This window comes from Crocinitomicaceae bacterium, assembly GCA_016708105.1.
Taxonomy (GTDB): Bacteria; Bacteroidota; Bacteroidia; order Flavobacteriales_D; family Crocinitomicaceae; genus JADJGJ01.
Genome location: JADJGJ010000004.1, coordinates 1 through 57671 on the forward strand (window position 1 = coordinate 1; position 57671 = coordinate 57671).

At 38.0% G+C, this 57671-nt stretch carries 37 protein-coding genes (1 of these 37 running past the window's edge); 20 read left to right on the plus strand and 17 right to left on the minus strand.

Translation table 11 applies throughout. The annotated features are described in order from the left end of the window. Window positions 1–1153 (minus strand): hypothetical protein (locus IPH66_15990; protein ID MBK7130843.1); only part of this gene is annotated, 1153 nt, incomplete at its 3' end. A gap of 91 nt (window positions 1154–1244) precedes the next feature. Next, window positions 1245–1940, minus strand: coding sequence for a class I SAM-dependent methyltransferase (locus IPH66_15995; GenBank protein MBK7130844.1), 696 nt, complete (start codon window positions 1938–1940; stop codon window positions 1245–1247). 167 nt (window positions 1941–2107) lie between these two features. Between IPH66_15995 and IPH66_16000 the strand changes: the two genes are divergently transcribed. The 5 genes from IPH66_16000 (at window position 2108) to IPH66_16020 (ending at window position 13202) form a co-directional block, all read left to right on the plus strand. Further along, the gene (locus tag IPH66_16000) at window positions 2108–7714 is read left to right on the plus strand and encodes a gliding motility-associated C-terminal domain-containing protein (GenBank protein MBK7130845.1); all 5607 of its coding nucleotides are present in this window, start codon (window positions 2108–2110) and stop codon (window positions 7712–7714) included. A 74-nt stretch (window positions 7715–7788) separates the two neighbouring features. Then, window positions 7789–10161 carry a DUF2339 domain-containing protein gene (locus tag IPH66_16005; protein ID MBK7130846.1) on the plus strand — a complete coding sequence of 791 codons (2373 nt, stop codon included), beginning with the start codon at window positions 7789–7791 and terminating at the stop codon, window positions 10159–10161. A 25-nt stretch (window positions 10162–10186) separates the two neighbouring features. Then, window positions 10187–11428, plus strand: a complete 1242-nt coding sequence (locus tag IPH66_16010; protein MBK7130847.1) for a hypothetical protein — start codon at window positions 10187–10189, stop codon at window positions 11426–11428. Window positions 11429–11518: 90 nt separating this feature from the next. Continuing rightward, the gene (locus tag IPH66_16015) at window positions 11519–12274 is read left to right on the plus strand and encodes a DUF882 domain-containing protein (GenBank protein MBK7130848.1); all 756 of its coding nucleotides are present in this window, start codon (window positions 11519–11521) and stop codon (window positions 12272–12274) included. A gap of 61 nt (window positions 12275–12335) precedes the next feature. Beyond that, window positions 12336–13202, plus strand: coding sequence for a hypothetical protein (locus IPH66_16020; protein ID MBK7130849.1), 867 nt, complete (start codon window positions 12336–12338; stop codon window positions 13200–13202). 553 nt (window positions 13203–13755) lie between these two features. Here IPH66_16020 and IPH66_16025 read toward each other — a convergent pair. The 3 genes from IPH66_16025 to kdsB form a co-directional block, all read right to left on the minus strand. Beyond that, complete coding sequence (locus IPH66_16025; protein MBK7130850.1) at window positions 13756–15201, minus strand: rRNA pseudouridine synthase; 1446 nt, start codon at window positions 15199–15201, stop codon at window positions 13756–13758. A 307-nt stretch (window positions 15202–15508) separates the two neighbouring features. After that, on the minus strand, window positions 15509–15793 hold the full coding sequence (locus IPH66_16030) for a hypothetical protein (GenBank protein ID MBK7130851.1): 285 nt from the start codon (window positions 15791–15793) through the stop codon (window positions 15509–15511). 92 nt (window positions 15794–15885) lie between these two features. Beyond that, entirely contained in the window at window positions 15886–16629 is a 744-nt protein-coding gene (gene kdsB / locus IPH66_16035; protein MBK7130852.1) for a 3-deoxy-manno-octulosonate cytidylyltransferase, read from the minus strand. Between the two features lie 1319 nt (window positions 16630–17948). On the opposite strand from kdsB, the gene IPH66_16040 reads away from it, so the two are divergent. The 7 genes from IPH66_16040 to IPH66_16070 all read left to right on the plus strand — a co-directional run bounded on the left by IPH66_16040 (window position 17949) and on the right by IPH66_16070 (window position 24993). Further along, window positions 17949–18878 carry a sugar kinase gene (locus IPH66_16040; GenBank protein ID MBK7130853.1) on the plus strand — a complete coding sequence of 310 codons (930 nt, stop codon included), beginning with the start codon at window positions 17949–17951 and terminating at the stop codon, window positions 18876–18878. A 186-nt stretch (window positions 18879–19064) separates the two neighbouring features. Beyond that, window positions 19065–20774, plus strand: a complete 1710-nt coding sequence (locus tag IPH66_16045) for a DUF349 domain-containing protein (protein ID MBK7130854.1) — start codon at window positions 19065–19067, stop codon at window positions 20772–20774. Next, a complete protein-coding gene (locus IPH66_16050; GenBank protein ID MBK7130855.1) occupies window positions 20771–21112 on the plus strand; it encodes a hypothetical protein in 342 nt (113 codons plus the stop codon). The genes IPH66_16045 and IPH66_16050 overlap by 4 nt, the downstream gene beginning before the upstream one ends. Next, entirely contained in the window at window positions 21069–21461 is a 393-nt protein-coding gene (locus tag IPH66_16055) for a hypothetical protein (protein ID MBK7130856.1), read from the plus strand. Before IPH66_16050 ends, IPH66_16055 begins: the two co-directional genes overlap by 44 nt. Further along, entirely contained in the window at window positions 21458–23215 is a 1758-nt protein-coding gene (locus tag IPH66_16060) for a hypothetical protein (protein MBK7130857.1), read from the plus strand. The genes IPH66_16055 and IPH66_16060 overlap by 4 nt, the downstream gene beginning before the upstream one ends. A 36-nt stretch (window positions 23216–23251) precedes the next feature. After that, window positions 23252–24004, plus strand: coding sequence for a glycosyltransferase family 2 protein (locus tag IPH66_16065; protein ID MBK7130858.1), 753 nt, complete (start codon window positions 23252–23254; stop codon window positions 24002–24004). Continuing rightward, window positions 24001–24993 (plus strand): glycosyltransferase family 9 protein, encoded by a 993-nt coding sequence (locus IPH66_16070; GenBank protein ID MBK7130859.1) that lies wholly within the window; start codon window positions 24001–24003, stop codon window positions 24991–24993. The genes IPH66_16065 and IPH66_16070 overlap by 4 nt, the downstream gene beginning before the upstream one ends. A gap of 768 nt (window positions 24994–25761) precedes the next feature. Here the strand turns inward: IPH66_16070 and IPH66_16075 are convergent. From IPH66_16075 to IPH66_16090, 4 genes are all read right to left on the minus strand, one after another. Continuing rightward, window positions 25762–29430 carry a T9SS type A sorting domain-containing protein gene (locus tag IPH66_16075; GenBank protein ID MBK7130860.1) on the minus strand — a complete coding sequence of 1223 codons (3669 nt, stop codon included), beginning with the start codon at window positions 29428–29430 and terminating at the stop codon, window positions 25762–25764. Window positions 29431–29998: 568 nt separating this feature from the next. Beyond that, a complete protein-coding gene (locus IPH66_16080; protein ID MBK7130861.1) occupies window positions 29999–31405 on the minus strand; it encodes a TolC family protein in 1407 nt (468 codons plus the stop codon). Between the two features lie 31 nt (window positions 31406–31436). Next, window positions 31437–32786 carry an HlyD family efflux transporter periplasmic adaptor subunit gene (locus IPH66_16085; GenBank protein ID MBK7130862.1) on the minus strand — a complete coding sequence of 450 codons (1350 nt, stop codon included), beginning with the start codon at window positions 32784–32786 and terminating at the stop codon, window positions 31437–31439. Between the two features lie 11 nt (window positions 32787–32797). After that, window positions 32798–34477 carry an ATP-binding cassette domain-containing protein gene (locus tag IPH66_16090; GenBank protein ID MBK7130863.1) on the minus strand — a complete coding sequence of 560 codons (1680 nt, stop codon included), beginning with the start codon at window positions 34475–34477 and terminating at the stop codon, window positions 32798–32800. 111 nt (window positions 34478–34588) lie between these two features. On the opposite strand from IPH66_16090, the gene IPH66_16095 reads away from it, so the two are divergent. Then, a complete protein-coding gene (locus IPH66_16095; protein ID MBK7130864.1) occupies window positions 34589–35266 on the plus strand; it encodes a TetR/AcrR family transcriptional regulator in 678 nt (225 codons plus the stop codon). A 326-nt stretch (window positions 35267–35592) separates the two neighbouring features. Here the strand turns inward: IPH66_16095 and IPH66_16100 are convergent, their stop codons facing one another. Next, window positions 35593–37863: a hypothetical protein gene (locus IPH66_16100; GenBank protein ID MBK7130865.1), complete on the minus strand. Its 2271-nt coding sequence runs from the start codon at window positions 37861–37863 to the stop codon at window positions 35593–35595. 234 nt (window positions 37864–38097) lie between these two features. On the opposite strand from IPH66_16100, the gene asnS reads away from it, so the two are divergent. Further along, entirely contained in the window at window positions 38098–39537 is a 1440-nt protein-coding gene (gene asnS, locus IPH66_16105; GenBank protein MBK7130866.1) for an asparagine--tRNA ligase, read from the plus strand. Between the two features lie 51 nt (window positions 39538–39588). Here the strand turns inward: asnS and hemH are convergent, their stop codons facing one another. From hemH to metG, 3 genes are all read right to left on the minus strand, one after another. Further along, entirely contained in the window at window positions 39589–40608 is a 1020-nt protein-coding gene (hemH, locus tag IPH66_16110) for a ferrochelatase (protein ID MBK7130867.1), read from the minus strand. Window positions 40609–40692: 84 nt separating this feature from the next. After that, window positions 40693–42630, minus strand: a complete 1938-nt coding sequence (gene ispG / locus IPH66_16115; GenBank protein MBK7130868.1) for a (E)-4-hydroxy-3-methylbut-2-enyl-diphosphate synthase — start codon at window positions 42628–42630, stop codon at window positions 40693–40695. A gap of 104 nt (window positions 42631–42734) precedes the next feature. Further along, window positions 42735–44795 carry a methionine--tRNA ligase gene (metG, locus tag IPH66_16120; protein ID MBK7130869.1) on the minus strand — a complete coding sequence of 687 codons (2061 nt, stop codon included), beginning with the start codon at window positions 44793–44795 and terminating at the stop codon, window positions 42735–42737. A gap of 113 nt (window positions 44796–44908) precedes the next feature. Between metG and IPH66_16125 the strand changes: the two genes are divergently transcribed. Continuing rightward, complete coding sequence (locus tag IPH66_16125; protein ID MBK7130870.1) at window positions 44909–45580, plus strand: hypothetical protein; 672 nt, start codon at window positions 44909–44911, stop codon at window positions 45578–45580. A gap of 38 nt (window positions 45581–45618) precedes the next feature. On the opposite strand, the gene IPH66_16130 is transcribed toward IPH66_16125, so the two are convergent. Beyond that, a complete protein-coding gene (locus IPH66_16130; protein ID MBK7130871.1) occupies window positions 45619–46758 on the minus strand; it encodes a hypothetical protein in 1140 nt (379 codons plus the stop codon). Between the two features lie 236 nt (window positions 46759–46994). Here IPH66_16130 and tpx point away from each other — a divergent pair, with 236 nt between their 5' ends. From tpx to IPH66_16155, 5 genes are all read left to right on the plus strand, one after another. Further along, complete coding sequence (gene tpx / locus IPH66_16135) at window positions 46995–47501, plus strand: thiol peroxidase (GenBank protein ID MBK7130872.1); 507 nt, start codon at window positions 46995–46997, stop codon at window positions 47499–47501. Continuing rightward, window positions 47495–48031, plus strand: a complete 537-nt coding sequence (locus tag IPH66_16140; GenBank protein ID MBK7130873.1) for a hypothetical protein — start codon at window positions 47495–47497, stop codon at window positions 48029–48031. Before tpx ends, IPH66_16140 begins: the two co-directional genes overlap by 7 nt. Then, window positions 48006–48965 carry a hypothetical protein gene (locus tag IPH66_16145; GenBank protein ID MBK7130874.1) on the plus strand — a complete coding sequence of 320 codons (960 nt, stop codon included), beginning with the start codon at window positions 48006–48008 and terminating at the stop codon, window positions 48963–48965. The genes IPH66_16140 and IPH66_16145 overlap by 26 nt, the downstream gene beginning before the upstream one ends. Before the next feature lie 124 nt (window positions 48966–49089). Beyond that, complete coding sequence (locus IPH66_16150) at window positions 49090–50823, plus strand: gliding motility-associated C-terminal domain-containing protein (GenBank protein ID MBK7130875.1); 1734 nt, start codon at window positions 49090–49092, stop codon at window positions 50821–50823. Between the two features lie 42 nt (window positions 50824–50865). Continuing rightward, on the plus strand, window positions 50866–51630 hold the full coding sequence (locus tag IPH66_16155) for an outer membrane beta-barrel protein (protein MBK7130876.1): 765 nt from the start codon (window positions 50866–50868) through the stop codon (window positions 51628–51630). Window positions 51631–51664: 34 nt separating this feature from the next. Here IPH66_16155 and IPH66_16160 read toward each other — a convergent pair whose 3' ends face one another. The 3 genes from IPH66_16160 to IPH66_16170 all read right to left on the minus strand — a co-directional run. Then, entirely contained in the window at window positions 51665–52162 is a 498-nt protein-coding gene (locus tag IPH66_16160; protein ID MBK7130877.1) for a hypothetical protein, read from the minus strand. Window positions 52163–52263: 101 nt separating this feature from the next. Next, entirely contained in the window at window positions 52264–54096 is a 1833-nt protein-coding gene (locus IPH66_16165) for a hypothetical protein (GenBank protein ID MBK7130878.1), read from the minus strand. After that, window positions 54096–57671, minus strand: the 3' portion of a protein-coding gene (locus IPH66_16170) for a T9SS type A sorting domain-containing protein (GenBank protein ID MBK7130879.1). Its footprint extends 36 nt past the window's final position; 3576 of the gene's 3612 nt are visible here — the last part of the coding sequence; the start codon falls outside the window, past its right edge; the stop codon is at window positions 54096–54098. Before IPH66_16170 ends, IPH66_16165 begins: the two co-directional genes overlap by 1 nt.

The window sequence follows — 57671 nt, forward strand, 5'->3', positions numbered from 1 at the left end:
TTGTAATATCAGCAACAAAATCTGTAACAGGTGGCACAGGGTTTACAGGATCACAAGCGTTGGATGAGTTCAACGAGTTGCGTGAACCTGTCAATACTAATTCCATCAGATTAGATTGCATTGCCGTAAACATTACCTGACAGTTAGAATAATCCATGTAGTTTTCATACTGTGTATTGGTGCCCGGACAAGTTTGCTGTAAACCTGAACATGAAAGAGAATAGTTGAATGATGGTCCTGCAGTATTTGGTGTATCTGTTAAACCATCATTACCACTGGTGCAACCGGTTCCATCCGTATCACCCCAAGTATGTGATAAACCAAAATAGTGACCCAGTTCATGCGTTAAAACTCTGTTTGCAGGGTCCATTCCCAAATTGTAGTCAATCACAATTCCGTCAATAGATGATGGAGGTAATGAAGACACCGTTGGTTTATATGCGTAACCTGCTGTACCGCTTGATGCGCCATTGGTGATATCGCAAATCCAAACATTGATGTAGTTGTTTCTGTTCCAAACCGGAGTACCTGTTCCACCACCACCGGCATCATATTTCATCTCGTTAGTTTCTGTGTCGGGATTATAATAATCTTCTGTTGTTGACACACGGTGAATTCCAATTTCAGTCAATTGATTTCCGGATGGATCACGTTGAGCAAGACAAAATTCAATATCTGCGTTTGCAGGCACAAAACCAAGCGCAGTTCTTGCACTGGCAGCATCTGCATTCAACAAATTGAAATCTTCATTTACTGCATCTAACAATTGATAAATATCTGCTTGAGAAACATTTTCAGCGGGATTTGAAGGATTATAAACCACGTGAAAAATAATGGGTACGGTATACGTTGAACGCTCTCCCGATCCTTCAAAATTTTGAGCAAGAATAGCTTGTTGTTGCTCTTCTTCATGATATCGTTGTGCAATGCCTTCTGTTTCTAACCAATGGTTGGTGATAGCATCAGTAACGCAATGTTCTCCATCATGCTGATGGTGAAAATCAGGTGATACATGCCAATTCCAGGATGCCGCAAAGCCGATACCCTGAGGTTGTGCACTCACACCTCGCTGCTCTTGCAATTGACCAAACGAAGGTAGAGTAATACCCGCGCTGAGCAAGCACGCAGCTAGAAATTTGTAGCTGTTTTTCATGTTCATGAGATTTTTTGATTCGGTGAAATGTATGAAAATTTCACGAACCGACAATACAAGCGCCTATCCCTGAACAAGATTAAGCCTGAACTCAAAGAATTTTAACAGCAGTTTGGTAGAAATTATTTACACTGCCCACCACTTCATATTTTATGTAGAATGAATTGGCCCATTCAGTAAAGGCTTTGTACTCATGCATGGGTACATTAAATTCATCAAAGAAAATGATATCGCCTTTTTTCAAATAAGGTGTGATTAGCGTGAGCACATAAAGCGTAGCTGAATATAGATCAGCGTCCATGTGAATCACTTTTCTGTTTTCATTTTTGTATGTTGCAAGAAAAGGCAACAGGGTTTGTTGAAATAATCCTTGATAAAATTGACAACGACCATCATCCATTTTTGGTGGTTCATTTCCGTTTGACATATCACCGGCTTTGAAGGGTCCCCAGTTTTCAGGTAATCCGGTGAAGGTATCAAAACCATAAAATCGTGCATCGGTTGATTTGATTTCATTTGCCCACCAGCGAAATGAATGTCCTTTTGAAACACCAAATTCAAGATAATCTACTGACTCAATTTTTTCAGTTTGGATAACATGTCTAAACAAATCTTCTCGTTTGGCATACACAAATTTTGCGCTATAAAAATCTGAATGTCCTTTTTTCTTATTCTGATGAACAAACCGCGATAGTTGCGCCAGATGTCCCAAAAAAATAAAAATTTTTGATGGCACCAGAACATGCAATCTCAACAGAAAAAACCAGCCTTTTAATTTACCTCTCATACGATGAATTAATGGCGGCAAAGATAAGAATAGCGTTGACTAGTATATCAAAACCTACATTTTAATTGGTGAGAAAACCAATCACAACTTACAGAATACCACTCAGTCAACAATACGGTACATACCAACCTGCTTCAGTTTCTTTACGTTTACCAAATATCCAAACCATGAAAAAATTAATCCTCATTAGCGTTTTGTGCACTGTTTACGCAGCTGCAGATGCTCAGTTAAACTGGACAAAAACTTATGGTAATCTGGTGCATGAAGAAATACTATCATCACACACTGATGCAGCAGGCAATATAATTTCTGCCGGATATTTCAGCAGCATTACCAGCATTGGATCAATCAATTTAACTAGTGCGGGCAACTCAGATATACTTGTCATTAAAACAAATTCAGATGGTGATGTTCTTTGGGCAATCAAAGCAGGTGGAATTGGACCAGATCGGGCGTATTCTGTCACAACCGATGCAAACGGAAACAGTTATATTACCGGATACATATACAATACAGCAAGCTTTGGTTCAATATCTCTCACAGCAAATGACCGCGACATTTTTGCGGCCAAAATTGACCCGAATGGAAATTTTTTATGGGCAGTAAATTTTGGAGGTCAATACGGAGATACCGGATACGGCATTGAAGTTGATAACAATGGAAACGTAATAGTAACCGGCCAATACAAAGGGGATGGAATTTTTGGACCTGACAATTTCACCAGTACAACTGACCCCAATACCGGACAACCTGCTTATGATTTTTTTCTCTCGAAGTTAGACGGCTCTGGTAATTTTTTGTGGACACGTGAAGCGAATGCAAAATATGATGATCGCGGAATGGCAGTATGTGTTGATGAACAAAATAATATTTATGTTGCCGGACAATTTTCTGATACGATCACCTTTCAATCTACGCACAATAATCAATCAATGAATGCAGGTTTTGTGATCAGCTATGACAACATGGGAAATGAAATTTGGTTTGATAAATATCGCGCGGGACAAGTATTGTTGTATGACATAGATTGGCACGCTGATGAATTAATTCTCACCGGAGATTTCAAAGGCAATATGCAAGTAAGTCATCAAGCCGGTAATACCAATTTTGCACCCGGTGGTGAGTTTAATATACTTGTTTCAAAAATTCAGGAAAACGGAAATCTCTCATGGTTCTCAAGTAATTTTTCAGAGAATGAAATCACGTCAAAACAATTAGCCATTGACTCCAACGGTGATATCTACCTGGCCGGATTATTCAAGTGTGATTTTACACAGATGAATCAGATCTACGGCAACTCTACTTTTTATTCATTGGGCTATCGTGATGTGCATTATATTAAATACTCAGCAGCAGGAAATTTTCAGTGGGCAAGGCAGTTCGGCAGTAATGAAGATGATTACTGTTCAGCCATTGTCATGAAAGGTGTAGATCATCCGGTGCTGGCAGGAAGTTTTGAAAACTGGTTGGTTATTCCTGCCGGCGACAATTATAATTTTTCTAACTGTACCGGCACTACCAATTACGCATCTGCAAATTGCACTGATTATGATTATGGAAATTTCTGCAAGAGAAAATCTTTTGGAAATAAAGACATCTTCATTACGGATCCATTTGATATAAGCCGCCTGCCACTTGATTATTATGCCCATCAAACGGCTTGTGATTTTGACACGATTGCACCTTGCATTTTAAATTGTCAAGATTCTATTGACCAATGTGGAAGCACAACGATCAGCGTTAATTTACATCACATTGTTGGTGCCATTGATACCATTATGCACCCACGTTATGATTACTTATGGAGCACAGGAAGTACCATCATTAGTACCTATATTTCAACTACAGGTCAATATACGTTGCACACAGAACGGCAAGACGGTTGCGCAGCATACGATGATACCATTTTTGTGACCTGCCATCCATTACCGGCAACGCCATTGATCAGTGATAACTGGAATTATTATTACCAATCACCCACACCCGGTTATATTGATACTTGTTATTCTGATTCACTCATTATCTGGGCAAGTCCTGCTGATACGCTCACTCAAACATTGAGCTGGAATGCGGGTGTATATTTGGATGATACGACAAGATACATTAATGCCTCAGGAATTTACAAAGTGACCGCTTCTACAGAATTTGGTTGCACAAGCATCAACAATTACACTATTGTACTGGATGATTTCGCACATCATGATACTTTGGATCCGCATATTCATTTTACCAACGCACATCAAGAGGCAACAGATACATTGTACATTTGCAGTGATGGCACCTGGGGTCATTATTTGCTTGATCATAATTACACACATCCAAGCGGAGGATTTCCATATAAACAAAGTTACTGGACTTTAGACGGCACACCGTTTGGGTACATGTATTACTGGCCTGAAATTAATCAAACAGATTATAACAGCCCACCATCTCCGGGATGGCATACGCTCTCTGCTCATTTAGTGAATGATTGTGCTGATAGCGTTGATTATTTTATTTCTCGTGATTTTTTTGTTGTCGTTGTGCCTGATCCATACATCAATATCATTGGTCCTTCAGTAATTTATGGCAATTATTGTCCGGGTGATACGCTGGTGATTTCTGTTCAAACCACAGACACAACCGTAGTGTGGAGCAGCCCGTGGATTACTGCAAACTGGGGTGACTCTATTGCAACTGTTTTAGGCTTGAGCAGTATTAATTTTACAGTTTATGCTGATACGATTACTCCCTACGTTACTTGTACCGGTTCAGATTCATATTCTCTATCGGGCTACCCGGTTCCTGAAATAATCATTCCAGATATTTCACTGAACGGCGGAATTGTCTGTCCTTTTGATTCACTTGAAATTCTTGCACTCAGTGGTCAGGCGTGGATTTGGATTGGCCCGCAAGGTGATACACTTGGAACAAATCAGAATGTATGGGTTGATTTACCCGGATTATATCATTGCATTATTACCGATGATTTTGGTTGTGTTCTGACTTCAAATTTTGTTGAAGCAAAAGAATATTCATCACCATTTTTGCAAGCCGAACCGCAATTAATTTGTGAAGGACAATTAGCTGAAATTACCGTGATCGGAAATCCGTTAACCGCTATCAATTGGTTGCCTCCGTTGAGTGGATCATCTTTCACCATCACGGTTGATACTGCAGGCATCTATTATTGCGAAACCAGTTTTTGCAATATCACGCAAATTGATAGTGTGATCATCATGATTTCTGTTCCGCTTGCGCAAATTACAGCCTTACCGGCAACACCTGTTTGTCCGGGTGATACGGTGACATTATTTGCCAATGGTGGCATGATGAATTATTGGTGGAATGGAGCAGACGAAGGAATGTCTATTATAGAAACAACCCAAACCGGCAGCTACATTCTGCAAACAGAAAACGAACTTGGCTGCACAACAACTGATACTATTGTCATTTCATATTTATCTAACCCATTACCGCCGGTTAGTTCACCGCTGCAAGTGTGCTATGGCAACGAGGCAACTTTGTATGCATCAGCTAGTGATAGCATTTTTTGGTATGATGCAAGTGGTAATCTCATTGGTAATTCAGACTCAGTTTATTTTTCGACAGTATTAACTAATCAAGTTTTTACGCTTTATAATATTGATTCACTTTGTTCAAGTTTACCAACAACTGTATCTCTTTCTCTCTTTGCCAGTTCCATTGCTCCTGATATTCTTTCTGATTCTATTTACTGTGAAAATGATTGGATTGAACTTGCTACAAATTCAGCATCGCCCTCATTTGATATCATTTGGATTTTGCCAGATAATTCTGATACAACAACCAACCTTTTAACCTTGGGTGAAGCACAAAATATGTTGATTGGAAATTATTCTGTCTTTTATGCTGACAGCAATTGCGTGAGTGATACTACCACCATTTCTGTTTGGGTTAATCCAAATCCAACTGCATTTATTTCTTCTGGTTCTGATACGTTAATTTGCCCAGGTGATACAGTAAATTTTAATGCTACTACAAACGGCACAGATATCATTTGGATGAATGGTGTAACGTCATTTTCTCAGATGACCGACACAGCAGGAATATTTTATTTCACTGCTTATCTCAATGGCTGTTCATCTGTTTCTGACAGCATCACGGTGAACATGAATGGCAATTCATTTTCTAACGGTTCAATTGATACCACCATTTGTGAAGGCAATGCCGTATTACTTGAAACAAATCTTAGCTCAACCGTGATCTGGATGAATATAACTGGTGACACTATTCAAACCGGAACAGATTATCTCACCGATATTTTATTTGCCGACACCACATTTATTTTTGAAATTTCTGATTCTGGATTATGTCCGGTAACTGAAGTAAGCACAGTTCATGTAATCCATAATAATTACATTCCTTCTGTTTTATCAGGAGGCACTTATTGCAGTGGTGATACCATTATTTTGTCATCAGGAGATGATGATGTTGTAGCATTCAGTTGGTTTAATAATGGGGTTGAAATTTCTGATTCATCTTACCTAATTATTCCTGCTGATACGGCAGGTAATTATTCTGTTGGATTGGTTTTAGATTTTGGATCATGCACTTCTGATTCTGCTTTCATTTCTATTCCGGTTAACCCTATTCCACAAGTGATTATTTCATCAAGTGATACTGTTTGGATTTGTCCGTCTGATACATTAGAAGTATCTGCATCAACGGATGCTCAAACCATTTGGTGGATGCCGGATTATAGCACAGACAGTAGTATTCTCATTTCACAGCCCGGACAATATTTCTGCATTGTTGAGTTGAACGGATGTTATAATTCATCTGATACACTCACCGTACTCTATCAAGATTATTCCTTGATTAATGAACTGCCTGATACATTCATTTGTGAAGGGAACAACGCAATGTTTGAACTGAATACTACAAGCAGTGTTGTCTGGTATAGTTCTTCTTTTGATTCACTATCATCAGGCAGCACTTTTAGTACCGGTGCGTTATACACTGACACCATGTTCTATTATCAGGCGTTTGATGGTGCATTGTGCCCATCACCTCTATCCGATGTTTTTATTCTTGTTATCGCTGATGATTTTATTCCGGAGTATGAAATCATTTCAGATTTTTGTATGGGTGATTCTGTCATAATAGTTTCATCTGAACTCAACGCTGAAAATCACTTGTGGCTATCAGGTTCTGATACACTTTCACAAAACACGTATTTGAATTATCAGGCTGATTCATCTGGTATGGTTGCCGTAGAATTAATTGTTTCCACCGCAGGCTGTGCTTCAGATACAGCATTTATAGAATTCAACATTTCTGACGCACCTCAATTTGATTTACCTGAAGATACTACGTTGTGTTTTGGAGAATCATTTTTTGTGAATACCTACTATGATTATTTTACTGATTGGATTAGCTTGCCGGACTCAAGCGGAAGTGGAATTGATACGTTTGTTGTAGTTACCATCACCAATAATGCCGGATGCTTTCAAACAGATACTGTTCAAATAAACTGGATGGATTGTAGTTTGTTTATGCCAAATGTGTTTACACCGGATAATGACGGAATCAACGATGTGCTATATTTTGATGCAACGCATGGTGAAGTGCTGAGTTTAGTAATTCAAAACCGGTGGGGTATGCTCATGCATCGCGGCACTGAAGGCAGTTGGGATGGAACAGATCTTTCAGGTTCACCTGCCGTTGCCGGCACTTATTTTTACGTGATTGAATACCGCAATGCTGATCAAACTATAGTCCTTGAACAGGGTTGGTTTTTTCTTCAGAGATAAATTCTGTCATGATATGCGTTATTCACTCAAATTTATGCATAGCTTTGATTTGATAGATTTATTAACCCATGCCTATGTCTTCAGAACCAAATCTGGAATCTCTCAATGAAAAGCTGCGAGAACTGATTGCTAAACACAATGCAGTAAGCGCTGATTTGAGAAAATTGAATGAAGAATTTCATGCGTATAAAGTAGGTGGGCAATCTAAAAAATCATCTGCAACTCCGGTTGAAAAACCAGTTGAAGCGCCACTGAAAAAACAAATTGAAATTTCTGAAAAGCAAAAAGCATTGCTGGAAAAATCAATGGAAGAAATAACCGGTTCATCAAAACCAACCGAACAAAAAATATTCTCCAAATCCAATTTACAGAAATCCAATTTTGAAAAATTCGTTGGTGAAAATCTATTGAGTAAAATTGGTATTGTTGTGTTGGTAATTGGTGTAGGTATTGGTGCGAAATATTCTATAGATCATCAATTAATTAGTCCGTTAACCCGTATAATACTCGGATATTTAGTAGGCGCAACGCTGCTGCTTTTAGGCATGAAACTAAAAAGCAAGTATCTAAATTTTAGTGCAGTGCTGGTGAGTGGTTCCATGGCATCTATGTATTTTGTGACTTATGCCGGATACGTATTTTACAATTTATACCCGCAATTGGTTGCATTTATTTTGATGGTGATTTTTACCACATTTACTGTAGTTGCAGCAATTCACTATAACCGTTCCGTAATTGCGCATATTGGATTAGTTGGTGCTTACGCGGTGCCATTTATGCTAAGTGACGGATCAGGAAAGGTACTTGTTTTCTTATCTTATATTGTACTGATCAACGCAGGTATTCTTGTTATTGCTTTTAAAAAATATTGGAAATCGCTTTACTATTCTGCCTTTGGTTTTACGTGGGTTATATTCATGTTCTGGTTGGTTTCTTCTTACCAATTTGACCTCCATTTTACCATTGCACTGAGTTATCTTTTTGTTTTCTTCTTTTTGTTTTATACGGTTTTTCTTGCTTATAAATTCATGAGAAAAGAAGCGTTTGCTGTTACCGATATTGTGATGCTATTTTTGAATTCAGCATTTTTCTATGGTATTGGCTGCGGCATTATCTCTTCACACCAATACGGCAATGAATTTTTGGGATTATTCACCTTGTTGAATGCTGTTTTACATTTTCTGGTGGCCATTCCGGTTTATCGCTCAAAAATTACTGATCGCAAATTATTTCACTTAATTATTGGTTTGGTGATGACCTTTATCACCATTGCTGTACCGGTGCAATTAGACGGCAACCAGGTAACCATGATATGGGCGTGTGAAGCGGCGGTGATGTTATGGTTGGCAAAAAAATTCAACGTTACTTATTATCAGATACTGTCCTATATTCAGCTTGGATTAGCGATAATTAGCCTGATTAACGACTGGTCATTATGGGATCAGCTCAATCAGCAATCAGCATTCTCTACTGATGCTGTAGCGCGAGGACAAAGAACCTTTGTTACATCGTTGATTTTTGTACTTATCACGGGTGTGATCACCTATCTGCACTTGAAATATAAACGAGTTGAAACTAGTTTCAAATTTCCTCACCTGCAGCAAACCATGCATTTTATAATTCCTGCCATTTTATTTGGTTCTCTCTATTTTACTTTTCTTTATGAAATCACCATTTATTGGGATATTAAATATTATCAGCGCGCAGTAGAACTTTTTCATGCCGATGAAGATTATACAGAAATGATTTACAACCGTGATTACAGAATGTTTAAAACGGTTTCCTATTTCATTTATACCACCGGTTTTCTAACAATACTCTCATTGGTTCACATACGTTTCATTAAAAATTATATTTCCGGTTCACTGTTTTTAGGATTAATTTCATTGCTGCTGTTGCTCTTGCATGTAAGTGGTTTAATTGAAACATGGGATTTGCTAGAGTCATTTAAATACCCAAAATATCCACAGTATTTTATCACTTCAAATTGGAATATTGGCAGTCATTATTTTATCGTGGCTTGTATTGTGTTGTCTATTTTCATGATTAAATTATATATCAGACAAAATTGGATGAATGAAATTCAAACCAATTTGCAACGCTTCACTGACTATATTCTTTTAATCACTGCTTGCATTATTTTGAGTTATGAATTAATGTTGTGGACATACTTGTACGACAATCCACAGGGATCAAAATTAGGCCTCACTATTTTATGGAGTGCGTTTGCTCTATTCACTATTGTAATTGGAATATGGAAAAAGCGCGCTGATTTCAGAATTGGCGCTATAGTGTTTTTCGGTATCGTTCTGGTGAAACTTTTCTTCTATGATCTGGCACATTTAACTACCATTTTTAAAACCATTGTTTTCCTTTCTGTGGGTGCACTGCTGTTGATTGTTTCGTTTCTTTATAACAAGTATAAGCACCTAATGGCTAATGAGTAGAGATAACCAATGAATAACATTTTGCATGATGAAAAACTTCACTAACATGGTTGTCTTGATCTGTTGCATTTTCAGTGCTATCACGGTCAATGCACAAATTGGAAATTATACATACAAACGAAAAATTGAAAATCAGCAGGCTGAATGGCATAAAATAAGATTGCCTGAAGATATCTATCAAAAGACACAACACAATTTGGCTGATCTCAGAATTTATGGAATTAATGAAACCGGTGACACCATTGAAGCAGGCTACATTATTGAAAACACAAATGATGAGATCATTCAAGTTGAAAGATCATTTTCTATGCTCAATGAAGTCAAAAAAGATCAGGTGTATTATTACACTTTCAAACCTGATCAGAAAGAGCCGGTCAACGAAATTTTTATGAATTTTTCAACGCCTAATTATGATTGGAAGATAAATTTATTAGGCAGCAATGACAATGAGAATTGGTTTACCATTTTAGAGAATTATCGCATGGTGTCACTACAAAATGAAACACAACATTATACTTTTAGCACGCTGTTTTTCAATACAACAGATTACGCATATTATCAAGTTCAGATTCCGGCAAAAGAAAACCCTAATCTGCAATCAGCTAAAATTACGCATACCGAAATAAAATCAGGTGTTTTCAAAACTTATCCGAATCAAATTTCTATTCATGAAAACAAAGAAAATAATCAGACTGAAGTCACTATCCAACTTCATGAATTAGTGCCGGTGAACAGGATATCAATTTTCTCCTCCTCTTCGTTTGATTTTTATCGTGATTTGGATATTGAAATTCTACGTGACAGCACAAAAACTGAAAAAGGATACATTAAAAATTATGAGCGTATTCATCAAAGTATCTACACGTCAATTCATCAACCGGCTTATGTTTTTGATAATCGCTTTGCTCAAGAATTGCGAATCATCATACACAATGGAAACAACCCTGAAATAAACATTGATTCTGTTGTAGTTTCAGGTTTTACACATGAACTCCTAATTCGTTTCACTGAACCTGCTGACTATTTTTTTTATTACGGCAATCAGCAAGCATCATTACCTGATTACGATTTGCAACATTTTGTTGAAAGTATTCCATCTGAATTGACTTATTTAACCTTAGGACCTGAAGAAATTACATCACAAGGAACAGCCAATCCCTCAGAACCTTTTTTCAAAAACAAGGCCTGGCTTTGGGTTTTAATGGGACTGGTAATTCTAATTCTTGGATGGTTCTCGGTGAAAATGCTTTCAAAGACAAATAGCTGAAACCCATTTTTAAAAAACGTTAAATTCATAGTCATTTTTTGAATTTAATTTCAGGAGACAAGATTTAAATCAGATCTTGACAAAATAATTATGCATTCACTCAAGCCATTTTCAGATAAGAACTTGTTTTTGTTTGTCCTCATTTCATTCAGCATGTTGACTACATGTACGCGTGAAAAACACGCAGAAATATTTGATAAAAAAACAAAACAAGAACCTGTGTATACCATTGAAAAGATGGATAGCATTCTCTCATTATTTGAATCTGTTTCTTTTTCAGAATTGCCAGATGAATACTTAACTTATACAGATCCCCAAGGCATATTCAACAAGAAATTAAAGGATAAAAAATATCGGATAGTACAGGGAGACGAATGTTATTTATACATTGTTGGAAAAAACAGAATTCAAAATTTTCTTTGCACAGATAAATATTTCATTGAAAACGAAAAAAATATTGAGGCAAATAAAAAACAATACTGGTTGATTGATCGTCAACTTTTGGTTTGGATTCTGGAATTTATAGATGAATTAAAATCACAAGGCTATAACCGAGATGGATTTGAAGTGCGAGAAAGCCACCGGCATGCATATTATAACCAAGAGCGTGGTGGAGCAACACAAAGCCAGCATATTTTTGGAACTGCTGCAGATCTCACCATCAAAGACATTAACAACGATGGTAAAGAAAATGAAACTGATAAAGAAATAGCCCTTGAAATCTTGGAAACTCTGGTGGGTGATAAAGGAGGTATGGGCTTGTATCCCGGCACCATGACCATACACATTGACACACGCGGTTTCAGGGCAAGATGGAACAATTACAAACGACCAAATAAGCCATGAAAAAATCGCAGAAATGCTGTTTGGTAATTTGGGTTAATTTTGTGTCATAATACAATTCAAGATGATTAAATACAATCCCAAAACATGGTTCAGTATTATTTTTCATTTTCATAAAAGTGATACATTTTATATTTTGTGGAAAGAGCTCATTGTAGTTGCACTGCTAACGTCAGCATTTGTTTACCTTGAAATACATTATTGGAATTTGGGTGAGAAACTATCAAGCCTCATGCAAATTTTCACGCTGATAGGTTTTGTATTGTCTCTATTGCTGGTGTTTCGAACCAATACAGCATACGACCGCTGGTGGGAAGGAAGAAGATTATGGGGACTTTTAGTGAACAACACGCGCAATTTGGCAATCAAAATAAAGTCTATGCAATTAGATCATGAGACAGAAAATTATTTTGCACGCATGATTTCAAATTATGCTTTTGCCATGAAAGAGCAGTTGCGAGAAGGCGTAAAACTAGAAGAACTTGATTTGACAGAAAATGAATTAGACGAAATTCAAAAAGTGAATCATAAAACTAGTTTAATTGCTCGCTGGCTTTATCAAAAATTACATGATTTAAAAGCAACCGGGCGTATCACACAAGAAGAATTTCTAGCATGCGATACCAATTTAGGCACCTTCTCAGATATCACCGGAGCATGCGAACGTATTAAAGGAACACCCATTCCCTATTCATACAGCATGTTTTTGAAAAAATTTATTTTCATTTACGTCGCCACTGTTCCGTTTGCATTCATTCATGTGATGGGATATTATTCTATTGGCGTTGCCGTTTTTATTTTTTACATCCTGGTGAGTTTAGAAGTACTTGCAGAAGAAATTGAAGATCCGTTTGGACGCGATGACAATGATTTACCCACAGACGAGATCAGCATAAAAATCAGAGCAAATGTGAAGGAGATTCTTCGATGAGGGGTTAGGGATTAGGGATTAGGGATTAGGGGTTAGGGATTAGGGGTTAGGGATTAGGGGTTAGGGATTAGGGATGATGACTTCAGATACGTCTCCTCACTTGAGGGAGCATTAAGGAGGGTGACCGCAGAACTTAAAGTTTAAAAGGAGTTAGGGATTAGGGATGATGACTTCAGATACGTCTCCTCACTTGAGGGAGCATTAAGGAGGGTGACCGCAGAACTTAAAGTTTAAAAGGGGTTAGGGATTAGTGATGATGACTTCAGATACGTCTCCTCCCTTGAGGGAGGATTAAGGAGGGTGACCGCAGAACTTAGAATTTAAAAACAATACCCCAACACATCATTTCTCCTCACTTGAGGGAGGATTAAGGAGGGTGACCACAGAACTTAAAGTTTAAAAGGGGTTAGGGATTAGCTGATAGGGTGTTCTGATGAATTAAAGATGTCCCGTTAAAAATTTCCTCCTGCATGGGAGGAAATTTTTTAACAAATTCAATTTTATGCAACTGGCCGTCCTTCCCCTTGGGATGGATTGAAGATGGGACCCCCCATTACAACATCCGCAAATAATTCACCTCAACATCTGTCAAATGACGATAATTACCACGAGGTAAATCCTTTTTAGTAAGACCGGCGAACATGACACGATCAAGGCGTTTTACAACATGACCTAATGATTCAAACATGCGTCTTACAACACGATATTTTCCTGAGTGAATTTCAACTCCCAGTTCATGTCCTTTGCTCTCTTTCAGGATTTCTACTTTATCTGCTTTTACAAATCCCCCATCTTCCAATTCAACACCACTCAGTAATTTTTCAACCTGCTCAAAAGACACCGGTTCATCTGTTTCCACGTGATACAATTTTTTTACTTCATACCGTGGATGGGTCAGTTTTTTCGCGAGGTCGCCATCATTGGTAAACAACAATAATCCTGTGGTATTTCTGTCTAATCTGCCCACCGGATATATACGTTCTTTACATGCTTTTGCAACAAGTACCATCACCGTTTTTCTATCCATTGGATCATCCATTGTGGTGATAAAATCTTTTGGTTTATTAAGTAAGACGTACCGCTTTTTTTCTGCGCGTACGGTTGCTCCGTCATATTTCACTTCATCGCCCGGCTTCACTTTATAACCTAGTTCAGTTACAATGACACCATTCACCTTTACAATGCCGGTAGCAATGAGTACATCTGCTTCACGACGTGAACAAATTCCTGCATTCGCCAAAAATTTATTCAATCTGATGTCTTCAGAAAAACTTGGTAATGGATCTCCCTTTGGTTTTTTTTCACGATCAAAGGGCGCATATTTTTTACCTGATCCCTTTACAAATTTCTTAGCATTGTATTCTCTTTTCTTTTCTCCGTCAGTATCAGAATAAGATTTCTTGGAGTCAGATGATCGTTTGTGTTCCCTGTTTGTATCAGACTTTTTTTCGCTGTCAAAGGATGAATATTTTTTACTCGCATCAGGCTCACCTTTCTTAAATGACGAATTGCGTTTTTTATCCGTGTCTTTATCAGAATAAGATTTCTTGGAGTCAGATGATCGCTTGTAATCTCTGTTTGTATCAGACTTTTTTTCGCTGTCAAAGGATGAATATTTTTTACTCGCATCAGGCTCACCTTTCTTAAATGACGAAGCGCGTTTTTTATCCGTGTCTTTATCAGAATAAGATTTCTTGGAGTCAGATGATCGCTTGTAATCTCGGTCATAACCTGATTTCTTTTCTCCATCTTTGGATGCGTATTTTTTACCGGTATCCTTATCACTTTTTTTGAATGACGACGATCGTTTTTTATCAGGGTCAGTATCAGAAAAAGATTTTTTCTTACCGGGTGCTCCTTTGAATTCTCTATCCATTCCGGGCTTTTTTCCGGATGATTTTTCTTCTGAATTTCTTGATTTGTTTCTTCCGGCCGAAAACCCATCTCGGGTTCCACCAAATTTTTTAGCCGATTGGCCAGATTTTTTTTGATTACTCATAATAGTTTGGAATCATCACGATTCGTATGTATGGCGCAAAGGTAAGCATTTGGAAGGAATCTCCGTTGTTGAAATTGATTGAGACAAATCAAAACGTAAATCCGGATGGTCTATTATAAATGCCAATCTCGTAACCAGAGGTTTTAATTAGCATCTTGATTTATCCGAAATTGAGGAATTGAATAAATAAACCGCACGGGTTGCAATTGATGATCGTTCTGTAGGCGCAGGTCGCGACCTGCGCCTACGCAATGAATTTGATTTGCAACCCTTCAATTGACGTGGAGATTCAATTGCTTAATTTGGTTTATCTGCGCAAATACCGAATGCCCTTAACCACACCAAAGATCAGCAACATGTTGAGGAAAATTCCAACAAAAAACAAAACTATACCATCACCATAGGGCTGCATCAGATCAGCAACTAAATTGCCAAAAAAAAATAATATTCCAAGTGCCTGGTATGACCATTCGCAAACTATGCTTACGCAAGTTCCCTCTTCATAACCATAAGCCGGTATGATAAAAATCAAATACAACAACGCATGGATTGCAAATGAAATGGTAAACCAGACAATGAGTTCTTTTAACATGCGTTTGGGTGGGTTATTATTTCTTGGAAAGACTTAATGGACAATTACGACATTGTATGAATTAACAGCTTAACAAATTCATCGCAGAAATATCACCCCCCATTCAACGCCCTAATCACTTTAGCCACATCATCAGGCGTATCAATATTTGGCGTTTCAATATGAGTTTCTACGGTGGCAATTTTGTATCCATTGAAAAGCCAACGGAGTTGTTCTAAGGATTCAGCTTTTTCAATTTCGGCCGGTTCCAATTGCAACAGTTTTTTTAGCGTATCAGTGCGCCAAGCGTAAATGCCAATGTGTTTATAATATGGTAAGGCTTCATGCCAATGCGCCTCGTTTTTGCCTTGCACAAAAGGAATCGGACTACGACTGAAATACATGGCAAATCCCGCGCAATCTAAGACCACTTTAATACGATTTTCATTTTCAATATCCGCCGAATTGTGCAGACGTTTTACTACAGTTCCAATTTCTACATCAGGTCGCTTAAACAAACCAAGCACTTCATCAATTTGTCCAGGTCTCACCAGCGGCTCATCTCCTTGTATGTTGATTACTACATCATAATCAGGAAATTTTTCAATGACTTCACCGCACCGCGATGTTCCATTTGCATGATCAATAGATGTCATTACAGCGTGTCCTCCAAAATCTTGCACGTGATTCCAAATGCGTTCATCATCTGTTGCTACAACCACCTCACTCAATAATGCCGATTGTTTTGCCTGCTCATACACCCGCTGAATCATGGTTTTGCCTAATAAATCAACCAGGGGTTTGCCGGGAAACCGCGATGATTGATACCGTGCAGGAATAATTCCAATGGCTTTCACAAAAAAAAATTTAATGGGTAAATGTAAAAATATCTGTTGTATTATCATCCATCGGGACGTGATGAATCATTATGATACAACGACCATCGTTATACGGGACGTGATGAATCATCATGATACAACGACCATCGTTATGCGGGACGTGATGAATCATCATGATACAACGACCATCGTTATACGGGACGTGATGAATCATCATGATGCAACGGCCATCGTTATACGGGACGTGATGAATCACGTCCCTACGATTGTAAAAATGTCGTCCCGACGCCATTGATTGCATTTCTTCGTATCCCACGCGATTTATCGCGCATCGAAAATTCACCCCATTTATTACATCGCGGTTATTTAATCCATTGGAATATTTTACATTTCGTTTTATTTCATCAATTCTGAATTGACTTCACACGGGACGTATCATCGTTATACGGGACGAATCATTGTCAAACCCAACGTATCATCGTTATACGGGACGTGATGAATCAAGTCCCTACGATTGTAAAAATGTCGTCCCGACGCCATTCATTGCATTCCTTCGTATCCCACGCGATTTATCGCGCATCGAAAATTCACCCCATTTATTACATCGCGGTTATTTAATCCATTGGAATATTTTACATTTCGTTTTATTTCATCAATTCTGAATTGACTTCACACGGGACGTATCATCGTTATACGGGACGAATCATTGTCAAACCCAACGTATCATCGTTATACGGGACGTGATGAATCACGTCCCTACGATTGTAAAAATGTCGTCCCGACGCCATTCATTGCATTCCTTCGTATCCCACGCGATTTATCGCGCATCGAAAATTCACCCCATTTATTACATCGCGGTTATTTAATCCATTGGAATGTTTCACATTTCGTTTTATTTCATCAATTGTGAATTGTCTTCACACGGGACGAATCGTTGACGTATCATCGTTATACGGGACGAATCATTGTCAAACCCAACGTATCATCGTTATACGGGACGTGATGAATCACGTCCCTACGATTGTAAAAATGTCGTCCCGACGCCATTGATTGCATTTCTTCGTATCCCACGCGATTTATCGCGCATCGAAAATTCACCCCATTTATTACATCGCGGTTATTTAATCCATTGGAATGTTTCACATTTCGTTTTATTTCATCAATTGTGAATTGTCTTCACACGGGACGTATCATCGTTATACGGGACGAATCATTGTCAAACCCAACGTATCATCGTTATACGGGACGTGATGAATCACGTCCCTACGATGTTTACGTTGTTGGTTCATCTGATTTCTGTTGCCTTTTTCCTATCTTTGCGGTCAAATTTAAAAAACATGGCATTATTAACTGTGGGCAGCGTGGCGTTTGATGCAATCGAAACTCCATTTGGTAAAACAGATAAAATTATTGGCGGCGCCGGAACGTATATCGCTCTGTCGGCATCTTATTTCACGGCTGATCAAAAAATTGTTTCGGTTGTGGGTGAAGATTTTCCTCAAGAAACTTTAAATGATTTGAAATCACGCGGAATTTCCATTGAAGGTATCCAAATTAAAAAAGGAGAAAAAACTTTTTTCTGGTCTGGTAAATATCATAATGACATGAACTCACGTGATACCTTAGTTACAGAATTGAACGTGCTTGAAAAATTTGATCCTATCATACCTGATTCATATCAAGGAGTTGATTTTCTGATGTTGGGTAATCTTGCTCCTGCGGTTCAGCGTTTGGTTATTGAACGACTTAAAACCCGTCCCAGATTAATCGCCATGGACACCATGAATTTTTGGATGGATATCGCATGGGATGATTTGATGCAAACCATTAAACTGGTTGATGTACTTATCATTAATGACGAAGAAGCCCGTCAGATGTCAAAGGAATATGCCCTGGTGAAAGCTGCTAAAAAAATCATGTCTTTTGGCCCAAAATATTTGATCATTAAAAAAGGAGAACACGGTGCTTTATTGTTTGGTCCTGATAAAGTATTTTTTGCTCCTGCCTTACCGCTTGAAGAAGTGTTTGATCCAACCGGTGCCGGTGATACCTTTGCCGGCGGCTTTATTGGTTATCTTTCTCGCACCGGAGATACGTCATTTGAAAATATGAAACGTGCCGTGATTGCCGGTTCAGCTATGGCGTCTTATTGCGTTGAAAAATTTGGTACTGAGCGCTTAACCAATCTTTCTGAAGATGAAATTACAGCACGCATACAAGAATTCCGCAGCTTGGTAGATTATCAGGCTGAAAAAGTTATTTCATAAGTACTTTTATTTGTAGAATCTTTATTGTAATTTCGGCTCAGATCAGTCACCAGACTGACAAACCATAAACTAATAATCTACTATGTCATCGCACTTCATTGCGTTTTCTATGACAATAATCCAATAAATATTTACCTTAAATCTTACTGTGTTGTTCAACTCACAACACTTTAATCTGCAGGCTTTATGAAACAAGAAATCATCCAGAAATTAATTGCGCTGAATAACCAGCCATCTGTACTTGAATCACAGAATGAATTCAATGATTTGGTCAATGAATTTTATGCAATCCAGAATGAAGAAGAAAGACAGTTTGAAATTGAAAAACTGGACCGTCTGGCTGCCGGTGAAAAACCTGAAAACATTGAACGTCCTGTCTATCCTTTGCTTGATGAATTCAAAGCGGTGACCAATGTTTTTAAAGAAAGAAAAAAGGTAGAACTTACACAAATCAAAGATCAAGAAAACGCGAATTACAAACAGAAAAAAGTATACATCGCGGCGCTTACTGATTTGATTCAAAATGAAGAAAATATTGGTAAAGCCATTTCACGCTTCAAAGAAATTCAGGATGCCTGGAAAGAAGTAGGCGCTGTGCCGCGTGAAAAAAGACAAGAAGTTCAAAAAGAATTTTCACAACTCATTGATACGTTTAGATACAATATTGGTATTTATAAAGAAATTAAAGATCATGATTTACACCGCAATCTGGCTTTGAAAAAAGAACTGATTGAAAAACTGAAAGCGCTAACCAATCTTGATAAAATAAAAGATATAGAAAATCAATTGCACGCATTGCAAGACGAATGGAATTCTTTGGGTGGCACACATCAGGATGAGTGGGAAAAAATTAAAGAAGAATACTGGAACACTGTCAATGCAGTTTATGATAAAATTCACAAATTCTATGATGATCGCAAAGCAGAACAAGCAAAAAATCTTGATCTGAAAAAAGAATTTGTCACTAAGGCAAAAGCAATCAATGAGCGTGAATTAACAGATCATAAACACTGGCAAAAAGCGAGTGATCAACTGCTTGAATTGCAAGAAGAGTGGAAAAAAATAGGTTACGGACCACGTGATGAAAACGAAAATATTTATCATGAGTTCAGAGCTATTTGCAATGACTTTTTTGCACGTAAAAAATCATTTTATGGTGAGCGCAACGATCAGTTCAGTACTATTAAAAATCAAAAAGAAGAGTTGATTAAACAGGCTGAAGAATTGAAAAATTCAACTGAATGGAAAGAGAAAACCAATAAGATTCTTAACCTACAGAAAAAATGGAAAGAATTGGGATCAGCCGGACCAAAATTTGAAAATTCTCTTTGGAAAAAATTCCGTGAACCCATTGACTTTTTCTTTTCATCAAAAGACAATCATTTCAAGGCACAAGATGATGCCAACAAAGAAAATTTAGATAAAAAGAAAGCGGTCATTGAAAAAATTAAAGCCTACGAACCCGCCGGCGAAGCGCAAAAAATGATTGCTGATTTGAAAGCTCTTTCTGAAGAATTTGCTAAAATCGGCAACGTGCCTTTTGAAGATAAAGACGCCATTTATAAAGATTACAAAACGGCGCTGGACGACAAATACGCGAGCTTAAATATTGATCGTGAAGAAAAAGAAAAAGTCATGTTTCAGGCAAAGATTGATTCTATCCTAACCAGCAATAATAAGGAGAGATTGCTTGACCAAGAGACATCTCAAATCAGACAAAAAATTGATCACCTCAACAAAGAAATACTCAAGTATGAAACCAATCTTGCATTTTTCTCTAATGCAGATGAAAAAAATCCAATGTTTAAAAGCGTGAACGATAATATCAGAAGGAATAAAGAAGAAATTGAATCACTAAAAACAAGATTGAAACTTTTACGTCAGGCAGCTAAATGAACAAGGCAATCAATATCCTCCTCTTCTCTACCCTGGCAGTTTTCTGCCTGATGGTGTTGATTTCAGTATTTGATTTGTCTATTTCAAATTTGCATTTGCGCGGCATGCCATATCAACAGCAAATATTTGCAGGCTTTTCCTTGCTTGTTTTTTTGATTGGATTATTGCGCGTCAAACGCCGCTGGCAAGGCATACGTGATATGAAAAAATTCACGCAATTCACTCATAGCTGGACTGTGTCAAAATCACATCTGAAACATGGAATTACAATCACCGCCATTGAAGTTTTTTTTTATGATGGCAGCTTTTATTTTTTGCCTGGTGGTTATTCCGGTTGAACCTATGTATGTTATTCCTATGCTGGTGGTACTTGGCTTACTCTCTCTGGAGTCACTTTATTTTATTTTTATTCTTTCCAAGGGTGGAACTGCATTCCGCATTGGCATTAACAGTCAGGTGGTGGCGGTGTATGACAGAGAAATGCATTTATATTATTATACCGGACTAGAAAAAGTTGAATTGCATCAATCCGACATGATCAATTTCGGGTATCGTGAAGATCTCAATTTACCTTTTGAAACTTCTGTTTTGGATTCAAAAGATAAGGAAGCATTCCGCCAGGCATTGATTGATAAACTCACCGAGAATAAGGTGTATGTTGACAGTACCTTGAGAAACTGGAAATGATAAAAAAAACGGCAGAATATAGAACCCCTTTGATTCTGCTTCTCTTGCTGATTCTGGTTCAGAGTTTTCGTACTGACCTCAACAACCCGTATAAAAAGCCAATTGCCGGTGATGCTCAAGGTTACTACGCGTATCTGCCTGCGCTATTTATCTATCACGATCCGCATTATGGTTTTGTAGAAAAAATCAATGAAACGTATTATGTTCCGGCCAACTCCAAATCATTTGTAAATGAGGTAGACGGACAAAAGGTAAACAAAACTTTTCCGGGGGTTGCCGTATTATACTTTCCATTCTTCGCAGCGGCTCACGGAATTTCATACATCGCAGGATTGCCCGTTGATGGATATGCCTACACGTATCAATTATTTTTTCTCATCGGATTTTGGGTATACATGCTTGCCGGAATGATTTATTTCAAAAAATCTCTTCAACTCTGCAGTGTTAAACCCTTGCTGGCAGATCTCTCATTGCTTGTCATGGTAATGGGGACAAATATTTTTTTCTACTCAGTATTTGATCAGTCGGTAACGCACATTCACAATTTTTTTCTGATTTGTTTTGCTGTATATCACGCCCTACAATTGAAAAATAATTTTTCGCGAAAATCTATTATATTTCTTGTGGCAGCCCTTTGCTTGCTAGTCATAATCAGACCAACTAATGTGCTGGCGGTTGGACTTGTTATCTTCTTTATTCCTGATTTTAACTATTACAAAAGTTTGCTGAAAAAATTATTTTCAGTGAACGTAATTTTTTACGCTCTGCCGATCATGTTTGTCATACTAGCCGTTCCACCTATCATTTGGAAAATGCAAACAGGTAATTGGATTGTCTATTCTTACGGCAAAGAAGGGTTTAATTTTTTATCACCTGAAATTTTCAATTTTCTTTTCTCATACACCAAAGGATGGTTTCTGTATACGCCTTTAATGTTACTAATTCTTGTTTGCGGATTTCTATTATTATGGAGAAAAAACCGCGCGCAATTTCTCATTGGAATTACCCTTTTTGCTTTACTCATTTACCTCTTCAGCAGTTGGTGGTGCTGGTATTATGGAGCCGGCATGAGCCAGCGTGTGATGATTGATTTTTACCTGATTCCGGGATATTTGTTTACCCTGATAATACAATGGCTAGCAACTAAATCAAATTTTTTGAAATTCAGTTTTACTACACTATTTATTCTGGGAATTATATTCAATCAAGTGCAGGCATTTCAAATAGCCAACGGAATTTTACCATTTGGTTCGCCAACGCAAGCACAATATTGGGATCAATTTCTGTCTTTGAAAAAAAAGGCATTGATTTATCCGCCTGCGCATTGGCAAAATATTTCTTCAGGGCAAGTTGATCTTAATCCAATATCTGGTCATGTGATTAAGGGTAATTCAGTTTTGATTGAGCAGGACTGGGCCCTACAGTCTGATGAAAAAAATCAATACTCCGCAGTTGCGACAACTGATAGCATTTCATTTAAAAAAGGAGATAAATTAATTTTTAGTTTTGATGCGCGCGCTGAAACTGAAATCACTGAATCACGCATTGTGTTTGTATTAGACTCAACCCACTCACACGTGTTTTTTGTGAAAGAATTCATTCAAACATCGTGGGAAAAAATGCAGTTTAAAATTGAGCCGGATTATCAAAGCACAAGCCCAATTGAAGTTTTCATTTGGAATGCCGGTACCTCAGAAAGCATGTCTTTAAAAAACCTGCGCTGGGAATTGTATTATTCAGCTGAGTATTTTTGAGTGCTTACCTTTCATCATTTTCACTAATTTTACCCCATGCAAAAGCTTGCGGTTGTCATCATCACAAAAAATGAAGAGCGGAATATCGGCAGGGCTATCATATCTGTAAAATCAATTGCTGATGAAATTATTGTGGTAGATAGTTATTCAACTGACAAAACAAAAGACATTTGCGCAGAGCATGCCGTTCAATTTGTGCAGACAGAATGGAAAGGATATGCTGACACAAAAAATTTTGCCAATCAACTAGTTCATTCAAATTATATTTTTTCACTTGATGCAGATGAGGCGCCTGATGAAAAATTGATTGAAGCTATTCTTGCTGAAAAAAAAATTGGGTTTTCAGGCATTTATATAGTGAACCGCTTGACTAATTATTGCGGAAAATGGATTTATCATTCAGGTTGGTATCCTGATAAAAAGGTGCGTATTTTTCCAAAAGACAAAACCAAATGGACCGGCGCATACGTACATGAAGAATTAGAATTTTCAAGTCCTTTAACACAAAAAGAATTAGCAGGTCATTTAAATCATTTCTCTTATTATTCATTCAAAGAACATCGTGAGCGGGCAGATAAATACTCATTACTCACCGCGAAAAAACTTGCTGAAAAAGGAAAAACTGCGAGCGCACTAAAGCCCATGCTTAGCGCCATAGGCAGATTTATTTCTATGTATTTTTTAAAAGCCGGATTTCTTGACGGACGCATGGGATTTAAAATTGCTTTGATTTCAGCACAATCAAACGTGATAAAATATAAAGAACTGAGACGCCTCACCAAAAAATGATCAGCAATCCCAAACATATTGTCATCAGCAGAACAGACAGCATTGGAGATGTTTGTCTAACCTTGCCCTTAGCCGGAATATTGAAAAATAAATTCCCTGAGTGCAAAATATCTTTTTTGGGAAATACCTACACAAAACCTGTCATAGAAACTTGCACTTTTGTTGATGAAATTTGGGAATGGGCCACTCTTCAGCAAATGAGCATACAAGAGCAAATAGCTTTTTTATCATCCAAAAATATTGACACCCTCATTCATGTTTTTCCAAGAAAAGAAATTGCACAACTGGCTAAAAAAGCAGGCATAAAAAATCGCATTGGAACATCACACCGTTTTTTTCATTTGTTTACTTGTAATCACCGGCCATCATTTACGCGTAAAAATTCTGATCTGCACGAATCACAACTCAATGTAAAACTCTTGTCGCCATTTGGTATTGATGAAATTCCAACATTAACATCATTACAAATTTCAGCAGGATTCTCCCGCATAAAATCATCAGCTAATTCATTTATTCAACAACTGAAACCGGGAAAGTGTAATATAATTCTGCACCCCAAATCACAAGGCAGCGCGCGTGAATGGGCAATTGAAAATTTCATAGAATTAGCTCAAACACTGGATGGCGCCAAATATGAAGTGTTTTTTACCGGCACTGAAAAAGAAGGTCAATTATTCCGCAATAAAATTCCGGTGCATGATAACGTGCATGATTTAACCGGTAAAATGAATTTGGATGAACTGATTGGATTTATTTCAAAATCAGATGCCCTAATTGCCGCAAGTACCGGGCCACTCCATTTGGCCGGACTTGCCAATATTAAAACCATTGGTTTGTTTTCTACCCAACGTCCAACGCATGCTGTACGCTGGCAACCCCTTGGAAATAAAGTAGTCATACTGGAAGAAAAAATATTTTCAGATTCTAACCAACCCTTGAACATTCCTTTGCGTGATGTAGCGAAAGCCCTTGAAAACGGGACTGCATAAAAGAAGATAAGCCTGACACGTTTGCCAGGCTCATCAACTTTTGAAATGAAAAAAACTACTTACTCTGTTATAAATGTACAAAGATTTCTTTGTATAACAATGCATTATATCCAATAAGTTTTCTATCTGCCGGTTTTATTGATTGAACGGTATCCCAGAGCTTATCAACGATTACGAGTGATTAGCTCAACTCATTTTTTTCGACCAATTAACTCATTTTAACGATAATAAAATTCAAGTTGAAACCCTCTAATTCAGTTTTTGAAACGTTCTGCCAATACTTGCTTAAAGGATTTAAGGCTAACATTTGATGTGCTTTTGACTTGGTTGATGTGGATTGGTTATTTTTATGGAGCTGTTGGGGGAGGAATTAAAATCTTCCCATTTTCGTAATTGATCAACAAAAAATTTAAACTATTTCAAACTCTGATTCTGATACTTTCTATTGTAAGTGACAATCAAAAAAAAGTTAAATTGCTTCATTCCCCATTCGGATGTTCAATTTATCAGATCGATTTAATAATAAAAAAAAAGGTAAATAGTTGTATTCTCCGAAACAGTGATCATAGGTCTTTGCGATTAAATCTGCACATCACTAGGCTATATACAACCTTAATCCCAGCGCCAACCTAAACTCCAACCCGTCAATTTTTTTTCTTTCTATTTCTTGAACATTACCTTTTATGAGGAGTGTTCATCTACTTTCCCCCAAAAAAAATCCCGGCTTCAAAATATGAAACCGGGATTTGATCATGAATGATCAATTCGTTATTTGGTAATAACAACTTTCTCTACTGTTACTCCTTTGTCGGTGTGAATATTGACAAAGTAAATTCCGGTTGAGAATTCATCTAAACCAATTTGAACTTGAGCATCACCGGTGCTGTCAGAGTAAACCACTTTGCCTTGTAAATCAATCAAGGTGATTTTTTCAACTGATGCATCAGTAACCTGAATATTCAAATAAGCACTAGCAGGGTTTGGATAAATTGATATGCTATATCCATCTTGCCCTTCTCCAACTTCTAGTTCAAATGTTACAGTGAATGTATTAGACACAGAGCATCCTGCAGCATCAGTAATTTCCACTGTGTAAACACCTGGAGCAAGTCCGGTAAGATCACCTGAGGTAGATCCGTTAGACCAGCTGTAAGTATAAGGTGCAGTACCACCGGTTACCGTTACGTCAATTTCACCGTCAGTTGCAGTAGATCCTGTTGCATTAGTAACAGCACCATTAACCACAAGTGGATTTGAAGGTGCATCAACAGAATAAGATCCATTTTCAACGCATCCGTTAGCATCAGTTACTGTTACATTGTATGTGCCTTCAGTTAAATTAAAGATGTCTTCAGTTGTGATGATAGCATCATCCAATACCCAAGTAAACATGTATGGGGCAACACCACCTGTAACTGAAAGATCAACAACTCCATTATCACCCCCTGCACAACTAACGTCAGAAACCGAAGCGTTCAGAACTATTGCACTTGGCTCATGAATTTGTACCACACCTGTTGTTGTACAGTTATGATCGTCTTGAGCGTAGACAGTGTATGTTCCACCAGACAATCCTGAGAACACTCCGCTATTTGAATAAGGCCCCGCATTCAAGCTATACTCGTAAGCAGGTGTTCCACCATCAGCAATAGCATAAATAACCCCGTTTGAAGCACCATTACAAGTTACATCCAAATGTGCAGTGAATAATTCAAGTTCGGTTGGTTCGCCAATCACAAATGATGAGTATCCTAAACAACCAAGTGCGTCTTGAATTACAAGTTCATATTCACCTGCACCCAATCCATCAATTGTTGAACTTGATTGAAAAGTTGTACCATCAAGACTATATGAAATTGTTCCGGCACCACCACTTGCAAGAATGTCAACTTCACCATCGTTAGAACCATTACACAACGCATCAACAGGTGTAGTGATAATCACAAAGTCAGCAGGTTCAATAATTGTAATTGTGCCAGCCTGAAGTTCACATCCGGCACTGCTTTGTACAACTACTGTATAAGTACCCGCAGTCAAACCTGTGAAAGTACCTGACGATTGGAATCCAAATCCAATGCTATATTCATCAGTAGCAACACCGGTACCAACTGTAATTGAACCATCATTACCACCGTGGCAATTTACATCAGTGTGGTTGTTCACTGTTAATACAGGAGGCGCACCAATATTTGTAACATTAATCATATACCCAAGCACACAATTTGCATCGTCTTGTACAAGAATATCATAAAGACCTGCGCTCAAACCAGGAATGTTGTTTGGCACACCAATCCAAGTTGAACCACCATCAAAACTGAATTCATACCCTGAACCTGTTCCGCCGGTAGCACTAACAACGCCAATGCTTCCATCAGATCCAAGACAAGTTGAAGAGCCCGGTACGATATTCGCAGCGATAGGATCAGGCTGCGTTACAGTCAGTGATGTATTTGCAAGACATCCATGAGCATCTGTCACAACAATATTGTATGACCCTGCTTGGATTCCGTTAAATGTATTGAATGACTGTGCAGGGTTACCATCACCAATCAAGTCATACGTATAATCAGGTGAACCACCTGTCGCAGTTACAGTGATATCTCCATCTGCATATCCATTACAAACCGGATTGTTGTGTGAGTTACTAACTAAAAGCGCAGTAGGTTGTTCAACAACAATATTCCCTGATTCCATACATCCGTTTACATCTTTTACAGTAACAACGTAAGTACCTGCAGCTAATCCGCTGAAGCTAGAACCTGATTGATATGTTGTAGCATCTAAGCTATACACGAAGGTACCAACACCACCAATTTGATTTGAAACTTCAATTGAACCATTTGCACCACCAAAACACAACACATCTTCTGCACTTAGATCAAAATCAATTGCATCAGGCTGTGTAACTTCAATTTCTGAAATACCATTTACACAAGAGATATCATCTTGAACAAGCACCGTATAAGTACCTGCAGAAAGACCGGTGAAAGTACCCGATGATTGATAGGTAGTACCTCCATCAATACTGAACTCAAGAGCTCCGGTACCGCCGGTTCCAACTACAACAATTTCACCACTTGCATCACCATTACACAATTCGTTGGTTACAGAATAAAGAGTGATATGTGGAGCTGCTGCTTCAGGAATTACAAAACTCATTTCTGCAGTACAATTCGCAGAACTTGCATCCATAACAGTAACCGTGTGAACACCACCTGTTAGTCCGTTAAAATATCCGGTTGATTGGTAAGCACCACCATCCAGACTGTATTCAAGCGCACCTGTTCCACCAGCCGCAGAAACTAAAAGAGCACCATCAGCATTTCCGCATGTTGCAGAAGTTACTTGTGGTGTACCAAAAACAATTTCAGGATTTTCAGTAACTGTAAAATTTACAGAAGCTGTACAACCTAAATCATCTTCTGCATAAAGTGTATAAGTTCCGGCAGCGTAACCAGTCAGATTATCTCCTTCAGAAGTCCAGAAAATGTAAGGTGAGTTTCCGTTAGAAACTGTTCCACTTACTTCACCATCTTCATATCCAAAGCATGTTGCATTGGTAACGTTAGCAGCTACTGTCATACCAACACTGATATCTTGTGAATATGAATCAGTACAAGTTGTACCGTCATAATTTTCATACGTAGTAGTAAGCGTAACAGTATATGCTCCCGGCGCATAAGTATGTGTAGGATTTTCAAGATTTGATGAACTTGCATCACCAAAATTCCAAGTATAAACAGCCGATGCCTGGTTAAACATTACATCTTCTGAAATAGTTGAATTATTATTGAAAGTAACATTGCCTGCGGCTTGACAGTTGCCACCGTCCACTTCAAATTCGGCATCGTTTGTATGCGTCATCAATGGCTCAATATAATAATCAACATCACCATGAGGACCCGACAAGGTACTCAACCATGATCCGGTGCTATAGCCATTTCTGTATGAAGACAGATCTTCACCTGAACCATCTCCTGTTTCATTTGTAAGACAGGCAAATGTGCGCAGTGGATTATACCCAACAACCTGAATTGAAATAGCAAAATTTCCACTCACGCTTGTTTGCGGAATGTAAACGGTTTGCATATTTGACGGATTGTCATAATAATTGAAATAATAATAAGACGATATTGCCGATGTTGGTCTGTTATTAGCGTCAACATTGTATATTCTCATACGCATCTCTGCATAGGAGAACATACCCGGAACATATCCTCGTACTGTGATGGCATTTATCACCCCTTCTCCGGAATAGAGGTAGGTTTGCGCAACCTGATCACCTTGGCCCAGAAAATCAAAATCATTCTGAGAACCGGGGTTACTGTCCTTATTCAGGACATACTCATTCTCCCAGTCAGTGCACTGTGAAAATGAGTTGACGGATGACAAGCACATCATAAGCGCCGCACCCGTTAAATAGTTCATTTTTTTCATAAGATTAATTTACATTACTTGTCGTCAATCACCATGATTGGACATGACAAAATTAGCTTGCGAAATATCCCAAATTGATGACAACTGATTGCTTTACAAGTGATTAATTAAGATAAATTACCCTCTTAACTCACTGTGCAAATAGTGTGAATTGATGATCTGAGTCATACGTATATCTTCCATTTTTTTATCACAATGTTGGGTTCAGTACCTTAGAAGAAACTGACATTTGTTAGCTGTTAATGACCCATGTCATTTATAGCAATTATTGAGATAGAGAAAGGAGCATTAAAAAAAATAGAAGTGTTTATATACTAAGAGAAAAAAAAAGGAGTTCATCCTTCACCCGAAAAACAAGAGTGCACTTTTTAAACTATAACAAAGTCTGATAGTGTTTAAAATCCTGTGATTAATTCATGATTTGAAAAAGGTAATTTGATTCATCATGGCAACACGCTGATCAACTCGCTATAAAACACACACCCGGTTAACCAGTAGAAAATGGATTATCCAATTTCAGTAGATTTCATGAGACTCACACATCCAAGCTATCGTGATTTACCAACACTTACTTTGACCCCATCAAGCCAAGCGAATAATCATATTGCTGCGCGGCTAATTGATTTTGCACAATCAGATCAATCCATTTTAAAAGAGCATTTATTCTGTCCATTTCACGTGAGTTGATCATAAAAATAGAACTTTCACCAGCATTGAAAAGAGCCATTTCAGCTTCAAAAAGTTCAAGATAATTTTTAGCTACGCCTTGCCAAACGATTAACTGGTCAGCGCTATTTTTCCAATTGTTTGCTGCCATGAAATTTTTATACGTTAAATCAGCCAGCAATAGAGATCCGGCCAGCATATTATCTTCCATTTGCAGCTTGGTAACTTTTAATGCATTGCGCTCATCCATTAAAAAAATGGGCGTAGAAAATTCAAATCCCCACGTGTAATTATTGAATGATGCAGAAGATGTGCCGGCGCTAAAGGGCTCTGTAATAAAATTGTATTTAAGATCAATTTGTGGCTTGAGTTGCTCTTGTCTGTATCGTTTTTCTAAAGCAAGATAATCCAGTTTGTTATCATTCATTTTAATTTTTGGATGATTCAAAATCAAACTATCTCCGGCAGACATTGCATCAGGTTCAAACAGGCACACCTTGATGTTTTCATAGAATGGAGGAGAAAGTTTTTCAGTAATTTCAAGTGGCACTATTCCTTCAGCCCAGAGGTAGGTAGCCGCTTGTTTGGTTTTATTCTCATAATCATTGCGCGCTGTGAGCATACCCATGTAGCGATTTTGCAAATTGATGTGTGCCTCAACGGTATCAATGAATGGACGATCACCCCCCAATGCAGATTTTTTTATTGCATCAAAACGGATGCTTGCAGTAGCGTATATTTCTTCATACACCTTTAACGCATTGTACGCCTTGAACCAATTCCAATATACTACCGATGCATCCATCAACAATTCATTCATTAAAACTTGTTTTTCATATAAACTAGCCTGCAAATAAATATCTGCTTTCTTCAATTCAAACATGCGATAATCAATGAATAAATCTTGACCTAAGGGCAACGAAATACCGGCATAATACAATCCATTTTCCGGTAAATTTCGTTCAGGATTCAGATAGGTTCCTGCACTCATATCAATACCGGTATACACTTCAATTCCAAACCAGGCAGGCACTTTCAGTGAAGTACCAAATAGCTTATAATACTCTGTTCCCTCATAAATTTTTTGTGACATGCTTGAGTTGATTTCAGGATCAAAACTCCCTTTTGCTGAAGCATATTGCCGCTCAGCAATTTCAACTTTCAACTCAGCCCGACGTGCCATTGGATGATGATTTTTTATTATCCCAATGTAATCTTCAAAATGCATAACCATATTGCTGTCAATATTCGCAAATGAAGCGTGTTGCATGTAGATTAAGAGCATCAATAAACCATATATTCGTATCATTTTCATAGTAGATTTTTCAAGCCGGTGAGCCTTATTTTTTTTCTTGTTTTATGTTCTCAGAACTTTTATAATAATCCGGTGGAAATCCATTAATTTTTCTCCATATCTCATACCATACAGGCACATCTTTGAGGAGCATCATACTCACTGCACCTGATCCGGGGCGTAAGGCAGGAGGCCATGCTATATCATCGGGGTCAGGCACAACTAGTACCCTATAATTTCCGTTCTCACTTACAAAATTATCAACCGCGTAAATCACCCCTCCAAAAGTTCCGTAGCTAGAATTTGGCCAGCCTGAAAATACAATGGATGGCCACCCGTCAAATTGTATTCGTACTTTTTGTCCCTTCTCAACCAAAGGCAAATCCATTGGACGCACATACGTTTCAACAGCAAGATCATACGATGCCGGCATGATGCTAGCCAAGGGCGTTCCTTCCTTAACAATTTCACCAATACCTGATTGAATTGCGCGTGTTATATATCCATCTTGCGGCGCTGTGATATAATAGTATTGCTGTCTCACCTGATAATTTTGAAACTCATTTTCTGATTTCACAACTTGCGCTGAAGCATCTAACTTATTGTATAATGCAGAATTTATTTCAGACTCTGTTTTATAAATTTCATACTCATAGTTGGCACGTACGGTAAACAATTCCACCTCAGCATTGATGAGTTCATTTTGACTTGTGAGCAATTGGTTTTCTGCCGAAATAACTTCTGCCATGGCATTCTGCATCACCAAATTTCTGTTCTCAACATCTGTTAATGATTTTATTCCATCTTCATAGAGTTTCACAAATCGCTTGTATTGTTCTTCTGCAGTCATATACTTCACTTCTGCCGCCTGATATTTAATACTGTCACTACTCACCTTAAGCTTGGCTTGTTTGTACTTGTTTTTTGCTTGCTCTTGTTTTAATTGACTGGTGCGCTGCAAGGCATCTAATTGTTGTTTTAGTGCCTCAATTTTATTGTCGTAACTTATTACGCCTTGCTCTTTATAGTCAATCTGATCTTGCGTACGCTCCAATAATAAAGTATCAAAATATTCTGACTTTACTTCTGAAATATACATGATGGTATCCCCTTTGTTTACAAATTGGCCTTCTTGCACATACCACTTCTCAATTCGTCCACCAATAACCGAGTGAATAGTTTGCGGTCTCTGCTCAGGTTTCAAGGCAATAACATTTCCGTTTGAACGAATATTTTGTGTCCATGGAAGAAATATCACAATGAGCAATACAGCAGAAATTATATATAACATTCTCAACAAGGCGCGCTCTTTTTTTCTGAGCAAAACATTTGTCAATGCAGTGTAATTTCCAACTTTTATTTTAGTCTCAATTTTATTTGAAGATATATTCAGCATAGTTCATTCAATTAAATTTTTTCTTCCGTCTTTCCGTTTTGTGTATCCACCATCACTTTTTTTCCGGTGATGAGATTTGCATCAGACGCAATGGCAATGAGCGTGCAATCTTTCAGGTGATTAAGCATGTCAGCCAATTTTTTCCTCAATTCCGGATCTTCCGGTAATCTATTAAAATCAACTGCAAGCAGATTTGGGCGATGAACAATAGCCCGAGCGAGGAGAATTTTTTTGCGTGTAGACAATGAAAACTCATTGCAATTAGCGGTAATTTTTGTGTTGTAACCATCATTTCGTGATTGAATGATACCATCTAACCGCACAGCGCGCGCGGCGTTAATCACCTCTTTTAATCCAATATTTTCTCTGCCCAATGCAATGTTTTCAAGCACAGTTCCGTCAAACAAGGTCTCATGTTCATCATAAACCCCTACATGCATTTTTAACTTTTCAAAAGAAATGGTTTTCAATGCCAAGCCACAATAAGTCAGCAATCCTTGATAATGATCAGAATTGCCGGCCAGAATTTTGAATAATAATTCTCTATTATCTTCATCTTCACCGCCAATGAGAAGCTTTTGTCCGGGCCTAATATGCAACGCTGAAATATGTAACGGATTAGCCGTACTATCCAGCTTCAATAATTCAAAATTTTCAAAATGAATTTCAATCCCACTGTCGGTGCACAAATTCATGTCTAATGAACCTCGTTCACCTTCCAACTCAAGGTCAGTAACATGACCAATTTTTTCAAGCGCCGTAAGCACATCATAGATTGAACTCATGTTTAGAATTAATTTTTCTACTGATGACATCATGAGTAAAATGATAATTTCAGCGGCCACAAACTGTCCAATATTCATTTGCTGTTGAATTACTAAAAATCCACCTACAGCCAATAAACCCGCTGCAATAAGCACTTTGAAAAGAATGAGCTGTCTGTATTGCCTAACAAGAATTTGATAATGTCTTTCACGAGCATCAAGATAATCAGCCACATGTTTATTTGTTTTTGTCATGGGGAGATCAGAGAATCCGGCAGACTTAAATGAATTGGCAGATCGGGCAATTTCTTGCAGCCAAAAGATTAGTTTGTATTTATGAGATGATTCTTCAAGACTGGTTTTCAGTCCGGGTTTGACCGTAAATCTGAATAAAATATAAACCACAAAAAAACTGAATACAATAAACAAAATAAAAAACGGATGGTAAAATGCGAGTACAGCTAAACCAAACACAATTTGTACAATAGAAGAGGTGAAACTGATTAAGAGTTTGGGTAATCCCTTTTGAATAGCAATAGTTTCAAAAAAACGATTAGACAATTCAGGCAGATACAATTTGCTTTTAATAGCTTCAGAAATACGGGGAAGCCTGAAGGCAAATTCAAACGCTGAACGTGAAAATACTTTCTGCTGAAGATTTTCAGTGATGCGCATCTGAAATATCGTAATGATGCCTGAGATAATAATAGCCACCAAAACAATAGTAACCATAAGTACCCACGCGCTGCTGATTTGTCCACCTTGAATAAAATTGATGATTGACTGAATACCTAAAGGCAAAGCCAAATAGATCAGACCATTGAAGATGGCATAGATGTACAGATTAGTAATCTCTCCTTTATCAGGCTTGAGTAATAGCCAGAATCTTTGTGCGGCTGAAGGTTTAATCTCTTTATCTGCATTCATACAATTTATCGGTTGCCATTTTATACAAAGATAGAAATGATAGTTTTACTATCTTTATTGATTGTGTTAATATTTATTTATATATTTGTGCTTTCATTATCACTTTTATTTATGCGCATTCATTTTGAGCTCAACTCAGACCTTTACATCAAGAACCCCGAAGATTCAGATCTTGGTAGAAAAATCATATCCCACAGTATAGAAATGATTCACCAACAAGGATTTGAAGCGTTCACCTTTAAAAAACTGGCCAACCAAATCAGCACAACAGAAGCCGGCATTTACCGATATTTTGAAAACAAGCACCGGCTCTTGCTCTATTTAATTTCTTGGTACTGGAATTGGTTGTATATTCAAATACGCTTTAGCACTAACAACCTCAGCGACCCCTTTGTTCGGCTCAAAAAGGTGATTGATTTACTTTCAACAGAAGTGCAAGACGACAAAACAACAACGCACGTCAACGAAAGCACTTTGCACCAAGTTGTAATCGCAGAGGGCAGCAAGGCCTACCTCACGCACCACGTTGATGAAGACAACGAACTTCAGTTTTTTAAACCTTATAAAGATGTTGTGGCACAATTAGCTGAAATGATTCAAGCCTGTAATAAAAAATACAACTATCCCCGATCACTGGCAACCACCATCATTGAAATGGCACATTACCAACGGTTTTTTTCAGAACATTTGCCTTCACTCACTGACACCAAAAAAGTAAAAAAGGATAAAATGGTACAGTCCTTTTTATACGACCTTGTAACTGCTGCCCTAAAACCCGGAAAAAAATAGTCTGTAGTTTATAATCAACATTTAACATTGTAAGCCGAACAGCAATAAAGAAATACTAACCCCGAAGGGGTGAAATGATACTAACCCCGAAGGGGTGAAATGATACTAACCCCAAAGGGGTGAAATGATACTAACCCCGAAGGGGTGAAATGATACTAACCCCAAAGGGGTGACATAAATCCACACATACAATAAACGAAAATGTAAACCGGAAGCTCCTACCGACGTTAACATCTTGCACGCCCTTCCAACTCCGCAAACGCGAGTCGCTTGGAAAAAACACAGGCCTGCCTGTGCGAGCGTCTCGCTCGTGCCTAAAAAGCCCGCTATTTAGGAGGCTGAGAAAACATATCCCTCCGAACCCAATAATTATTCATTACAATGTAATCAACCCCGTCTAATGTGGTATATCTAAACAAATCAGCTTGAGCGGATTTATAGATCAGCAACTCATCAAGGTAAAAGGGTTCTCCATTACCATTTCCGGTTATAAGCAAATTTAATTTTTCAATATCCGGTGATACGTAAAAATCCATGGAAACGAAACACCAATTATTTACAATAAAAGTTGATTGTGAAACCTCAAAGGTATCAAACCAGAGCCCTTTACGATCTCCTATTGAATCTTGCTCAGCAACGGCAAGTACATCAGGTCGGTCAACTCCCAGATAATACCAAAAACTCACGGTATACATTCCACTGTCCAAATTAGCTACCGGCAATTCATACACTACATCATAACCGCCTTTTGTTTTGTGCATGGCACCGCCGCCTGCAAAATTTTCTCCTTGTTCTGCATCAAACGACTCGTAGGTGAACCACACGGCATTTGTGTCTGCTCTCCAATTCATTCCAACATCAACATTTGCCAGCTGATCAGCTTCTGTCAATTCATCAAAATAATACCGTGTATTCCATGCCTCGTTGTTATATTCAAAAACTTTAAAATGTCCATTCTCAAATATTTTTTTTGATGAATGAACTAATCGTCTCTCATCGTATTTAATACCGTCTTGATTTTTCACTATGGCTATTTTGACATCTTCTGGTAAATCATAACACAACTCTTTTCCAATAAATTCAGGCGAGAAAAAATTATTGAATTTTATTGCTTCTGTCATTGACATGCGCGAGGTAACCGCATTCATGAGGGGCAAGCCGGTATGATAACTCAGTAAAAAGGCATCATAATTTCCTTGTTCTGTTCCCAGCAACATGATATTTTCACTGGACATGTGTTGAAAAGGTAAGAACAAAATCGCATCAAATTTTTCTTGCTTAACAAACCCAATTAAGTCATTCATTTCATCTGTCAGTTCATTTTGATGAAACACATTTTTAGATTGACTCACCACGTTTGACAACATTGTATGCACGGGATAAAATTCAAAAATGCCAAACAACATTCCTCCATAAAAAACTATTGGATACACGATTTTTTTCTTTTCACGCCGATAAATTTGATGCATACTCACCACCAAAAACACTGTAAATACATAATAAAATACCCAGGCAAACCTACCCAGCACCCTGAATTGTTTCAAGGGACCAAACAGGTCAACCACGTCTCTCAAAAAAGAATATTTCAACGGAAAACAAAATGCGAAAAGTAAAATCAGCCAAGCTGCAATCATAAATACCGCAATCTCTTTACGAATCAAATTTTTCAAATCAAACTCTTTTCTTTTACGCAATACATAGATGAGAATAATCCATCCAAAAATCACAGAAAAAAATCCAACATAATTCCATGATTCCCAATTTCCGATATTCACCTTTAAATCTCTTGCAAGAAATGCCAATGGACCATCATGCGGAACAAAAACAGATTTCCAACTGGCGTAATAATTAAAAAATCCGGCAGGTTCACCCAAGCGGTTTTCATGTGTATCAGTGATGGCAACCAACACTTGAAAAATTAGTAAAGGCAGAATAACCTGAACCAACACATGCAAACAATTTTTCTTCCAGCTTTTTTTGTTTAACACGGTAGCGGTCAGCCAATAAAATATGCTTAAAAAAGCCAATATCATTCCCAGATAAGGATGTGTAAAGAAGAACACCATCAGGTAAAGAGCAATACCAAATGACCATAAAAAGCTTTGTTTTTTTATAGCCTGAATCAGCAACCACCACATGCCAGGAATAGCAAAAACGTATGCCAGAGACAAATGCCCGGTCATACGATAAACCTGTGGAGACAAAAATGTAATAATGATTGAAGCCGCAATTGCCCACATAGTTTCAACCCCGTAATGTCTAAAAATTCTCAATAAAAAAAATGTACACAAAGGGAATGATAAAAGCATGGCAAGATTCAAAATTCCAATACCATAATCAGAAAAACCCGTGATATGAATCAACCATGACAAAAGCGGATGCCCGTCTGTATAAACCATGTGCTCATAATAGGGATAGTTCATGCCGCCAAATTGCCAGAATGATTCATCATAACGCGCATGAAATAGGTATGCGTAATAATTTTTTATACCGTCACCATTAGGTGCAAAAACATAATCGTTAGGATGAAACAAAACCTCATGATAAAAAAAGGCAAGAACACAGAACGATATTCCCGCCGCTAAAAGCGCGAACATGATTTGCTGCCGTGAGGTCTTATGGTTTGTGGACACGCTCAAAAATACGAATACTTCCTAAAACAACACGCAAGCTTACTGAGCAGTCATAGATTACACGAAAAAAATTGTACTTTTGCGCGCGTAAATAAGGTTTTGAATAAATCCCTGCAATTTACAATGCCATGCTGATGTTCATGATTTAGCAAATTGATCAACACAGGTATCCAAAATAAAAATTAAAGATTTAAAAAGATGAAACGTACTGAAATAGTTTCAGCATTGAAGACTGAGCCACAAGGTCAAGATATTCTGGTAAAAGGATGGGTAAAGGCATTCCGCAGTAATCGCTTCATTCAACTGAGTGACGGCTCAACTATACATACCATTCAGGCAGTGGTTGATTTTGAAAAATTTGATGAGGCACTGTTAAAGCGCATAACGACAGGCGCTGCGCTGAGTATCAATGGTAAATTAATTGCCTCACAAGGTGCCGGTCAAAAAGTTGAAATTGCAGTTGAACAAATTGAAATCCTTGGTGATGCTGATCCTGAAGAGATAAGTAAAACCGTGATGCAACCAAAAAAACACAGCCTTGAGTTTTTGCGTGAACAAGCTCACTTGCGATTTAGAACAAATTTATTTGGAGCTGTTTTCAGAGTTAGACATTCGGTAGCGTTTGCTATTCACAAATATTTTAATGATCGTGGTTACTATTATATTCATACCCCAATCATCACCGGTTCTGATGCTGAGGGAGCAGGTGAAATGTTCCGGGTTTCTATTCTTGATCCCAAAAATCCGCCGCTGACAGAAGAGGGTAAAGTGAATTATGAAGAAGATTTTTTTGGTAAAGAAACCAATCTCACCGTCTCAGGGCAATTAGAAGCTGAACTTGCCGCCCTTGCGCTGAGTAAAGTGTACACGTTTGGTCCAACGTTTCGCGCTGAAAATTCTAATACCGCCAGACACCTTGCTGAATTTTGGATGATTGAACCTGAAGTGGCGTTTAATGATATTCATGACAACATGGATTTGGCTGAAGATTTTCTCAGGTACATCTGCCGTTATGTGATGGAAAATAATGCCGATGATCTCAAATTTCTTCATGATCGTGAAGCGCAGGAAGAACAGACAAAACCTCAAGCTGAACGCAATGAGCTTGGTTTATTGGATAGGCTTCAGTTTGTCATCAACAATGATTTTCAACGGTTGACTTATACTGAGGCAATTGATGTGCTGAAAAATTCTACACCGTATAAAAAGAAAAAATTCAAATATCCCGTTGAGTGGGGAACAGATTTACAATCAGAACATGAACGGTATCTGGTTGAAAAGGAATTTAAAAAACCAGTGATTATCACCGGATATCCTGCATCGTTCAAGGCATTTTATATGCGGCAAAATGAAGATGGAAAAACCGTAGCTGCCATGGATATTCTTTTCCCCGGCATTGGCGAAATTATTGGTGGATCACAAAGAGAAGAACGGTATGATGTACTTCTTGAAAAATGCAAAGCATTCAATATTCCTGAACATGAAATTTGGTGGTATTTGGAAACCAGAAAATTTGGAACCGTGCCGCATGCAGGTTTTGGTTTAGGTTTTGAACGCATGGTGATGTTTGTAACAGGTATGACAAATATCCGTGATGTGATTCCATTTCCTCGAACTCCAAAGAAAGCAGAATTTTAATCCTCCTCTGCGTTACGTTCTGGATAAGTTGAAACTTTAGTTGAATTTCATTTACACTTTCATTGCCAACTCACACACGGTATCAACCCATAAAGGTGAATCGTTGAGACTTTCTACTAATTGCACTTTTTCTCCGCCATTTTCTGTAAACAAGTGCTGATATTCTACTCCTATTTCAATAGATGTTTCAAGACAATCAGCTATAAATGCGGGCGAAAATACGAGCAATTTTTTTGCTCCTGATTTTGCCAGTTTTTCCACTTCTTGATCAGCATATGGTTTTAACCACGGTGTTTTACCCAGCCGAGATTGAAACACTATGGTAAAATGATCTTTCGCTATGTTCAATTTATCAGCAATCAAACGAGAGGTTTCATAACACTCGTTGCGGTAACACAAAGGCTGTTCATCATTAAACGCTTTATCGCAATTGCATTGTGCACAAGTTAATCCCGGATGACTTTTTTCTATATGCCTTTCAGGCAATCCATGATAACTGAAAAGCACATGATCGTAATCTTTTACGTTATACTGTTTCGCTCTATCAACAAAAGCATTGATGTAAGAAGGATGATTAAAATACTCTGCAATAATTTTTATCTCTGGTACCACCCACCAAGATGAAATAATGTTCACCGCCTTTTCAATCGCTGATCCACTGGTTGAGCTGGCGTTATGTGGAAAGAGCGGGAAAATTACAATACGATCATATTGCTCCTTTTGTATGCGTTCCAACACAGAATCTAATGATGGATTTTGATAACGCATGGCAAATTCTACCGTAACATTTTGCGCAGCTAATTTTTGCTGTACCAGCTCACGCAATTTTTCACCATAGGTTAACAAGGGAGATTTTCCTCCCCACATGTTCCATAATTGCTGATACACTTTTGCAGATTTTGGCGCACGAAAAGGAGCAATGATTCCGTTCACTAAAATATAACGACCCACCGGATTAATATCAATCACTCTTGGATCATTTAAAAACTCTCGCAAATACTTTCTTACATCTGAAGTTTTTGGGCTATCCGGTGTTCCAAGATTAATAAGAAGTACGCAAGTTTTTTTCATCAGTAAGAAAAATCAATGATTACAAAAATAGTTTTTTAATGCAGATGTGTGTGATGAAATGCTAATACAAAAAGAATGTATTACTTAAACGGTCGGTTCAACCCAGTCACCATATTCTTTGATCAGGTTGATGAGCTCAGTGACGGCGTCGTCTTCATTGATGCTTTTTTTGATTACTGTTTTTTGTTTGTAGAGGTTAATTTTTCCCTTACCCACACCAACGTAACCATAATCAGCATCTGCCATCTCTCCGGGTCCGTTTACAATACAACCCATGACACCAATTTTCAAGCCTTTCAAATGACTTGTTTTAGATCTGATCTTAGCGGTTGTCTCTTGCAAATCAAATAAGGTACGCCCGCATGAAGGACATGAAATATATTCAGTTTTTGAAATACGCGTGCGGGTTGCTTGTAAAATTCCAAAAGCCGTGGATGTTGTTAACTGTGGCGTTGAACATCTTTCCGTTTCAATGAATACCCCATCGCCCATTCCGTCTAACAATAAACCACCCATATCAGTAGCTGAAAAAAGTTGGAATCGCTGATCGTCCAACCCAATATACGCTCTGTTCATCACAACAGGAAAAGTAACTTGCTGGTGCATCATCTCAACAAAAAATCTCCGCATTTCAGGCATCCAATGTTTGTTTGATGAATACAGCAAGAGCACAATTTTTTCAGACTCAGGTAATGATTTTAATTTTTTTACCGCACCCAAATCAGCCGCACTCACGCGCACAAAATTCAGCTGATCAGATTTGAGATCCGATAAAAAATAATCAACCCAATTGAACACCGGATACACTTGATTCCGCGGTTCCCAAACTGATGCATTACACAATACTCCCAGCGTGCCCGGCAATTCAAATTCAGGAATCATGCTGCCGGTATAAATGTAGTCCACCGCCTGATCTTTGATTGTCCATTTATCATCCACTTGATTGTAGATATACCCAAAAGGAAATAATTGAGCAGGTCGTAACTCAGTCTGATGTGCCAGTGAGGCTATTACAATGGGCACATGTTTGCCTCCAATATTGATTTGTGGATTTGTTTTTCTTCGTTCGTATTCAAAAGGGTTATAAGGCAAATCAAAATTGATTTCTGCAATTTCATCATGGTCATCTCGTTTTGCGTACCTATCTGCCAAAGCACGCGCTACCGGAATTTCAAACTCAGGTTCTTCAGTCAGCGACACGCGAATGGTGTCACCAATTCCGTCTTCAAGTAAAGTTCCAATACCTACCGCTGATTTTATTCTACCATCTTCTCCCTCACCTGCTTCAGTAACGCCTAAATGTAATGGATAAACCCGTCCACGATCAAGCATACGAGCAACTAATAAACGATACGCTTGCACCATAACTTGCGGGTTACTTGATTTCATGGAAATAACCAAGTTGTAAAATGCATTATCTTCACAAATCTGTACAAACTCAAGCGCAGATTCTACCATACCCAGCGGCGAATCACCATAGCGACTCATGATGCGATCAGAAAGTGAACCATGATTTGTACCAATGCGCATGGCTCTGTTTTTTTCTTTACACAACAAAACGAGTGGAGTAAATTTCTCTCTGATTTTTTTTAATTCTTCAGCATAAGATTCATCTGTGTATTCAATGTTTTCAAATTTCTTTTTGTCAACATAATTCCCCGGGTTCACACGAATTTTTTCAACGTGCAAGGCAGCTTCTTCTGCCGCATTGGGCGTGAAGTGAATATCTGCAACCAAAGGAGTATCATATCCTTTTGAATTTAATTCAGCCCGAATATTTTTCAGATTTTCCGCCTCATTCATGGATGGCGCCGTGAAACGCACCAATTCACAACCTGCTTCAATCATGCGTATGGCTTGCGCAACACTTGCCGTGGTGTTCATGGTGTCTGTAGTTGCCATAGATTGCACGCGAATAGGATTTTCTCCTCCTATACCCAATACACCAACATGAGCCGTTGCAGTTTTTATTCGGTTGTATGCCGTTAAGCTGATGCAGTAATTTTTATTTTCTGATGACATGGTATTTTTTTTGTTTTCGCTTTCTTTCCTCCCCCTTAATCCCCCTCCAAAGGGGGAAACATTGACACCCCTCCAAAGGGAGGGGGAACGAGAGGGAGGATATTTTATCTCACCTCACACCCCGCATCAAATCCATCTTCCGGAGATAAGAAACTTAATTTTCCTTCTTTATTTTCTGCCATTAAAATCATGCCCTGTGATTCAACTCCGCGAATTTTACGCGGCGCAAGATTCAATAACAGACTTACTCGTTTTCCAATAACATCTTCAGGGGCATAATGTTCAGCAATGCCTGAAACAACTGTGCGCTGATCAAGTCCAGTATCAACGGTGAGTTTTAAAAGTTTATCTGCTTTTGGTACTCGCTCTGCTGCAATTATCTTACCCACACGAATATCCATTTTCATAAAATCATCAAATGAGATATCCGTTTTCTGTTGAGCAAAATCTGATTTGGTATTATTTTCTTTTGACGCATTCAACTTAGCCACCTGTGCCTCAACAAAAACATCTTCTACTTTTTCTACTAAAATTTCCGGCAGATTCAATACATGCCCATTCGCCAATAGTTCAGCGCTTCCTGCAACTGACCAATCTAGTTCGCCAATATTCAGAAAGTGTGCTATGCGTTCAGATTTTTTTGGTAAGAACGGAGCAAAAGCCAAGGTTAAATTTGCCGTAATTTGAAGTGCAATATTCAGAATAGTTTTTACACGTGATAAATCTGTTTTTGCTAATTTCCACGGTTCCGTATCAGCCAGATATTTATTACCCAATCGTGCTAGATTCATTGCTTCAGCCTGCGCATCACGCAAACGATAACGCGTAATCAAATCATTTAACTTATCCGGAAAAGCAGATAAGTCTTTTATTACTTCTTTATCTATATCATGCAACTCTCCGCGCTCAGGAACTACACCCTGAAAATATTTATTGGTGAGCACCAAAGCACGATTCACAAAGTTTCCAAGTATGTCTGCTAATTCATTATTTACTCTGGCCTGATATTCTTTCCAAGTAAACTCGCTGTCTTTACTTTCTGGAGCTATGCATGTGAGTGTATATTTCAGCTCATCAGTTTTGTCAGGATTTTCAGCAAGAAATTCATGCAGCCACACTGCCCAGTTTCTTGATGTTGAAAATTTATCTCCTTCTAAATTCAGAAATTCGTAAGCCGGTACGTTGTCAGGCAAAATAAAATCACCGTGCTCTTTTAAAAGAATTGGAAAAATGATAGCGTGAAAAACAATATTGTCTTTGCCAATAAAATGAATGAGCTTGGTATTGCCTGTCCAATAATCTTCCCATTTTTTATTTTGCTCTTTTGCCCATTCTTTTGTGGCTGAAATGTAACCAATAGGTGCGTCTAACCATACGTATAGCACTTTGCCTTCAGCATTTGGCAGAGGAACTTTTACGCCCCAATCCAAATCACGGGTCATGGCGCGTGGGTGCAAACCACCGTCAATCCAACTCATACATTGTCCAATTACTTGTTTCCTCCATTCATTTGGAAAATGATGTCGCTGTCCATTCAATTTCCCATCTCTCAAATAATATCTAAGCCAGTCCTGATGCCGTTCCATTGGTAAAAACCAATGTGATGTCTCCTTTAACTCCGGTCTTTTTCCACTGAGGGTTGACACCGGATTAATAAGATCTGTAGGACTCAGCGCGGTACCACATTTTTCACACTGATCACCATAAGCATTTTCATTTGCACATTTTGGACAAGTTCCAATAATATACCGGTCAGCTAAAAATTGGTTGAACTCCGTGTCATAATATTGTTCAGTGGTCTTCTCAACAAAACTACCATTCGCGTTTAATTTTTTAAAATAGTCTTGCGCTGTTTCGTGATGAATTTGATTTGACGTGCGTGAGTAGATATCAAAAGAAATTTGAAAATCTTCAAAAGCCTTTTTGTTTATGGCGTGATATTTATCCACGATTTCTTTTGGTGTGCTGTTTTCTTTTTTGGCACGCAGGGTAATTGCTGCGCCATGCTCATCACTTCCGCAAACAAAAACAATATCTTCCTTTTTCATGCGCATGAACCGCACAAAAATATCTGCAGGTAAATAAACCCCCGCAATATGACCCAAGTGAAGAGGACCATTGGCATAAGGCAATGCCGCCGTAACTGTGTATTTTTGCTTGCTCATGTAATTAATGGAATAATTGCGCAAAGATAGGGGAATTTTAGAGGAATTTTGGAACCTTATTTCATTCTGGTTTGATGGGTTTCTGTATTTTTACCTTCACACGCTCAAATAAAATGATCCTCCAAACCTGGCATACTAAATTTCTCGGTCGCCCTTGTAGTGTTGAATTGCTTGACAATTACACCATACGCCGAACAAACTGGGTGAATGTAACTGAAGTTCAACTTGGGGATTTTATCACTGAATGGTTTGGATTTTCATCTGATAAAAATGAAGAGACAAAAATTCTGACTGAATTGCTTCAAAAAATTCCGGTGGAAAAAATGAATGCAGTGACAAGAAAAATTGCACTGTTTTACGCGTCGTATAAAAACTATGAAGCATGGGACATTCCTGAAGCGCGCCCTGATCAAGCGTTTTACACCGGGCCGCGCATTCCCAATCTCAATCTTGACAAACGGCGTGCAGTCAGAAAAAAATTAACCGTATGTTTGGGTGAAGCTTTTAAAGAAACTGAAGGATTCAAATTGTTTGATTACGAAGATTTACAATTCAGACAAGAAGTGCCGAATGATTCAGGCGGAGGTGATTATCTCTATTTTGAAAACAATGCAATCATCTACGGAGGTTATGACAATACCGGAAATGGTGGCCAGCAAACATTTGATGTTGAATCAGTTTATTATTGGAGTGAAGACTTGTTTAATCTGCTAACCAATCAACGCTTCACAAAAGCGCAAGCTGAGATCAGAGAAATTTTAGACAGACGTATTGCAGAAGAGTAATCTCAAAACCAGCTGTAATTAGCCAGTAAAAATCGGAATTACATCTGAACCTTCAGTGAGAAATAAGAAAGAGAGTGACCAATTGGTCTGAAATCAAATGCCAATTTGCCGGTGCTGTTTTTACAAATTTCAATGAGCCCTTGACCCGGTTTGAATTTTTCTCCGTCAGATAATTTTTGCAATTGCTTTTCATAATTGCGTCTTCCTTTTCCTTCAGTCAGTTTGGCAATAGATTCAAGGCGCTCTTTTAAAATGATACTCTGACTAACCGGAATAAAATTACCTGTATTGATTTCATATTTGCCCGGAGTTTTTTCAGCCACATAGAAAACTCCTTCTCTTGAACCGTTCATCTCTTTTGCGTGTTCATTGATGTTTTCAAGCATTTCCATCAATAGGGTGATCACCTTTTTCATTACCACTGCATCTTCAGCTTTTAAATGCAGATTGTTTTCAAATAACTGAATGAGTGGTAAAATAGATTCTTTCGTGAAATCACCTTTTTGCAAAAGCACTATTTTTTGACGAGAGAGAATTTCATAAATTTTCTGAGCAGGTGCAATGCTGGTTTCTTTTTCAGTAACCGGACCCGCAAAGTTAGATGGTAGTGCATTTACTTGAAAAAAGAAGTTTGATAAATCAGCCCCTAAAGAATCAAACAAATACGTTGGGGCGGTACCTGATTTGCGCGCCATTTCAATAAGTCCTAAACCTGCGCCGCCTTTTTCAGAATGACCAGTGCCGGTAAAAACTTGCAGGTATAATTCTTTTAATTCATCTTTTGACAATGATTTCAAGTGATCAATATTCTTTGCTAAGCGGTCACGGTCAGCATTACGCACAATATTGGTAGTAACTAAATGGTGAACATGGTTGTGATTGCGCAGTAAAAACATTTCAGGAATGTCGTATCCAACAGCGTCTTTAGATTCTTGATTAGCATGTCGAACGATATTTTGAAAACATTCAGCAATTAAAAAAGAAATTTTCTTGCGGTTAGATTTCATTTCAAATTTACCTGCGTCATTGAGATCCATGAGGATAGAAGTCAGCACATCATCAAACACACCCATATAAACCAAAACATAGGCATCACGTGAGAGCATTTTATACAGGTCGTACGCACTGAGCGGACGTTCGAGCGCTGCTATTTCTGTGAGGATATTTTTTCTAACCACAGGAACAAGTTTTTGAGAGAAGTGCCGAATGTAATAAAACTTTCTTTCATTCTGATATTCAATTTGTTTTTTAACACAAAGGATTTCATCCTGTTAATTGGATGATCCGCTTTTGACAGGGAGGCAAATCAAAAACTCCGCGCAGACAAAGGGCGCAACCTGTAACCATGTAACATCATGACTAACGCTGATCTGTCTCATAAAACCTGTATATTTACGCCATATTTAAAACACTTATGGCAACAATATCATTAAAGGGAGAGCCTGTAACAACGAGCGGAAACATTCCGGCAACAGGTTCAAAAGCTAAAAATTTTTCATTGGTAAAAACAGATTTAAGCAAAGCCACACTGGATGAATTTACCGGCAACAAATTAGTGCTTAATATTTTTCCAAGTATTGACACCGGCACCTGCGCCATGTCTGTGAGACAGTTCAATAAAATTGCTTCAGAATTACCAAATACAAAAGTGCTTTGTATTTCACGAGATCTTCCGTTTGCAATGAAGCGTTTTTGCGGCGCTGAGGGTCTTGAAAATGTGATTAATCTTTCTGATTTTGCCACCGGACAATTTGGAATTGATTACGGTTTGAGAATTACCAGCGGAAAATTGTGTGATTTGAATTCCCGCGTGGTGATTGTGGTTGACGCTAACGGCACAATTCAATATGCAGAACAGGTTCAGGATATTGCCAACGAACCTGATTATGACAAGTGCATTGCTGCAGTAAAAGCATGCTGAAAAAAATCTCTATTACATACGCATTACTCGCGTTAGTTACAGGGCTGGTCACCACCTTTATGCAGGTGCAACCGGCCCTGTTTTTTATTGATTTACTTACGGGATCTGATAATAAATTCCCCTTAAAACTTGTAGCGCTACTTACCGTTTTAGTTTTAATGTTGCCCATGCTCATTGTAGTGGTTATAGTGAATTTAACTACATCCGGTGAACGGGATTATTTGCCCAACTTGACACTAAAATCGGGTATTTTGGTGAAACGAGAAAAAAATCTGAGCGCTGCAGTTTATCCCTTTATGGTCATGATCAATGGTGAAAAAAAATCTGCCATTTCAAATGGTAAATCAACTTTTGTTGAATTAATTCCGGGCACATATAAAGTATTTATAAAAACTTCAGGAAAAAATTCTGCCGTATTGGATATCGATGTCAAAGAAAAAGAAATAATCCACCTCAAATCCGGATATCATACTGATACTTTCAAATCCTCGTTATATTTGATGCATGATCAAGAAATTGATGCTGTTTAATTTTTGCTTCACGATTTTCTTGTTTCTGTTTTTAAGTCAATCATCATTTGCAAAAGATCATTTGAATATTGTTATCCAAAAAATCATTTCTCTGCCTGAAATTCCGGGCGCCTCAGGCATTGAGCACGTTGGTGGTTTTTATTATATCACAGGTGACAATTCTCCATTTTTATTCCAACTCAATGATGAATTTATCATTCAGAAAAAGATTGCAATTTATGCTGACAGTGCTGCTGTAAATGATACGCTGCCCAAAAAGATTAAGCCAGATTTTGAAGCCATGACACCGGTACATCATACACCGCCATTTGATCTTTATATTTTTGGATCTGGTTCTAAGAGTCCGGTCAGAGATATTTTGAAACGCGTTGACTTAGATGATCCAAATAATTCAGACACCATTTCACTGGTTTTATTTTATGAAAAACTTGTTGCCCTAACGGGTGATGAACTCAATATAGAAGCCGCTTTCTGCACGGCTGATGAACTGCATCTTTTCAACAGGGCAAGTAATAAAGTGTATGTTGTTAAGTTGAATCAATTTGAAAAATTTCTTTCGTCAGGTGACTTGCCTGAAGTTTCAGTGCTTGCATTTCAGTTGCCATCAGTACGTGGTATTCATTGTGGCTTTTCAGGGGCATGTTTGATGCCTGAAACCAAAGCCGCAATTTTTACCGCATCAGCTGAAAATACAACCGACTGGATTGCTGATGGTGATGTGCTTGGTAGCTATATTGGTATTATTGATTTTTCAGCAGCAGATCCTTCTGCTACCATTGAATTTATTGAAATTCCCTTTAAAGAATCAAACAAAATTTCAAAAGTTGAGTCTGTGTGCATTCGCAAGATAAAAGGTAAATCCATTGAAATATGCATGGTGGCTGACAACGACGATAGGGGTTCAGAACTCATGTTGGCTGAAATTAAATTCTAAGAATTGTCAACCATTGATTTGTTCTCATCGTTATGTGAGTATATTTGATTCATCTCTGTTGTCTTCAAAGATTTTTATCCAAAAAATCTGAACTAAATATCAGCAAGAGATAAAAACAGAACGTATGAAATACTGCAATTTCTTTTTTGTTTTTTTGGCCTTAATTCCGGCAAGTGTTTTTGCCGGACCGATTTGGACGGCGCAAAATTCAGGCACATCACTATATCTTACCGATATCGAATATGTAACGGCAACCACGGCATATGCTGTTGGATACAATGGTAAAATTTTAAAATCAATTGATGGAGGTGTAACTTGGAATGAACAAACAAGTGGAGTAACCCAGAATTTGTATGATTGTCATTTTTATGATGCTAATAAAGGATGGGCTGTTGGTGAAGGTGGTATTATTTTAAATACCGTAACTGGCGGTTTAAGTTGGACCACTCAATTCACCTACACCCCGGTTACATTTTACCAGATGGATATGATTGGCACACTGGGAGGTGTAGCAGTTGGAAAAAATAATTCAACCGGATATGTTGCAGCCTATTATACCACTACCGGCGGAGCTTCATGGACATCAATGAATGTACCTTTGCTTGCCAGCACAATGTTTGACGTGGTTACCATTGACGCTACCACCGTGCTTGCGTTAGGAAATAATTTTCTCTATCGTACTACTGATTCAGGTTTGAATTGGGATCTTATTACTTTACCAACATCTGAATTAACTAACCGAATTGAAATGGCTGATAACCTCAACGGATGGATTTGCGGTAATAATGGATTGGTATTACATACAACTGATGGTGGTTTGAGCTGGGTTGTGCAAAGTCCGCCAACTAGTAACAATCTGAAAGGAATTTGTGCACTGGATGATCAACATGTTTATGTATGCGGAACCAACGGAAGCATTTTGTCAAGTGGTGATGGTGGCTTAACTTGGGTAGTACATGACACTCCCAACTCAACTGAGTTGGCTTCAATCAGTGTATTTGATTATGCATCCGCTTTGTCTTGCGGTGACATGGGAAATATATTAAAAATGGAACCTCTCTCAGATTTGGATTTGCAAGTTTATTCAGGCGTTCAGGGCGCTTGTCCAAAATCTTATATTGAAGTAAAAGTAGAAGTTAAAAATAACAGCAGCACACCCATTACTTCAGGCAATTTCATTGTATTGAATGGAATTACAGAGGTGATCAATTTCTCATGGTCAGGCAATGTTGATCCCTATACAACAGAACAAATTTATTTGGGTGAAGTATTAATCAGTGACAACAGTATTTTGACCATTAATTATTCCGGAGATGATATTACTGATAACAATTCAATTGTTCAACCCATCTCATTGATTCAACCTTCAAATTATGGCGTAAATGGCCCGTTCACAATTTGCCCCGGTGAGGTAGTTGATTTATTTGCTTGGGGAGGCAATAGTTTTTACTGGTTTAATGCAACGCCTGACAGCACTGCGCAGGCTCAACATCTCTATGTTTACTCTGATAAAAAATTTGTTGTTCGCATTGAACAAGACACATGCACCATTTTTGATACTGTATATGTTGATGTGGAAGATGGCGGTATTTGTGGTACTAATTCTTTCACGCCAAATAATGACGGTGTAAATGATTTCTTCTTTATAGATGGTATTGCAGATACGGCAAACTATGTTACTATTTTTAGTCGTTGGGGTGATGAGCTGATGTTCTTTGAAAATTATGACAACACCACGGTCTATTGGAACGGTAATAACTATGATGGATTAGAATTACCTGAAGGAGTTTATTACTACACGCTGGAATCAAAAAAAGATGGTGCCCTCACAAAAGGATGGGTCTATATTCTGAGATAAATTCTCTGCTTATCTTTGCATTATCATTTTTACCTATTCTTCATGAGAAAAGTTGTTACCACCTTGTTCGCCGCTTTCACCAGTCTGATCTCTTGCGCACAATTCTACACCGGACCTGAACTTGGATTTAACGCCATCATGTTGTATGAAGACGGCTTGGGAAAACACTATCAGCCCGGCTGGTTTACAGGTGGCATGGCAGAATACAAATTCAATGATTATTTTTCATTAAGAAGCGGCATTTATTTTTCACAACACAAACAATACAACAGCACTAAAGACACCAGTCAATTTGAGGTGTTTGGATTTGATCCTGAAGATTTAGGTTTATCCGGCGTTGACTTCTCTGTTTATGCAAATACACGCACCACCATTTCTCAATTCGGGATTGAAGTTCCGGTGCTTGCTTCATTCAATTATTATGGTGTGTCAATTTTTGCCGGGCCGTATTTCCATTTTATGACGCACGCCTGGACAAAAGAAATAAAAGATACTCATATTCCTTTTTTACAGACATTCAATATTGATTCTCTTGATCCCACAGGATTTCTTTCATTTCTCTTTCCACCTGCAGAATCAAGTAGTTTTTCAGAATCAAGCTCCAAAGAAAACTTGCGCGTAGTTGATTACGGACTGAAATTAGGCGCTGCTTATTCAGTTGATGGATTCATGTTTAATTTGTACTATACATTGGGAATTCCATCCTACTTAACTACAGACGAAAATGGACCAAACCATTCTTACTTCACTACTTCAATTGGTTGGAAATTCGGTTTTAAAAAGAAAGGACAAAGTAGTTTGCAGTAGAATAATCATTTGTTTTGAGTAAAAATTCTCTTGCTCAAATTTCACCAAGCACTGCCTCTGCAAAACAATTCAAGCCTTCAATACACAATCGTTCACCTAATTTAGAGGGCAAAGGAATTACCTTTTCTTCTCCGTTAATTTTATAAACTAATCCATTGTCACGAATAGCAAACGGTAGATTTTGTCTTGAAACCAGATCATAAATTTTTACCGGAACATGACTAGTTTTTACTATAGCCAAAACACTTTGATCATTAAACCCGTTGGCTTGAGTAATACGTCGGTATGAAGTGATAATGCGCACATCAATCTCTTTTCCTGAAGGGGTTACAAATTTTACAGTACCTAAAAAATGTACCGTTTCAGAACCCCAAGTATGTGCTAATTCACCCTTTGTATCAGGCTCAAGGCCTGCAGCATATTCCCAGAAAACAATGGTGTCAGCTTCAGGTGAAATTTCATCTTGCGCGAATAAAGATGCATTCCATAGCGCACAGAAAACAAAAAATATGAAACCAATTCGTTTATCCATTTTGATTTAGAAAGTTGAGTGTAATAAAACAACCGCTACAAAACTATACGAAAAACTTTAGAAAAGGTTGAGAACGATGCAATTAATCAGTTATAGTATGCTTAGAAACTATAATTCAAATTAATGAAAATATTCATTTCATGTCTTGTTGGATCAGCTGGATCAATAGCCAAACGCTGCATATAATTTGCATTGCATGAGAGATTAATTTTGCCCGCTTTTTCATTGCTGATTTTAGGCGCGTAGGTAAAAGTTAAACGGTGATTAAAAACATTGCTCATCACCACACCATCACTGTATTGACGATTGTAGGTTGACCCAAATGTAAGGCTGGATTTTTTATCAAATAAACTCTTCTGAAAATTTAGTGTGGGACCTAAAAATGTATTTTCATTACTTGGTGAATATGTACGATTCACATTGCATGCAACCGTAAAACTTGCCTGAATACTTTTTACGGGTTTGCTGTATGATGCGTTAGCTGAATGAATATCAGTAGGCACCCCGGGTTCAATACCCGATATGCCCGTGCCAAAAGCACCGGCTTCATCAATGCTGCCGGCAAGACTGGTAGATTGCTGAAAATTATACATCAACTGAATGATGTTTTTATTTTCTCCTTTTCCAAAATTCCATGAGGTCATGCATGATGCACTTTGCGTAAGCTGATAAAAATTCATGGTGTCAGCCGGCGCATAATAAAATGGATCTGTCACCGGACGATTTTTTGTAAAAGTGGAAAAATTGGAATAGGTTGCGTTCATCATCCAAGCTGCACTTGGCGCAAACGAAACATTTAAACTACCCACCCACCGTGATGTTGTTGCAGATTTATCACCACTCAGATTGTTGCGCTGAAAGCCTGTATTGGCACCAATATTCAACTTCTTATTAAACAATGAAAAAGACGGACTCAGCGTATAATTATTCAAATCATTGTTGAAATAATATCCTCCCAACGTTTTATAACCGGGATCAATGTGTTCAAAATTGAAACCAATACTCATCCATTTTGCTTGATATTTTAGTGCTGCCTTGTAGGCTTGAAAAAAATCGGTGGTAGAATTTGCAGACACCAATGGATTTAAAAAACTCATTGCTGACGCTTTATCCGAACTGTTTTCGTCAAATAAATTATGTGTTAATGCTGATAAGGCATATTCAGCCTCAATAAAAAATTTTTGAAAGATTGTTGCCTTACCATTTAAGCTCATCACAAAATTATCCTGCGGTTTTATTTGAGAGTTCAATGGAATAAATGGCAAAGAGGTTGTATTGTCTTTTCCTTTAAATAGAATAAGCGTACCTCCATATCCTTTATTTTCATATCCGCATTTGATCCCATAACCCATTCTGCCGAAAACTATTTCATTCAGGTTATCATCAGTAGCATTGTATTCTATTGCCTTATTTAATCGCCCTGCCATTAAAGATATTTTCCATTTTCCAGGGGTCATTTCAACTCCTCCACCTAAAAATAAATGACCTGTTAATGTGTAAGGTGAAAAATTCATGCTGGTTAAACCAAGCGTTGATTTGATCCATTTATAACTAGGATTAACTGATGTTCGGTTGAACGGTTGGGTGAATTTTCCTCCCTGGTTAGAATAGGTATATGAAAATGGAAAAGACATGTCAAGAATTGAAATATTCAAGTTGCCCGTTGCATACCAAGCAAAAGGTTCCCTGCTTGGAAAATCTATTCCTGATGAAAAATAGGTGATGGTATTGAATGCCAATCCACCGCTCACTTTCAGCATTTCTTTGGTGCCAATTTTTTCAAGATTTTGTGCCCATGATGTGGTGCTTATGAAGATGAAAAAAAAGCAAATTGCAATTTTATACCTAGATGAAATCACAACAACATATTTCAATCTCTCCTTGTTGAGACAAAGTAAAACACTGCGCAAATTTCTGTCAGAAAATAACACCACTATCGCGCAAGTATGAAGGTAACTGATCCGCTATCGTATTCAGAAATTACTTTCAATATGTAAGTTCCGTCAAGTACTGATAGATCAAGAAAAACATCTTGAGATATTTGCAAAGATTCATCGTACTCTTCAAAGAAATAAGTGTTACCCAACATATCTTGCACCACCATGGCAGCGCGTTGTGATTGATAAAACTCAACAGTTACAGTAAAGTTTCCGGTTGTTGGATTCGGATAAAATTCAATACTTTTTATTCCGTTCAAATTATACTGCGTTGCTGCAAGCGAATCAAATGGTGATGCATAAATTGTCTTACTCAATTCAACCAAACAATCGCCATAATAGGCCAACATTGTAATGATGAAGGTACCGGTATCAGGCAACAAAATCATTGGACTATGCGGATCACTATTGATTAACATGATGCCTGATGGAATATTCCATTTTGTGCTGTCCGTTGGCGGCATGCTCACATCAATAATTACTACCGTGTCTGTTTCATAATTATAGGTAGAGAATAAAAACGATGGCGTTGGTAAACTGCTGCTCTCATCAATGGCAGCGTGAAAAGTATAATTGCATTGAAGAGAATCATGAACCAGAATTGTATAATTTCCTTGAGACAAATTAGTAAACACCGGAGAAGTCTGATAAGAGATTCCTCCATTAATAGAATATTCAAATGGAGTAAAACCACTCAATGGATTTCCAACAATTTGTCCGTTAGGATTATTACCACAAGGTTTAAATCCTTCAAATACAATTTCAGGATAAGGGGGAATATTTATGCGCATCGTATCTGTTCCGACACAACCTCCATCAGCAGTTACCGCAACAATGGCCATGGTATCAATACCACCAATGAAGTTGGTTGTTTGCCCGTCGGTTCCATTATTCCATGAATATGCAGCCCCCGTGAGTGAGCCCGTGTGTGATGCCGTAACCGCAACAATTTCTTCATTACAAATCAGCAAATCACTTCCGGCCGAAACTAAAATTTCATTGGTTAAATCTATAAAAACACTATCGGTTCCAATGCATCCATTTTCGGGATTATACGAATCAAGATAATACCATCCGGGTTGATTAACCGAAACCGGATCAGCCCCAAGATTTGTGGTAGCATCAGACCAAGTCAAAACAGCACCTGAGCTTAGAGAAGCACCATCCAAAAATATTTGTGTTACTGAACAGTTCAATGCTGAATCTGCCGGCGCATGTGCATCAGGAATGTTCTGAAATTGCGAAACAATAAATGATTGAGAATTGGTGCAACCCGTAGTGATTTCCGTGGCAAACAAATAATAGGTTCCGGGTTGTGTAATTTCAATTGAGCCACCAAAAAATAACGAGGTATCCGCATTGGTGTATTCAACTGTAGAATTTGGAGTTGGTGAGTACGCAGAAAGATTTAATGTGTCATTAGCACAAGTCAAGATATCAAGCGCCGTACTTGAAGGTATAGATGAATAACCGGTAAGGGCAATTTGGGGAATGATGAAATTGTTTGTGACGAGTAATGCGGATTCACTCATGCAGCCATTCAACAAATCTGTTACCTGACACATATATCCTCCAACTGCGTCAACAAAAATTGGGTCAGCAAACATGGCTGAATCCACCATGCGCATCCACTCAACTGTAGTGTTTGGAGTTGAGCTTGCTCCATTTAATGATAATGAGGTAGTAGCACAAGTAAGTTCGTATGGTGGAGCTGGGAGAATCAATATTGGTTTAAGTGTATCCATATATACCGTTACCGTATCATAGTTTGCACACCCCAGCGGACTAACAACTTTAAACACATAATCATCTGCTTGAGTAGCGATGTAAGTTTGACCCGGTATGCTTGGATTTGGAAATGGCTGCAACCATTCATAGCTCACAACAGCACTGTCAGAATAGCCAAATAAATCAACTCCTGTATCTAATGTGTAGCAGGTTATTCCTTCATCAGTGCCTGCATTAATATGAGGAATTGGATTGGAGTGAATTGCTAATGACATGGTATTAGATTTCACCAGAACATCATTGTTTTCAAGCTGTCCATGAAAAGTACTATAAGGAGTAACCGATAATACACCGGGCATAAAATTTGAAAGTATTTGAATGTTTACAGAATTTGCACTTGAAAAATTCAAGGTATCACTTAAGTTTTCATTACCTGTCACACCAATGTCAATTCCTTGGCCGCTATACTCCCAAACATATCCATCTGCATATTGAACTGTTGGTATAGAATAGGTAATAGTTTGCCCCGGACAAACGGTAGTGTCAAAAACATTAAAGTTTTTTGCATCAGCCGGTTCAAGGCAGAATACGGCGATGCCTGATCGCGGTTCTCCACTGCTCATGACGCCAATATCAGCCGTGGTTAAATCGTCATCTGAAATGAAAAGTAAATTATCTACAACCCAAATGTTTTCATAATGAATGCTGTCAAAAATAGCATCAGTTGCTATAGTATTTCCGGCGAAAGAACTTGCATTTGGCCCCACCTTTACCTGACCATTGGTTAAGAAAAAAGGCAAGCTTGGAGAATCATCAGACACATCTCTAGTGTAGTAGTAATAATTCTTGTAGGTACTAATACTGTTTTTTCTATTTAATGATGAAGAATACTCTGAAATAATTGTAGTTCCAAACAATAATGAATCAGTGACTGCATTGCGCACGCTTGGACTGCTATAATTATCATATAAATAGAGTAAGATACTGTCACCGAAAAAAGCAATATCATTTGAAACGCCCTGCGCACAACCACATTCACTTGTTGATTCGTAGCCTTTTGGTGGAAATGAACTGTCAAGAGTTCCATCTAAATTAAAGCGCACCAAAGCGGCTGTCAAAGAAGGCATAGAATAAGGAATCATTTCTCCAACAGCATATAGTTTATGGTGAGCATAGTGAATTTTGTAAGCGCCGGTTGCGCCATAATTATTAAATATCGCCAAGTTAGTATTGGTAGTAATTTTTACCGCAGCAATGCCAGAAGGTCTACCATCAGATGGATTGACATTATTATTTATTCCATCAAAATCTCCAGCATAGAAAAGAGTATCATTGCTAATATCCATGCTGCGCACACCGCTTACATCAGCCGGAAATGCTCCAATAGTAAGCTGAGGATTCCAGAAGCTCATCATATAGTTATTTGGTGGGCCACTGGAAAGTTTGGTCGTGGTTAGTTTAGCAATTCCTTTTCGGGTGTAATTAGAACCATCAACATTTATATTGTTGAAATTTCCACCTAAATACAAATTTATGGTATGCGTAATAGGCAAAACGAAAGAAGTTGTAACGTAACATTCCACTTGATAAATATCTCCGTCAACTGCTTGAACAGGGTTATAATTGGTCCCTGACTTCACCTGCAACGTGGATTTATCAATGAATGCAATCTTATTACAAGGTATCGAATTCACTGAGCTAAAATCTCCTACTATTACATAACAATTCAAAACTGGTACATCTTCAATATCAAAAATTGATTTCCCTGGATCAAGATTCAACGTTGGAGCAACTAACTCCTGCGCATGCATTGCGCTATTCTTCTCAGTAAAAAAGAAACAAAG

Coding starts and splice junctions, on each gene's coding strand:
- IPH66_16045 (MBK7130854.1), top strand. CDS start 19,065: ATGAAACAAGAAATCATCCAGAAATTAATTGCGCTGAATAACCAGCCA.
- hemH (MBK7130867.1), bottom strand. CDS start 40,608: ATGAAAAAAACTTGCGTACTTCTTATTAATCTTGGAACACCGGATAGC.
- asnS (MBK7130866.1), top strand. CDS start 38,098: ATGAAACGTACTGAAATAGTTTCAGCATTGAAGACTGAGCCACAAGGT.
- IPH66_16020 (MBK7130849.1), top strand. CDS start 12,336: ATGATTAAATACAATCCCAAAACATGGTTCAGTATTATTTTTCATTTT.
- IPH66_16140 (MBK7130873.1), top strand. CDS start 47,495: ATGCTGAAAAAAATCTCTATTACATACGCATTACTCGCGTTAGTTACA.
- IPH66_16040 (MBK7130853.1), top strand. CDS start 17,949: ATGGCATTATTAACTGTGGGCAGCGTGGCGTTTGATGCAATCGAAACT.
- tpx (MBK7130872.1), top strand. CDS start 46,995: ATGGCAACAATATCATTAAAGGGAGAGCCTGTAACAACGAGCGGAAAC.
- IPH66_16065 (MBK7130858.1), top strand. CDS start 23,252: ATGCAAAAGCTTGCGGTTGTCATCATCACAAAAAATGAAGAGCGGAAT.
- IPH66_16090 (MBK7130863.1), bottom strand. CDS start 34,477: ATGAATGCAGATAAAGAGATTAAACCTTCAGCCGCACAAAGATTCTGG.
- IPH66_16160 (MBK7130877.1), bottom strand. CDS start 52,162: ATGGATAAACGAATTGGTTTCATATTTTTTGTTTTCTGTGCGCTATGG.
- IPH66_16010 (MBK7130847.1), top strand. CDS start 10,187: ATGATGAAAAACTTCACTAACATGGTTGTCTTGATCTGTTGCATTTTC.
- IPH66_15995 (MBK7130844.1), bottom strand. CDS start 1,940: ATGAGAGGTAAATTAAAAGGCTGGTTTTTTCTGTTGAGATTGCATGTT.
- IPH66_16025 (MBK7130850.1), bottom strand. CDS start 15,201: ATGAGTAATCAAAAAAAATCTGGCCAATCGGCTAAAAAATTTGGTGGA.
- IPH66_16055 (MBK7130856.1), top strand. CDS start 21,069: ATGATGGCAGCTTTTATTTTTTGCCTGGTGGTTATTCCGGTTGAACCT.
- IPH66_16070 (MBK7130859.1), top strand. CDS start 24,001: ATGATCAGCAATCCCAAACATATTGTCATCAGCAGAACAGACAGCATT.
- IPH66_16145 (MBK7130874.1), top strand. CDS start 48,006: ATGATCAAGAAATTGATGCTGTTTAATTTTTGCTTCACGATTTTCTTG.
- IPH66_16085 (MBK7130862.1), bottom strand. CDS start 32,786: ATGCTGAATATATCTTCAAATAAAATTGAGACTAAAATAAAAGTTGGA.
- IPH66_16015 (MBK7130848.1), top strand. CDS start 11,519: ATGCATTCACTCAAGCCATTTTCAGATAAGAACTTGTTTTTGTTTGTC.
- IPH66_16155 (MBK7130876.1), top strand. CDS start 50,866: ATGAGAAAAGTTGTTACCACCTTGTTCGCCGCTTTCACCAGTCTGATC.
- IPH66_16100 (MBK7130865.1), bottom strand. CDS start 37,863: ATGTTCGCGCTTTTAGCGGCGGGAATATCGTTCTGTGTTCTTGCCTTT.
- ispG (MBK7130868.1), bottom strand. CDS start 42,630: ATGTCATCAGAAAATAAAAATTACTGCATCAGCTTAACGGCATACAAC.
- metG (MBK7130869.1), bottom strand. CDS start 44,795: ATGAGCAAGCAAAAATACACAGTTACGGCGGCATTGCCTTATGCCAAT.
- IPH66_16125 (MBK7130870.1), top strand. CDS start 44,909: ATGATCCTCCAAACCTGGCATACTAAATTTCTCGGTCGCCCTTGTAGT.
- IPH66_16075 (MBK7130860.1), bottom strand. CDS start 29,430: ATGAAAAAAATGAACTATTTAACGGGTGCGGCGCTTATGATGTGCTTG.
- IPH66_16060 (MBK7130857.1), top strand. CDS start 21,458: ATGATAAAAAAAACGGCAGAATATAGAACCCCTTTGATTCTGCTTCTC.
- IPH66_16030 (MBK7130851.1), bottom strand. CDS start 15,793: ATGTTAAAAGAACTCATTGTCTGGTTTACCATTTCATTTGCAATCCAT.
- IPH66_16050 (MBK7130855.1), top strand. CDS start 20,771: ATGAACAAGGCAATCAATATCCTCCTCTTCTCTACCCTGGCAGTTTTC.
- IPH66_16000 (MBK7130845.1), top strand. CDS start 2,108: ATGAAAAAATTAATCCTCATTAGCGTTTTGTGCACTGTTTACGCAGCT.
- IPH66_16095 (MBK7130864.1), top strand. CDS start 34,589: ATGCGCATTCATTTTGAGCTCAACTCAGACCTTTACATCAAGAACCCC.
- IPH66_16080 (MBK7130861.1), bottom strand. CDS start 31,405: ATGATACGAATATATGGTTTATTGATGCTCTTAATCTACATGCAACAC.
- IPH66_16005 (MBK7130846.1), top strand. CDS start 7,789: ATGTCTTCAGAACCAAATCTGGAATCTCTCAATGAAAAGCTGCGAGAA.
- IPH66_16150 (MBK7130875.1), top strand. CDS start 49,090: ATGAAATACTGCAATTTCTTTTTTGTTTTTTTGGCCTTAATTCCGGCA.